This is a genomic window from Pseudomonas sp. FH4, from assembly GCF_000510915.2.
GTDB lineage: Bacteria > Pseudomonadota > Gammaproteobacteria > Pseudomonadales > Pseudomonadaceae > Aquipseudomonas > Aquipseudomonas brenneri.
Window position 1 is genome coordinate 57,672 of sequence record NZ_AOHN01000021.1, and the last position, 57,671, is coordinate 115,342.

46 protein-coding genes and 2 riboswitches (2 of these 48 cut by a window edge) are annotated in these 57,671 nt (G+C 61.1%); of the genes, 29 read left to right on the plus strand and 17 right to left on the minus strand.

The annotated features are described in order from the left end of the window. From H097_RS16925 to cobW, 3 genes are all read right to left on the minus strand, one after another. Nucleotides 1-151 carry the start of an AAA family ATPase gene (locus H097_RS16925; protein WP_032861186.1) on the minus strand. 857 nt of this gene lie to the left of the window's left edge, so the window shows 151 of its 1,008 coding nt (coding positions 1-151); the start codon lies at nucleotides 149-151; its stop codon lies off the left edge, out of view. A 155-nt stretch (nucleotides 152-306) separates the two neighbouring features. After that, nucleotides 307-4,068, minus strand: a complete 3,762-nt coding sequence (gene cobN / locus H097_RS16930; RefSeq protein ID WP_032861187.1) for a cobaltochelatase subunit CobN — start codon at nucleotides 4,066-4,068, stop codon at nucleotides 307-309. A gap of 3 nt (nucleotides 4,069-4,071) precedes the next feature. Then, complete coding sequence (cobW, locus tag H097_RS16935; RefSeq protein ID WP_029291434.1) at nucleotides 4,072-5,133, minus strand: cobalamin biosynthesis protein CobW; 1,062 nt, start codon at nucleotides 5,131-5,133, stop codon at nucleotides 4,072-4,074. A gap of 92 nt (nucleotides 5,134-5,225) precedes the next feature. Further along, nucleotides 5,226-5,428: riboswitch (cobalamin riboswitch) on the minus strand. Between the two features lie 95 nt (nucleotides 5,429-5,523). After that, a riboswitch (cobalamin riboswitch) is annotated at nucleotides 5,524-5,724 on the plus strand. Between the two features lie 95 nt (nucleotides 5,725-5,819). On the opposite strand from cobW, the gene H097_RS16940 reads away from it, so the two are divergent. The 4 genes from H097_RS16940 to cobM all read left to right on the plus strand — a co-directional run bounded on the left by H097_RS16940 (nucleotide 5,820) and on the right by cobM (nucleotide 7,926). Then, complete coding sequence (locus H097_RS16940; protein WP_032861188.1) at nucleotides 5,820-6,008, plus strand: CbtB-domain containing protein; 189 nt, start codon at nucleotides 5,820-5,822, stop codon at nucleotides 6,006-6,008. A gap of 11 nt (nucleotides 6,009-6,019) precedes the next feature. Next, nucleotides 6,020-6,721, plus strand: coding sequence for a CbtA family protein (locus H097_RS16945; RefSeq protein WP_032861190.1), 702 nt, complete (start codon nucleotides 6,020-6,022; stop codon nucleotides 6,719-6,721). After that, entirely contained in the window at nucleotides 6,718-7,110 is a 393-nt protein-coding gene (locus H097_RS16950) for a cobalamin biosynthesis protein (protein WP_032861192.1), read from the plus strand. Before H097_RS16945 ends, H097_RS16950 begins: the two co-directional genes overlap by 4 nt. Nucleotides 7,111-7,179: 69 nt before the next feature. Then, nucleotides 7,180-7,926, plus strand: a complete 747-nt coding sequence (cobM, locus tag H097_RS16955) for a precorrin-4 C(11)-methyltransferase (RefSeq protein WP_032861193.1) — start codon at nucleotides 7,180-7,182, stop codon at nucleotides 7,924-7,926. 207 nt (nucleotides 7,927-8,133) lie between these two features. Here the strand turns inward: cobM and nfuA are convergent, their stop codons facing one another. Together nfuA and H097_RS16965 are read right to left on the minus strand one after the other, a co-directional pair. Then, a complete protein-coding gene (nfuA, locus tag H097_RS16960; protein ID WP_003190728.1) occupies nucleotides 8,134-8,718 on the minus strand; it encodes a Fe-S biogenesis protein NfuA in 585 nt (194 codons plus the stop codon). An 86-nt stretch (nucleotides 8,719-8,804) separates the two neighbouring features. Further along, nucleotides 8,805-11,096, minus strand: a complete 2,292-nt coding sequence (locus tag H097_RS16965; RefSeq protein WP_032861194.1) for a fatty acid cis/trans isomerase — start codon at nucleotides 11,094-11,096, stop codon at nucleotides 8,805-8,807. A 165-nt stretch (nucleotides 11,097-11,261) separates the two neighbouring features. Here H097_RS16965 and metH point away from each other — a divergent pair, with 165 nt between their 5' ends. Beyond that, complete coding sequence (metH, locus tag H097_RS16970) at nucleotides 11,262-14,972, plus strand: methionine synthase (protein WP_032861195.1); 3,711 nt, start codon at nucleotides 11,262-11,264, stop codon at nucleotides 14,970-14,972. Between the two features lie 48 nt (nucleotides 14,973-15,020). Here the strand turns inward: metH and H097_RS16975 are convergent, their stop codons facing one another. Then, complete coding sequence (locus H097_RS16975) at nucleotides 15,021-22,109, minus strand: NEL-type E3 ubiquitin ligase domain-containing protein (protein WP_050593388.1); 7,089 nt, start codon at nucleotides 22,107-22,109, stop codon at nucleotides 15,021-15,023. Nucleotides 22,110-22,223: 114 nt separating this feature from the next. On the opposite strand from H097_RS16975, the gene H097_RS16980 reads away from it, so the two are divergent. Beyond that, nucleotides 22,224-22,439 (plus strand): DUF2970 domain-containing protein, encoded by a 216-nt coding sequence (locus H097_RS16980; RefSeq protein ID WP_032861196.1) that lies wholly within the window; start codon nucleotides 22,224-22,226, stop codon nucleotides 22,437-22,439. A 6-nt stretch (nucleotides 22,440-22,445) separates the two neighbouring features. Here the strand turns inward: H097_RS16980 and H097_RS16985 are convergent, their stop codons facing one another. After that, complete coding sequence (locus H097_RS16985) at nucleotides 22,446-23,525, minus strand: ABC transporter substrate-binding protein (RefSeq protein ID WP_032861198.1); 1,080 nt, start codon at nucleotides 23,523-23,525, stop codon at nucleotides 22,446-22,448. Nucleotides 23,526-23,976: 451 nt separating this feature from the next. Here H097_RS16985 and H097_RS16990 point away from each other — a divergent pair, with 451 nt between their 5' ends. Both H097_RS16990 and H097_RS16995 read left to right on the plus strand, forming a co-directional pair. Continuing rightward, entirely contained in the window at nucleotides 23,977-25,635 is a 1,659-nt protein-coding gene (locus H097_RS16990; RefSeq protein WP_032861200.1) for a nitrite/sulfite reductase, read from the plus strand. Then, nucleotides 25,619-26,113 (plus strand): DUF934 domain-containing protein, encoded by a 495-nt coding sequence (locus H097_RS16995; RefSeq protein WP_032861201.1) that lies wholly within the window; start codon nucleotides 25,619-25,621, stop codon nucleotides 26,111-26,113. The genes H097_RS16990 and H097_RS16995 overlap by 17 nt, the downstream gene beginning before the upstream one ends. A 69-nt stretch (nucleotides 26,114-26,182) precedes the next feature. On the opposite strand, the gene H097_RS17000 is transcribed toward H097_RS16995, so the two are convergent. Further along, nucleotides 26,183-26,626 (minus strand): MerR family transcriptional regulator, encoded by a 444-nt coding sequence (locus H097_RS17000; RefSeq protein WP_050593389.1) that lies wholly within the window; start codon nucleotides 26,624-26,626, stop codon nucleotides 26,183-26,185. Nucleotides 26,627-26,698: 72 nt separating this feature from the next. Here H097_RS17000 and H097_RS17005 point away from each other — a divergent pair, with 72 nt between their 5' ends. After that, nucleotides 26,699-27,931, plus strand: a complete 1,233-nt coding sequence (locus H097_RS17005) for an NADH:flavin oxidoreductase/NADH oxidase family protein (RefSeq protein ID WP_032861202.1) — start codon at nucleotides 26,699-26,701, stop codon at nucleotides 27,929-27,931. Between the two features lie 46 nt (nucleotides 27,932-27,977). On the opposite strand, the gene H097_RS17010 is transcribed toward H097_RS17005, so the two are convergent. Next, nucleotides 27,978-28,535, minus strand: a complete 558-nt coding sequence (locus H097_RS17010) for an NAD(P)H-dependent oxidoreductase (protein ID WP_032861203.1) — start codon at nucleotides 28,533-28,535, stop codon at nucleotides 27,978-27,980. A 227-nt stretch (nucleotides 28,536-28,762) separates the two neighbouring features. Here H097_RS17010 and H097_RS17015 point away from each other — a divergent pair, with 227 nt between their 5' ends. Next, entirely contained in the window at nucleotides 28,763-28,987 is a 225-nt protein-coding gene (locus H097_RS17015) for a hypothetical protein (protein ID WP_032861205.1), read from the plus strand. Nucleotides 28,988-29,079: 92 nt separating this feature from the next. After that, entirely contained in the window at nucleotides 29,080-29,979 is a 900-nt protein-coding gene (locus H097_RS17020) for a LysR substrate-binding domain-containing protein (RefSeq protein ID WP_032861206.1), read from the plus strand. Between the two features lie 151 nt (nucleotides 29,980-30,130). Here H097_RS17020 and H097_RS17025 read toward each other — a convergent pair whose 3' ends face one another. The 3 genes from H097_RS17025 to dnaQ form a co-directional block, all read right to left on the minus strand. Next, complete coding sequence (locus tag H097_RS17025) at nucleotides 30,131-30,694, minus strand: GNAT family N-acetyltransferase (protein ID WP_032861208.1); 564 nt, start codon at nucleotides 30,692-30,694, stop codon at nucleotides 30,131-30,133. 8 nt (nucleotides 30,695-30,702) lie between these two features. Continuing rightward, nucleotides 30,703-32,958, minus strand: coding sequence for an Orn/Lys/Arg decarboxylase N-terminal domain-containing protein (locus tag H097_RS17030; protein ID WP_032861209.1), 2,256 nt, complete (start codon nucleotides 32,956-32,958; stop codon nucleotides 30,703-30,705). 196 nt (nucleotides 32,959-33,154) lie between these two features. Further along, nucleotides 33,155-33,895, minus strand: a complete 741-nt coding sequence (gene dnaQ / locus H097_RS17035) for a DNA polymerase III subunit epsilon (RefSeq protein WP_162237649.1) — start codon at nucleotides 33,893-33,895, stop codon at nucleotides 33,155-33,157. 268 nt (nucleotides 33,896-34,163) lie between these two features. On the opposite strand from dnaQ, the gene H097_RS17040 reads away from it, so the two are divergent. Next, nucleotides 34,164-35,054: a glycerophosphodiester phosphodiesterase family protein gene (locus H097_RS17040; RefSeq protein WP_241495437.1), complete on the plus strand. Its 891-nt coding sequence runs from the start codon at nucleotides 34,164-34,166 to the stop codon at nucleotides 35,052-35,054. A 3-nt stretch (nucleotides 35,055-35,057) separates the two neighbouring features. Here H097_RS17040 and rnhA read toward each other — a convergent pair whose 3' ends face one another. Together rnhA and H097_RS17050 are read right to left on the minus strand one after the other, a co-directional pair. Further along, nucleotides 35,058-35,510, minus strand: coding sequence for a ribonuclease HI (gene rnhA, locus H097_RS17045; protein WP_010171667.1), 453 nt, complete (start codon nucleotides 35,508-35,510; stop codon nucleotides 35,058-35,060). Nucleotides 35,511-35,595: 85 nt separating this feature from the next. Beyond that, on the minus strand, nucleotides 35,596-36,354 hold the full coding sequence (locus tag H097_RS17050; protein WP_032861213.1) for a methyltransferase domain-containing protein: 759 nt from the start codon (nucleotides 36,352-36,354) through the stop codon (nucleotides 35,596-35,598). A 65-nt stretch (nucleotides 36,355-36,419) separates the two neighbouring features. Here H097_RS17050 and gloB point away from each other — a divergent pair, with 65 nt between their 5' ends. The 11 genes from gloB to H097_RS17105 all read left to right on the plus strand — a co-directional run bounded on the left by gloB (nucleotide 36,420) and on the right by H097_RS17105 (nucleotide 51,391). Then, nucleotides 36,420-37,187, plus strand: coding sequence for a hydroxyacylglutathione hydrolase (gene gloB, locus H097_RS17055; RefSeq protein ID WP_032861214.1), 768 nt, complete (start codon nucleotides 36,420-36,422; stop codon nucleotides 37,185-37,187). Between the two features lie 98 nt (nucleotides 37,188-37,285). Then, a complete protein-coding gene (locus H097_RS17060; RefSeq protein WP_032861216.1) occupies nucleotides 37,286-38,698 on the plus strand; it encodes a lytic transglycosylase domain-containing protein in 1,413 nt (470 codons plus the stop codon). 128 nt (nucleotides 38,699-38,826) lie between these two features. Then, on the plus strand, nucleotides 38,827-40,656 hold the full coding sequence (locus H097_RS17065) for an extracellular solute-binding protein (protein WP_032861218.1): 1,830 nt from the start codon (nucleotides 38,827-38,829) through the stop codon (nucleotides 40,654-40,656). Further along, nucleotides 40,653-42,491 (plus strand): extracellular solute-binding protein, encoded by a 1,839-nt coding sequence (locus H097_RS17070; protein WP_032861220.1) that lies wholly within the window; start codon nucleotides 40,653-40,655, stop codon nucleotides 42,489-42,491. The genes H097_RS17065 and H097_RS17070 overlap by 4 nt, the downstream gene beginning before the upstream one ends. A 2-nt stretch (nucleotides 42,492-42,493) precedes the next feature. Continuing rightward, nucleotides 42,494-43,567: a microcin C ABC transporter permease YejB gene (locus H097_RS17075; protein ID WP_032861221.1), complete on the plus strand. Its 1,074-nt coding sequence runs from the start codon at nucleotides 42,494-42,496 to the stop codon at nucleotides 43,565-43,567. 1 nt (nucleotide 43,568) lies between these two features. Beyond that, the gene (locus H097_RS17080; RefSeq protein WP_032861222.1) at nucleotides 43,569-44,588 is read left to right on the plus strand and encodes an ABC transporter permease; all 1,020 of its coding nucleotides are present in this window, start codon (nucleotides 43,569-43,571) and stop codon (nucleotides 44,586-44,588) included. A gap of 1 nt (nucleotide 44,589) precedes the next feature. Then, complete coding sequence (locus H097_RS17085) at nucleotides 44,590-46,212, plus strand: ABC transporter ATP-binding protein (protein ID WP_032861223.1); 1,623 nt, start codon at nucleotides 44,590-44,592, stop codon at nucleotides 46,210-46,212. A gap of 209 nt (nucleotides 46,213-46,421) precedes the next feature. Continuing rightward, nucleotides 46,422-46,952, plus strand: a complete 531-nt coding sequence (locus H097_RS17090) for a sigma-70 family RNA polymerase sigma factor (protein ID WP_032861224.1) — start codon at nucleotides 46,422-46,424, stop codon at nucleotides 46,950-46,952. Beyond that, the gene (locus H097_RS17095) at nucleotides 46,949-47,917 is read left to right on the plus strand and encodes a FecR domain-containing protein (RefSeq protein WP_032861225.1); all 969 of its coding nucleotides are present in this window, start codon (nucleotides 46,949-46,951) and stop codon (nucleotides 47,915-47,917) included. Before H097_RS17090 ends, H097_RS17095 begins: the two co-directional genes overlap by 4 nt. Before the next feature lie 92 nt (nucleotides 47,918-48,009). Then, nucleotides 48,010-50,478: a TonB-dependent siderophore receptor gene (locus tag H097_RS17100; protein ID WP_032861226.1), complete on the plus strand. Its 2,469-nt coding sequence runs from the start codon at nucleotides 48,010-48,012 to the stop codon at nucleotides 50,476-50,478. A gap of 91 nt (nucleotides 50,479-50,569) precedes the next feature. Beyond that, complete coding sequence (locus H097_RS17105) at nucleotides 50,570-51,391, plus strand: AraC family transcriptional regulator (RefSeq protein ID WP_032861228.1); 822 nt, start codon at nucleotides 50,570-50,572, stop codon at nucleotides 51,389-51,391. A gap of 1 nt (nucleotide 51,392) precedes the next feature. Here the strand turns inward: H097_RS17105 and H097_RS17110 are convergent, their stop codons facing one another. Next, nucleotides 51,393-51,980, minus strand: a complete 588-nt coding sequence (locus H097_RS17110) for a LysE family translocator (RefSeq protein ID WP_032861230.1) — start codon at nucleotides 51,978-51,980, stop codon at nucleotides 51,393-51,395. Nucleotides 51,981-52,078: 98 nt separating this feature from the next. Next, the gene (locus H097_RS17115; RefSeq protein WP_032861232.1) at nucleotides 52,079-52,675 is read right to left on the minus strand and encodes an NUDIX domain-containing protein; all 597 of its coding nucleotides are present in this window, start codon (nucleotides 52,673-52,675) and stop codon (nucleotides 52,079-52,081) included. A gap of 182 nt (nucleotides 52,676-52,857) precedes the next feature. Here H097_RS17115 and H097_RS17120 point away from each other — a divergent pair, with 182 nt between their 5' ends. Beyond that, nucleotides 52,858-54,015 carry a GGDEF domain-containing protein gene (locus tag H097_RS17120; protein ID WP_032861233.1) on the plus strand — a complete coding sequence of 386 codons (1,158 nt, stop codon included), beginning with the start codon at nucleotides 52,858-52,860 and terminating at the stop codon, nucleotides 54,013-54,015. Between the two features lie 98 nt (nucleotides 54,016-54,113). Further along, nucleotides 54,114-54,998, plus strand: coding sequence for an alpha/beta fold hydrolase (locus H097_RS17125; protein ID WP_032861444.1), 885 nt, complete (start codon nucleotides 54,114-54,116; stop codon nucleotides 54,996-54,998). Nucleotides 54,999-55,219: 221 nt separating this feature from the next. Here the strand turns inward: H097_RS17125 and H097_RS17130 are convergent, their stop codons facing one another. Then, on the minus strand, nucleotides 55,220-55,438 hold the full coding sequence (locus H097_RS17130) for a DUF3079 domain-containing protein (RefSeq protein ID WP_032861234.1): 219 nt from the start codon (nucleotides 55,436-55,438) through the stop codon (nucleotides 55,220-55,222). Between the two features lie 176 nt (nucleotides 55,439-55,614). Between H097_RS17130 and H097_RS17135 the strand changes: the two genes are divergently transcribed. The 4 genes in view from H097_RS17135 to H097_RS17150 are tightly spaced (at most 32 nt apart) and all read left to right on the plus strand, a layout consistent with a single transcriptional unit that may run on beyond the window. Then, nucleotides 55,615-56,145, plus strand: coding sequence for an iron transporter (locus tag H097_RS17135; protein ID WP_032861235.1), 531 nt, complete (start codon nucleotides 55,615-55,617; stop codon nucleotides 56,143-56,145). Continuing rightward, entirely contained in the window at nucleotides 56,146-56,469 is a 324-nt protein-coding gene (locus H097_RS17140; RefSeq protein WP_032861236.1) for a cupredoxin domain-containing protein, read from the plus strand. Nucleotides 56,470-56,486: 17 nt separating this feature from the next. Next, nucleotides 56,487-57,329: an FTR1 family protein gene (locus H097_RS17145; RefSeq protein ID WP_032861238.1), complete on the plus strand. Its 843-nt coding sequence runs from the start codon at nucleotides 56,487-56,489 to the stop codon at nucleotides 57,327-57,329. A 32-nt stretch (nucleotides 57,330-57,361) separates the two neighbouring features. Then, on the plus strand, nucleotides 57,362-57,671 hold the 5' portion of the coding sequence (locus H097_RS17150) for a 4Fe-4S binding protein (RefSeq protein ID WP_050593400.1). The gene runs 1,016 nt beyond the window's last position; 310 of the gene's 1,326 nt are visible here — the first part of the coding sequence; the start codon lies at nucleotides 57,362-57,364; the stop codon falls past the right edge of the window.

Genomic DNA, 57,671 nt, shown 5'->3' on the forward strand with positions numbered 1-57,671 from the left:
GGCCACGGGCCAGGGTGGACTTGGCCATGCCGCGCGGGCCTTCGATCAGCACACCGCCGATCTTCGGGTCGATGGCGGTCAGGCACAGCGCCAGCTTCAGCTCGTCGGCGCCGACCACGGCGGACAGTGGGAAATGCGGGGTGTCAGTCATACTGATATCTCGATGAATTCTGTAGCGCCCCTGTAGGAGCGAGCTTGCTCGCGAAAATAGTCAAGGTTGACGCGAGCATTCTGGATGAGCGCGTTGCCCTTGCGTTTTTCGCGAGCAAGCTCGCTCCTACCGTGAGGCGTGCGCTCTGGTAAGCATCAGGTGTCTTCTTCTATATCCAGCAACAGGTTTTCCAATGCCTCGCGGTACGCCCCCGGTTCCTGCCACATCCCGCGCTGCTGGGCTTCCAGCATGCGCTCGGTCATGTCACGCAGGGCATCGGGATTGTGCTGCTGCACAAACGCCCGAGTGTCGGGGTCGAGCAGGTAGGCATCGGCCAGCAATGCATATTGATGATCGTCGATCAACGCGGTGGTAGCGTCAAAGGCGAACAGATTGTCCACCGTCGCCGCCATCTCGAACGCGCCTTTATAGCCGTGGCGCTTGACCCCTTCGATCCACTTGGGATTGGCGGCGCGGGAACGGATCACCCGGTTCAGCTCTTCCTTCAGTGTGCGGATTTTCGGCAGGTCCGGCTGGCTATGATCGCCATGGTAGCTGGCGGCCTTTTCGCCGCTCAGGGTCTCCACGGCGGCGAGCATGCCACCCTGGAATTGATAGTAGTCATTGGAGTCGAGCAGATCGTGCTCACGGTTGTCCTGGTTCTGCAGCACCGCCTGCACCTGGCTCAAGCGCCGGGCGAATTGTTCGCGGGCGGCGGTGCCTTCATCAGAACCACCATAGGCGTAGCCGCCCCAATTGAGGTAGACCTCGGCCAGGTCTTCGCGGCTTTGCCATAAACGACCGTCAATGGCGCCCTGCACGCCCGCGCCATATGCGCCGGGCTTGGCGCCAAAAATGCGCCAGCCGGCCTGCCGGGTCGCCGCGTCTTCGTCCAGGCCAGACGCAATCAACGCCTTGCGCTCACTGCGCACCTTGGCCGCCAGCGGGTTCATGTCGTCCGGCTCATCCAGCGCCGCAACCGCCTGCACCGCAGCATCGAACAGGCGGATCAGGTTGGCGAAGGCATCGCGAAAGAAACCGGACACCCGCAGCGTGACGTCAACCCGTGGGCGGTCCAGCAGGCTGATTGGCAGGATTTCAAAGTCATCGACACGCTGGCTGCCTGTGGCCCACACCGGGCGTACACCCATCAGCGCCATGGCCTGGGCGATATCGTCGCCGCCGGTGCGCATGGTCGCGGTGCCCCACACGGAAAGCCCGAGTTGGCGCAAATGGTCGCCGTGGTCCTGCAGGTGGCGCTCAAGCATCAGGTGTGCGGACTGGAAGCCGATACGCCAGGCGGTGGTGGTCGGCAGATTGCGCACATCCACGGTGAAGAAGTTACGCCCGGTCGGCAGTACATCGAGGCGCCCACGGCTCGGCGCACCGCTGGGCCCGGCCGGCACGAAACGACCGCCCAGGGCATCCAGCAAACCGCGCATTTCCGCCGGGCCGCAGGCATCCAGGCGCGGCGCGACGACGATGCGCAGGCTTTCGATCACCGATTTCACTTCCTCCCAACCGGGCTCCTCAAGCTGTTCGAGCGGTCCTTCCAGTGCTTGTTCGATCAACCGCGCCGCATACAGCTCCAGGCGTTCACGGGTATCGCCAGCGGTGCGCCACAACTGTCCGTCGATCTTCTGCAACACCTCGGGGCGTCGCCCGGTCCAGGGTTCTGCCAGGGCACAGTCCAGCGGGTCAAAACCCAGCTCGAAGGCCTTGGCCAACACCCGCAGCAGGCTCGATTGCGGACCGCGCCCGTCGCCACGCGGGATACGCAGCAGGGCCAGCAAGGTGTCGATACGCAAGCGGCCCTCTGGCGACTCGCCAAAGATATGCAGGCCATCGCGGATCTGCGATTCCTTCAAATCGCACAGGTAGGTGTCCAGGCGCGGCAGCCAGACGGCAGCATCGGCATCATTGTCCAGCTCAAGTTCTTGATCGATGCGGGTTTCGCGCACCAGCTTGAGGATGTCCTTCTGCAGTTCCAGGGCGCGGCGTGGGTCGAGCAACTGCGCTTCGTAATACTCGTCCGCCAACAACTCCAGGTTGCGCAGCGGGCCGTAGGTTTCGGCGCGGGTCAGCGGCGGCATCAGGTGGTCGATGATCACCGCCTGGGTACGGCGCTTGGCCTGGGCGCCCTCGCCCGGATCGTTGACGATAAACGGATAGATATTGGGCAACGGGCCCAGTAGCGCATCCGGCCAGCAGTTCTCGGACAGCCCGACGCCTTTGCCCGGCAACCACTCCAGGTTGCCATGCTTGCCGACGTGGATCACGCCATGGGCGCCGTAGGTGTGGCGCAGCCAGAAATAGAACGCCAGGTAAGCGTGGGGCGGTACCAGATCCGGGTCGTGGTAGACCGCGCTGGCATCCACCTGGTAACCCCGGGCCGGCTGGATGCCGACAAAGGTCAGGCCCAGGCGCAGGCCGGCGATCATCATGCGCCCGTCGCGACACATCGGGTCGTTGTGTGGTGTGCCCCAGCGTTCCAGCACGGCCTGGCGATTAGCTTGGGGCAGGCGCATGAACATCGCCTCGTACTCATCCAGGCCCAGGCTTTGCTGGCAAGGACGCAGGTCGAGGCTATCGAGGTCGTTGGTCACACCGCCGAGCAGCTCGTGGATCAGGGCGGTGCCGCTGCCGGGTAGCGTTTGCGGCAGCGGATAGCCCTCGGCTTGCAGGGCAAGCAGGATATTCAAGGCGGCGGCCGGTGTGTCCAGGCCCACGCCGTTGCCGATGCGCCCGTCGCGGGTCGGGTAATTGGCGAGAATCAGTGCGATACGTTTATCTGCATTTGGCACCCGTGCCAGCTCGACCCAGCGCCCTGCCAGCTCGGCTACGAAGTCCATGCGCTCGGGCGCCGCGCGGTAGCACACCACGTCCGACTGACTGCGTTCGCTGCGCCAGGCCAAATCCTTGAAGCTGATCGGACGGCTGATGATGCGCCCATCCAGTTCCGGCAAGGCGATGTGCATCGCCAGGTCGCGGGGCCCCAGGCCCTGCTCGCTGGCTTCCCAGCCGGGCTGGTTGTCCTGGGCGCAGATCGCCTGGATCACCGGGATATTGCGGCGAAACGGTCGCAAATGGGGGGCTTCGGGGCTGGATTGGGCAAAGCCGGTGGTGTTGAGAATCACCGCCGCCTGAACCTCATCCAGCAGATCCTCGACCACCGCCAGGCAGCCGGGCTCTTTCAAACTGGCCACCGCCATCGGCAGCGGGTTAAGACCCGCCGCCTGCAAGCGCTGGCAGAAAACATCAATAAAACCAGTATTGGCCGCCTGCAAGTGCGAACGGTAGAACAGCACCGCCGCCACCGGCCATTCGGCGTTCCAGTCTGCCTGCCAGTGATTCAGGCGGGCATTGGCCTGGTGCGGGTGATAAATCGCCGTGCGCGGCAGGGTTTGCGGCTCGGCCCACGGGTAATCACGGCCCAAGTAGCGACTGGCCAGGCAGCGATAGAAATCCAGCGCATTACCCAGCCCGCCCTGGCGCAGAAAGTGCCACAGGCGGTCGCGTTCTGCGGCGCAGACGCTACTCAAGCTGCTGAGTTCAGGATCGGGGCGGTCGTCCCCCGGTACCAGAATCAACTGCACGCCTTGCCCGGCCAGCTCCACCAGGCGCTGGATACCGTAACGCCAATATCCGATGCCGCCGTGCAGGGAAATCAGGATGACCTTGGCGTGGCGCAGCACTTGGTCGACGTACAGGTCCACCGAGGCATGGCTCTGCACCTGCATCGGGTTGGCCAGGCGCAGGCTCGGGTAGTCGTCGGGCAGTTGCTGCGCCGCTTCGGCCAGCAGCGCCAGGCTGGAATCACCGCTGCACAGGATCACCAGCTCGGCGGGGGTTTGTCCAAGGTCGGCGATGTTGTCATCGCTGATGAAACCACCGGGCTGGGTCCTGAGCAGATGCATGGGTTAAACGCTGAGCGCAGCGCGCAGTTGTGCTTCGAGGCCAGCGGCATCCAGATCCTGGCCGATCAGCACCAGGCGCGTGATGCGTGCTTCGTCGGCGCTCCAGGCGCGGTCGAAGTGCTTGTCGAAACGCGTGCCCACGCCCTGGATCAGCAGGCGCATCGGCTTGTTCGGGATCGCCGCAAAACCTTTGACACGCAGGATGCCGTGTTGCACCACCAACTGGGTCAAGGCATCGAGCAGCAGCGCTTCGTCAGCCTGTGGCAGGTCGATGGAGATGGAGTCAAAAGCATCGTGATCGTGATCGTCCTCACCTTCGTGGTGATGATCGTGATGACTGTGGCGCCCATCGATATGCTCCTCGGAACCGGCGCCCAGGCCAATCAATACGTCCAGGGGCAGGCGACCGCTGCTGGCTTCGACGATCTTCACCGCTGGCGGCAGTTCTTCGGCGACTTCCAGGCGTACCCGGGCCAGGTCTTCGGCGCTGATCAGGTCGGTTTTGTTGAGGATCACCAAGTCGGCGCTGGCCAGTTGGTCGGCAAACAGTTCGTGCAGCGGTGATTCGTGGTCCAGATTGGGATCCAGTTTACGCTGGGCGTCGACCTGATCCGGGAATGCAGCGAAGGTGCCGGCGGCCACGGCCGGGCTGTCGACCACGGTAATCACGGCGTCTACGGTGCAGGCGCTGCGGATTTCCGGCCATTGGAAGGCCTGGACCAGCGGTTTTGGCAGGGCCAGGCCGGAAGTTTCGATCAGGATATGGTCAAGGTCGCCACGGCGCGCGACCAGTTCACGCATCACCGGGAAGAACTCTTCCTGCACGGTGCAGCACAGGCAGCCGTTAGCCAGCTCATACACACGGCCGTTGGCTTCTTCTTCCGTGCAACCGATGGAGCACTGCTTGAGGATCTCGCCGTCGATGCCCAGCTCACCGAACTCGTTGACGATCACGGCAATGCGGCGGCCCTGGGCGTTATCCAGCATATGGCGCAGCAAGGTGGTTTTGCCCGAGCCGAGAAAGCCGGTGACGATAGTGACGGGGAGTTTGGCCAGTGTTTTCATCGGATGCCCTTTGGGGCGGGCATACGGGACGACTGGCCCTGCGGCGGCGCGCAGGCGCTGGATTCGTCACCGGATCACCCCGCCCGGTTGAAATGGAAAATCGGTTGCGAGGCAGGTCTCCTGGCTTGGGGCTTGCCAGCCTGGTGGCTGGCGCTGGCTGCGCCTTCCCGCCGGGTTCAGGCAGTGGCGTAGCAGTCAGATAAACCCTTTACAGTTGCGGGGGCAGCCGCGGCTTGGACCGCGTTCCCTTCTTAGCTTCGACCGGGGCCGAAGAACCTCGAACGTGCAAGGCTACGCAGTGCATGAGGACCGGTCAATTGAAAAGCGGTCGCTCAAGCCTGACCTCCTCGCCACAGGTACAGATTGACGGCCGTCCCGCGCCCATGCTCTCCTACACATCTTGTTTCAGGTGCCCTTCACAGGGTGAAACGGGAAACCGGTGACTCATGCCTGCATGACAGTCCGGTGCTGCCCCCGCAACGGTAAGCGAGCGAAGCGTCAGATCCACTGTGCCCCGGCATGGGAAGGTGATGCTTTCAGGCCCAGAGCCCCTCGCAAGCCCGGAGACCGGCCCGAACAATCAGATAACAAACCCGCGGTGGGCGGGCGCTGTTCAGAACCCTGCGTGCCCGGCTCGCGGGGTTTTCATGCGCTCGTGTCACCCTGCCACTCGAAAGGGACGTGCCATGTCGATCATCAGCAGCACCTCACATACCGCCAGCACCAGCGCCACTTTGAGCCAACGCCTGACCGCCGCCATCGGCGCGTCGATCCTCGGTGCGTGCCTGGTGTATTTCGCCGGGTTCTCCCATATCGAGGCCGTGCACAACGCCGCCCACGATACGCGCCACAGCGCCGCCTTCCCGTGCCATTGAGACCTGCCGCCATGATCAAGCGTATTGCGCAAACCGCAGGGTTCACCGGCCTGCTGGCCGCCCTGTTGCTGACTCTGCTGCAAAGTTTCTGGGTGGCTCCGCTGATTCTGCAGGCCGAGACCTTCGAAAACGCCCCGGCTGCGACCGAAGTGCATGAGCATGCCGCAGGCGCTGCGGCCCATAGCCACGACGCCGAAGCGTGGGAGCCTGAAAATGGCTGGCAACGCGTGCTGTCCACCACCGGCGGCAACCTGGTGGTCGCCGTCGGTTTTGCGCTGATGCTGGCCGGCCTGTACACCCTGCGCGCCCCGACGCGCACCGCCCAGGGCTTGCTCTGGGGCCTGGCCGGCTATGCGACCTTTGTTCTGGCTCCCACCCTCGGTTTGCCGCCTGAGCTGCCGGGCACTGCGGCGGCTGACCTGGCGCAACGGCAGATCTGGTGGATCGGCACGGCAGCGTCTACCGCCGCTGGCATTGCGTTGATTGTGTTTGGCCGCAACTGGCTGCTGAAAATCCTTGGCGTGGCGATCCTGGCGGTGCCCCATGTCATGGGTGCGCCACAGCCGGAAGTTCACTCGATGCTCGCCCCCGAAGCATTGGAAGCCCAATTCAAGATCGCCTCGCAGCTGACCAACGTCGCGTTCTGGCTGGCTTTGGGGCTGATCAGCGCCTGGTTGTTTCGCCGCAATCGTGACGATCAATACGCGGCATGATTCTGACTGTCGGCCTGGGTTGTCAGCGTGGCTGTGAGGTTGAGGCCTTGCTGGAACTGTTCAACAGCGCTCTGGCCGAGGCCGGTATCGACCCCGGCCAGATAAACGCATTGGCAAGTATTGCCCACAAGCGTGATGAACCGGGCATGATCGCCCTGGCCAACGCCTTGAATCTGCCATTGCAGTGCTTTGATGCACAACAACTGCTGCCTTACGAAGGGCGATTGAGCCACAGGTCGGCTGTGGTTTTCGCCCATACAGGGTGCTACGGCATCGCCGAAAGTGCCGCTTTGGCATTGGCAGAACAGCTCGCCAACGCCCCTGCCCGACTGCTGATCACCCGCAAAAAAGCCGCCAGGGCCACGTTTGCATTGGCCTGCGCCGGCTAAAGTCCGATAATTGCCCCTCTCGATCATGAGCCGTACTCATGCTCGCCCGCTTTTGCACAGGATTTTTCCATGACTGTTTTCTTCATCGGCGCTGGTCCCGGCGACCCGGAACTGATCACCGTCAAGGGCCAGCGCCTGATCCGCAGTTGCCCGGTGATCATCTACGCAGGCTCACTGGTGCCGGCTGCCGTACTCGAAGGGCATCGGGCCGAACAGGTGGTCAACAGCGCCGAACTGAACCTGGAGCAGATCATTGGCTTGATCAAGGTCGCCCATGAGAAAGGCCAGGACGTGGCGCGGGTACATTCCGGTGATCCGAGCCTGTATGGGGCGATTGGCGAACAAATCCGCCATTTGCGCGAGCTGGGGATCCCCTTCCAGATCATTCCCGGGGTCACGGCGGTGGCAGCCTGTGCCGCGCTGCTGGAAACTGAACTGACCCTGCCGGATATCGCCCAAAGCGTGATCCTGACCCGTTATGCGGACAAAACCACGATACCGGCCGGTGAAGCCTTCGCCAGCCTGGCCAGCCATGGCACGACCATGGCGGTGCACCTGGGGGTCAATCATCTGCAGAGAATCGTCGCCGAACTGCTGCCGCACTATGGCGCGGATTGCCCGATTGCCGTGGTGCATCGCGCGACGTGGCCGGATCAGGATTGGGCCATTGGCACCTTGGCGGATATTGTCGAAAAGGTCGCGGCGAAGGGTTTCAGGCGCACGGCGCTGATCGTGGTGGGCCGGGTGTTGGCCAGTGATCACTTCAGCGAATCCTCGCTGTATCGCGCAAGTCACGCCCACCTCTACCGCCCCTGATACTACGCAGGACAAAATGTGGGAGCGGGCTTGCTCGCGATGGCGGTTTGTCAGTAATAGATGCACTGACTGGTACACCGCTATCGCGAGCAAGCCCGTCCCCACAGTTGATCTTCTTTGTTAGAAAGGTTGTGTAAGGTAATGATTTATTGGCATAAAAAAACGGCGCTCACGGGGCGCCGTTTTTATCTGCAGTGAACACCTTACTTAGTAGTAGGCGTTTTCTTTCTGCGTGTGGTCGGTCACGTCACGTACACCCTTGAGCTCGGGGATCCGCTCCAGCAACGTGCGCTCGATACCTTCGCGCAAGGTCACGTCAGCCTGGCCGCAGCCCTGGCAGCCACCACCGAACTTGAGCACGGCGATGCCGTCATCCACCACGTCGATCAGGCTGACCTGGCCGCCATGGCTGGCCAGGCCCGGGTTGATTTCGGTTTGCAGGTAATAGTTGATGCGCTCATTAACCGGGCTGTCGGCATTGACGTTCGGCACCTTGGCGTTAGGGGCCTTGATGGTCAATTGGCCACCCATGCGGTCAGTGGCGTAGTCGACCACGGCATCGTCAAGGAAGGCTTCGCTGAAGGCGTCGATGTACGCGGTGAAGCTCTTGAGCCCCAGGGCGGTGTCTTCAGGCTTTTCTTCCCCCGGCTTGCAGTAGGCAATGCACGTCTCTGCGTACTGGGTGCCAGGCTGGGTAATGAAGACGCGGATGCCGATACCCGGGGTGTTCTGCTTGGACAGCAGATCAGCCAGGTAATCGTGGGCGGCGTCGGTAATGGTTATGGCAGTCATGGGAACTCCTCACAGGCTTGCTGGCAGTTTACGCCAATCGCCTGCGCGGTACAAAGTCCTAGTATTTTTGTCAGGCAAATCCGCATCTACAGGTTCTCGTAGCGATTCATGTCCAGCACACCCTCTTCCACCGGCGTGGTTTCGTGCAGGTACTGCGACAAATCGTGGAAGTACTCCCAGAACTGCGGGTGACTGCGGCGGATGCCCCAGCGCTCGACAATCCGCTCAAAACGCTTGGCGTCCCTGGCCAACTCCATGTCTTCGACGAACTCCGGTACATCCTCGGCCGGCACGTTGAAGATGAAGTTGGGGTAGCTGCTGAGCACGCCTGGGTAGATCGTCAGGGTATCCAGGCCCGGCTGATAGCGATAAGCCTCGCCCAACATGAATGCCACGTTACTGTGGGCGCGGTTGCGCAGCAGGCTGTAGACCTCGCGTTTGCCGCTGCGGGTCTGGATGCGCAGCAGGGTGGCTTCGGGCAATTGCTCGATCACCTTGAGCCCGGCCGCCGGCCTTGAGGTCAGGCGACTGAGGGTCTGTTCGGCGTCGCGCAGTTGCGGGTCGATACCGGGACGTGAGCAATAGGCGCTTATGCAGCGATTGATCGGATCCGGGCTGGCATTCAAATGGCCATAACGGGCAAGCAACTGGTTGGCAAAGTCACGCTTCGGGTCCTGTGCATCCAGCTTCAGGCCCGTGGGCTTGTCGTTGTCGATGGCTTCATAGTCCAGCCACAGCTTGACCTTGCCGCTGTTCTGGTACCAGTCGTCGAGGAAACCATCCCGTGAGTCCGCAGGCATCAGGCGCAGGAAGTTCTGCTCGGCGCCATTGCGGATCAGGTCGAAATACAGGCGCGTCTGGGCCTGGTGCGAGACATTGCCAAACACATCGAAATTGACCGCCAACTGGTAATAGGTGCGCTCCAGCAGTGGGTAGTCGAATAGCCACATAGTCTGCGGCACTTCGCCAATCAGGCCCTTGGTCACCGAGGCACTGTCGAAGTGGCGGAAAATGCTCAGCAGCGCGTTGTCATTGCCCTCCCACAGGCTCGACCAGCCCGGCGCCGGCAAGTCGGCGTAGTTGTCGCGGCGCAGGGCCTCGTACTCATTGCGTTTGTCGCGGTAGGCCAGCCACAGGCCCAGCACGCTGCCCACGTCATCGTTCTGCCCCGGCATCGCCAGCAACGGCGTGGCCTGGCCGCGATAACGGGCATCGGTGATGTACAAGTCGTGGTCCGGATCCTGGAACAGGGTCCAGAAGTTGTCGCGGATCACGTCCGTGGCAATCTGCCCCCGGCACACCGGCCCACGGATAAAGGTGCGCACGAAGTATTCGGCGTTATCCAGCATGAACTGGTAGCGCGCCTTGGCCGGGATTGCCTCGAAGGTTTCGAACGGGTTGGCCCGGCGGCCAGGCCCATAGCCCGGTAATGCCACGGCTTGCCAGTCGCCGCTGTAGAACAGCGACTTGATCCGCGCCATCTTCGCCGCGCTGAACGGATAGGTGATGTGGGTCTTGTGCACGATCACCCCTTGTACCGGCCACAAGCGGTAGTACACCTGGGTGCCCGGATCGTCATTGGGACGCCGGGTGTTGATCAGGTCGATCGGCTGGCCACTGGGCGTACGCGAGCGTACCCACTGGAAATAATGCCCCGGCTCGCCGCCTTCAAAATAGATATGGGCCAGGAACAGATGCTCGTACAGCCAGCGCGCCACCAGGCTTTCCCGCGCGCCGGGCTGGTTCAGCAGGTTTTCCCATTGCTGTACCTGCAAGGCTTCCTGGGCGCTGGGCGCCAGGCCTTGCTCGTCAATTGGCGCGCCGGACGCCAGCCAGCGTTGCAGGGTCTGGTACTGCTGGTCGGTCAGGCCGGTGACGGCCAGCGGCATGCCTTCTTTGGGGTGCGCGCCAGCGTAGGCCTCGAACTCACCGGGTAACGGGCACATGTTCTCGCGGTTCAGGCCCAACACGATCTCATCAGGCAGCTTGGCATTGGGCGCCAGCGGCGTTTTATGGCCCAATTCCAACATGCGCGCCATCAGCCCGGCCTGGGTGCCCTGGGCGTCCAGCACCGAGCCAAACCCCTGGCGCTGCCAGGCCGTCTTGCCAAAGGCGTCATAAAACAGTCGGGTCGGCTGCGAAGCCTGGCTACGCTCGCCGTTGTACACGGGGATTTTGCTCGCGCCACGTGCCGCACCTTCGCCACTGCCCAGGTTGAGCTGGCAGGCGGAGTCGTAGCAGGCATGGCAAGCCACGCATTTCTCGGTGAAGATCGGCTGAATGTCACGGGTATAGGAAATCGCCGGGGCGGGTCCGTTGGCCTGTGCGATGCAGGCGACCAACGCCAAGGCGGCACTGGTGATGATGCGAAGTGACATGTATCCGGTCCCGATTCAAAGCATGCGCTGAAAAATTGCGGCAATTCTACCGATGTCGACGCGCCATCAACATGAGCGATATTCATGCAAAACCCTGACATGCTCTAAAAGCGCACAGGTTTGCTATGATCCACGCCCTCCGTAATGCCTGATTAGAGTAGTCCCATGTCCGATCGTAGCACTCGCCTGCAAGCCCTCCAGCAAGCCCTCAAGGAACGCATCCTGATCCTCGATGGTGGCATGGGCACGATGATCCAGAGCTATAAGCTGGAGGAAGAGGACTACCGCGGCAAACGCTTCGCCGACTGGCCGAGCGACGTCAAGGGCAACAACGACCTGTTGATCCTCACCCGTCCGGATGTAATCGGCGGGATCGAGAAGGCGTACCTGGATGCCGGTGCCGACATCCTCGAAACCAACACATTCAACGCCACCCAGGTGTCCCAGGCCGACTATGGCATGGAGGCGCTGGCCTATGAGCTGAACCTGGAAGGCGCACGCCTGGCCCGCCGGGTCGCCGACGCCAAGACCCTCGAAACCCCGGACAAGCCACGCTTTGTCGCCGGCGTCCTCGGCCCCACCAGCCGCACCTGCTCGCTGTCGCCAGATGTGAACAACCCCGGCTACCGCAACGTGACCTTCGATGAACTGGTGGAGAACTACACCGAGGCCACTAAAGGCCTGATCGAAGGCGGTGCGGACATGATCCTCATCGAAACCATCTTCGACACCCTCAACGCCAAGGCCGCGATCTTCGCCGTGCAGGGCGTGTACGAAGAGCTGGGTGTCGAGCTGCCGATCATGATTTCCGGGACCATCACCGACGCCTCCGGCCGCACCCTGTCGGGCCAGACCACCGAGGCGTTCTGGAACTCCATCAGCCACGCCAAGCCGATTTCCGTCGGTTTGAACTGCGCCCTGGGCGCCAGTGAGCTGCGTCCATACCTGGAAGAGTTGTCGAACAAGGCTGACACCTATGTATCGGCACACCCCAACGCCGGCCTGCCCAACGAGTTCGGCGAGTACGACGAGCTGCCAGCGCAAACCGCCAAGGTCATCGAGGAGTTCGCCCAGAGCGGCTTCCTCAATATCGTCGGCGGCTGCTGCGGCACCACGCCGGGGCATATCGAGGCCATCGCCAAGGCCGTGGCTGGCTATGCGCCGCGCCCGATCCCGGACATTCCCAAGGCCTGCCGCCTGTCGGGCCTGGAGCCGTTTACCATCGATCGCCAGTCGCTGTTCGTCAACGTCGGCGAGCGCACGAATATCACCGGTTCAGCCAAGTTCGCCCGCCTGATCCGCGAGGACAACTACACCGAAGCCCTGGAAGTCGCCCTGCAGCAGGTGGAAGCCGGCGCCCAGGTGATCGATATCAACATGGACGAGGGCATGCTCGATTCGAAGAAGGCCATGGTGACCTTCCTCAATCTGATTGCCGGCGAGCCGGATATCTCCCGTGTGCCGATCATGATCGACTCTTCCAAGTGGGAAGTGATCGAGGCTGGCCTCAAATGCATCCAGGGCAAGGGCATCGTCAACTCCATCAGCATGAAGGAAGGCGCCCCGCAGTTCATCCATCACGCCAAGCTGTGCAAGCGCTACGGCGCAGCGGTGGTGGTGATGGCGTTCGACGAAGCCGGCCAGGCCGACACCGAGGCGCGCAAGAAAGAGATCTGCAAACGCTCCTACGACATTCTGGTCAATGAAGTGGGCTTCCCGCCCCAAGACATTATCTTCGACCCGAACATCTTTGCCGTGGCCACCGGTATTGAAGAACACAACAACTACGCCGTCGACTTTATCAACGCCTGCGCCTACATCCGCGATGAGCTGCCGTATGCGCTGACCTCGGGCGGCGTGTCCAACGTGTCGTTCTCGTTCCGCGGCAACAACCCGGTGCGCGAGGCGATCCACTCGGTGTTCCTGCTGTATGCGATCCGCAATGGCTTGACCATGGGTATCGTCAACGCCGGCCAACTGGAGATCTACGACCAGATCCCCGCCGAGCTGCGCGACGCGGTGGAAGACGTGGTGCTCAACCGTACCCCGGAAGGCACCGACGCCCTGCTCGCCATCGCCGACAAGTACAAGGGCGATGGCAGCGTCAAGGAAGCCGAGACCGAGGAATGGCGTGGCTGGGAAGTCAACAAACGCCTGGAGCATGCACTGGTCAAGGGCATCACCACCCATATCGTGGAAGACACCGAAGAATCCCGGCAGTCGTTCGCGCGCCCGATCGAGGTGATCGAAGGTCCGTTGATGTCCGGCATGAACATCGTCGGCGACCTGTTTGGTGCCGGCAAAATGTTCCTGCCCCAGGTGGTGAAATCTGCCCGTGTGATGAAGCAGGCCGTGGCCCACCTGATCCCGTTCATCGAACTGGAAAAAGGCGACAAGCCAGAAGCCAAGGGCAAGATCCTCATGGCCACCGTCAAAGGTGACGTACACGACATCGGCAAGAACATTGTCGGCGTGGTGCTGGGTTGCAACGGCTACGACATTGTCGACCTGGGTGTGATGGTGCCGGCCGAGAAGATTTTGCAGGTGGCCAAGGAGCAGAAGTGCGACATCATCGGCCTGTCCGGCCTGATCACACCGTCCCTGGATGAAATGGTGCACGTGGCCCGCGAGATGCAGCGCCAGGACTTCCACCTGCCGCTGATGATCGGTGGCGCGACCACCTCCAAGGCGCACACCGCAGTAAAAATCGAACCCAAGTACAGCAACGATGCGGTGATCTACGTAACCGACGCCTCGCGCGCGGTGGGCGTGGCCACCCAGTTGCTGTCCAAGGAGCTCAAGGCCGGTTTCGTCGAGAAAACCCGCCTGGAATACATCGACGTGCGTGAGCGCACCTCGAACCGCAGCGCCCGCACCGAACGCCTGAGCTACCCGGCGGCCATCGCCAAGAAGCCACAGTTCGACTGGAGCACCTACACCCCGGTCAAGCCAACGTTTACCGGGGCCAAGGTGCTGGACAATATCGATCTCAAGGTACTGGCCGAATACATCGACTGGACACCGTTTTTCATCTCCTGGGACCTGGCCGGCAAATTCCCACGCATCCTCACCGATGAAGTGGTCGGTGAAGCGGCGACCGCGCTGTACGCCGATGCACAGGAAATGCTCAAGAAGCTGATCGACGAAAAGCTCATCAGCGCCCGTGCCGTGTTTGGCTTCTGGCCGACCAACCAGGTGCAGGACGATGACCTGGAAGTCTACGGCGACGACGGCCAGCCGATTGCCAAGCTGCATCACCTGCGCCAGCAGATCATCAAGACCGACGGCAAGCCGAACTTCTCCCTGGCCGACTTTGTTGCGCCCAAGGACAGCGGCGTGACCGATTACATCGGTGGGTTCATCACCACCGCCGGCATCGGCGCCGAGGAAGTAGCCAAGGCCTACCAGGACGCGGGCGACGACTACAACTCGATCATGGTCAAGGCCCTGGCCGACCGCCTGGCCGAGGCTTGCGCCGAGTGGCTGCACCAGCAGGTGCGTAAAGATCACTGGGGCTATGCCAAGGACGAAGAACTGGACAACGAGGCGCTGATCAAGGAGCAGTACAGCGGTATCCGCCCTGCCCCCGGCTACCCGGCGTGCCCGGACCATACCGAAAAAGCCCAGTTGTTCCAGTTGCTGGACCCTGAGGCCCGCGAAATGCAGGCCGGACGTAGCGGTGTGTTCCTCACCGAACACTACGCGATGTTCCCGGCAGCGGCGGTCAGCGGCTGGTACTTCGCCCACCCGCAGGCGCAGTACTTTGCCGTGGGCAAGATCGACAAGGACCAGGTAACGAGCTACACCGCACGTAAAGGCCAGGACCTGGCCGTGACCGAACGCTGGCTGACGCCGAACCTGGGTTACGACAACTGAGGGTTGCTATCGCCGACAACCCGGCTCCCCCAGGAGCCGGATTGTCCCTTATATGTTCAGCGCTGTTCGTTCCTGCCGGGTAAGGCGGATCGCCAGGGCGGTACGCTGCTCCTTGCTCCAGGCCCCCAACACGGCGTAGTCGCGCAGGTAGTCCGCGCCACCGTCGGGATAGCGCTCATCCAGCGCAGCGGTCTTCTGTTCCAACTCGCGGGCCAGGGATGAGAAGTCAGTGGCGTATTTTTTCTTCAGGTAATTGCACCAATACTCAAGCCCCACCAGCCTCTCCTCGAAATCCGACGTGTTTTCACTGTCCACAATCGTGGCGTACGCATGGTCAAGGTCGGCCTGGGAAACCTCCGACAATTCGCCGAACAGCATGCCAGTGGGCTGCCTGGGCAGCTCCAGGCGCTGCGCCAGGCCAATGCGCAAAGCCAGACGAATTTCTACCGGGTCGATGTCCGGACGCCTTTCGATAGTCGTTTGGGCGATGCCCTCTAACGCCTCCAGCCGGATCATGCTGCGGGCAAACTTCAACAGTTGAGCCCCGTTCTGCCCCTGCTCGGCCAGCCTCAGCGCATCGAACTCCAGCACACGGGTTTCAAGCTCATTGAACAGCAGGATCCTGCCATCACCACAGGTGATATCGGGCACCAGCGCCGTCGCCCTGGCAAACAGGTCACGCCGCATGGCCGGGTTTTGGCTGATTGCTTCCAGCACCGCCCACACGCGCTGCGTCAGTTCGGCAGGAGCCTCAAGGAAGTCCTCGGTATGGCGCAACTGTGAAAGGCTGAAGAAAAAGTCGCGGCTGCCCTCCTGTGCATTGAGCTCGTCCCAGATTCGATGTTTTGCCGAGTGTGGCTCCACCCCGGCAAACCACTGGGCCTTCTGCATATGGGGTGTTTCGATTTCCGGATGATCCAGCGAGTAGTCAGAGGTGTCGGAAAACCCCAGCTCATCGCGTTCCCGGTACTCCAGGACCATGAACTCAAGCTGCTCGACGGAAAACCCCAGGCCATTGCCGGTCTGGCCCAGGTAGACCTGCAAATTCTCACAGCTTTGCTGATCAAGGCGGTTGCCCGATAAGTTGGTATCCGCCATCAATGGGCGATGTTGCGGCTCGAATACCGCATCCGGCAGGGTCTCGATCCAGTTGTCACGCAAATCCAGGGTCCGAAGGCGTGGTAATTCGAGCACCGTCATGGGCCATTCGTCCAACATGTTCTGTTGCAGATACAGGGTGTCGAGCCGGGCCAAACCACTTAACTCCAACTCGCCCATGAGATTCTCGCCCAGATCCAGCCATTCCAGTTCATGCATTTGCGCCAGATAATCCTGTAGCGGGTCGGTGCTCTGCAATTCATTCCTACCCAGGTCCAGCCGCCGCAATCGGCGAAACTCACCAAGAGCCTCAGGCAAGGCGCGCAAGCCGTTGTTGCTGAGCGTCAAGCTGCGCACATGACTGAAGGCCCGCAGGAAGTCGTTGGAGCCCTGGGCCGTGAGTTTGACGCGATTCAGGTTCAGCTCGCTGACGTGCGCAAAGTCCCCGGGCAGCCTCGGCAAGGCTCCCAGGGACAAGCCGGAAAAGTCCAGGCGCTCAGCCCCATTAGCCTCAACCGTGAGCGGCGTGGCGCGCAGGGTAAAACGCCAACTTTCCAATAAGCGATCGGCCGCACGCCGGCGGTCCAGCGCGCTGACCCAACTGCCGTCCAGGTAGCCATGGACATCCATCCACTCATTGAGCAGCGCTACCCATTGCCCATACTGGGTTTCCCATTCTTGCAGCCGCGCGTCGATCTGCGTGGCATCAAGGCCGATGGCGCGCAGTTCTTCGATGCGCAGCGCCGCCAGCGTGGCGTCCAGCGCCGGATCCAAGCGTTGCATGCGCGCTGATGGCGCCAGGTCGGCGGCCGTCGTGGGCAGCGCAACCAGCAAGTCGGGGCGGCGCAGCACGTCCTCGGCAAAGTACTCCGGATCGCCCCCCGTCAAGCCTTGGGCCAACAGTTCGCGAGGGATGCCCAAGGGGCTTTCCTGCGGGCTTGCTGGGTAGTCACGGGCGTAGCGCCGGGCAAATAACCGAGCATCGGCACGTGCCTGCGCACTTAAGCGGCAGCCGCGCAAGCGGGTATTGGCCAGCAGCAGGTCATGCCCTTGCAGCGCTGCTTCGGGGATCGAGGTGATGGCGCTGTGACTCAAATCCAGGCTGTGCAAGGCCGGCAGTTCAAGCACGCCCTGCGGCCAGTCGCTAATCGCACTGTGACTCAGGTCCAGGATCTGTAGCTCGCGCAGGCCGCTTATATCCAGGCCACTGAGGGGGTTGTACGGCAACCGCAACGATACAAGTCCGGTCAACCGGCTCAACTGCGCCTGGATCACAGGGGTGACAACCAGCCAGTTATGGGAGAGGTCCAGGTGGCGCAGGGATGGGTGGTCAACCAGCACCGAGGGAAGCTCAGTCAGATTATTGCGGGTAAGGCTCAGCGTATCCAGCCGGGGGAAGTGGCCAAGCCAGGTATTGATGCCTTCCAGCGGCACACCTATGTCACTGAGGTTCAAACTGCGAACATGGGTAAACCCGGTGGCTGGCAACTTGGGCAAATCAATCAGGTCGGCGTCTGACAGGTCCAGTACGGTTGCCGCAGCTGACACCTGACTGTCGTCGACAATGCGCGGCTCCAGGCCTTGGCGCCAGCAATCAAGCAGCGCTTCGGAAGCGATCTGCCGCTCGACCTCAACCCGGCCAACGCCAGAGTCACGATCTGACCATTGCTCCAGCTCATCGACCAACCGGCGGTGTTCCTCGCGTATGCTGTTGACCCTCTCCAGACGCTGGCGGGAGGTCAGCCCCCGCGCGCTGAAATGGGCCAAGACCCGTTCGATAAAGGCCGGCGCTCCGGGTTGCAGACTGCCCAAGACACCTTCGCAGTAACTCTTTACCAGCCGCCGCTCTTCAATCAGATGGGCCGGATTGTCATGCAGGTGCTCATAAACCTTCATGAACTCCTGAGGTTCATAGGCTGACCAATTCATTTGCAGGCCTCGCCACAAGCGCTGGTGCCCGATAAACATTTCATCGGGTACTGAGCGCAACGGGGTCTGGGCTATATCGAGAAACTCCAGGCGCTCAAGTGCCAGGCTTCCTTGCGGCCAGGTTTCCAGCGTCCCGGATACCGTTAAACGACGCAACGCGGTCAACCCGCTGACGTCCAGGGTTTGCAGGTTGCCTGCCAGGGATAACTGCCTGAGCCCGGCCATGCGCTCAAGCGGGCGCAGTACTTGCGCCGAATACGTGAGCGAAGGGCCGGTGAACGATAGTTGGGTGACTCCGGGCGCGCTCGCCAAGCGCTCTGTTACTGCACCCAGGTGCTCGGGGCGCACATACAACTGCAGATGCTGCACGTTGGGAAACGGCTGGAGCAAAGCAGTGGTTTCCTGGGCCAGCAATGCGCGCCCTGACAGGTTCAGGGTTAGCACATGGGAAAAATCGGCCTGCCACTCGGGCAATGCCTCCTCTACCCGCAAACTCAGGCTGCCATGGGCCGCCCTGTCCCGATCAAAGCCTTGGCGCCAACAGTCGATAATATCTTCAACCGAACGCAGGCGCCTCTCATCCTCCCCCGCCCATTGTTCAAGGGTCGTGCGCAATGCCGTCAATTCGTGCTGGCGGTTGGCAAATAGCCGCCAGATTTGCGAGTCACTTTCACCGTCCAGCCGGCGGGCCATTACCAGCGCCTGTGCCTCGGTTTCGCTCATGTTTGGATACACGCTGCGCGCATGGGCGATCAAGCTGTCATCCGTAGCGAAAAGCGCTCCCCGCCCCGACAACTCATACCCCAGGCGCCCGCTCGGCAAGCGTAACGCCGGCCGCGTGCGTGGTGTGCGCAACTTGAGGATGTCGTGGGCGATGATCTCGCGGTGCTCCCTGGCGTAGGTCGCCAACGCCTGCTGCAAGTCCCCGCCCTGGCCGGTCGGCACTAGCGCTCGACGCATCTCATCAGGCAAGGCGTCCAGGATCGACTGGAACAGATTGCGTCCATCGGCGGGCACGCTATTGAGTGCGCGGCCACTGGCATCGTGGGCCTGGAAGCACTCGCCGCTCTTGACCAGGTATCGGCGCACTACGGCGTGCTCATCGCCAATGCTGTCCAGCAAGGGGCCGCGAATGCCCCCTTGGCGCATTTCAAGGCGCACACCTTGGGGCCATCCGGACAGGCGCGCCAGGGCCTGCAAGGCAAGCCGGTCACTGTCAGTGTTAGCCAGCCGGTCACGGTGCAAGCCGCTGATCGCCCGGCTCAATCGCCCCTGTTGCATACTGAGGCGGGCCTGGTGGTCCAGGCGCGCGCTGACACGCCCGCTGTCTTGCAGACGCCTGAGCTCCTGCGGGCTGGCGCGGTCAAGCAGTTCCTCACGAGCGTGCTGGGTCAGGCCGGGAAACCGCCGTTGCAGTGGCCCGCTGTCGGTCACGGGCGCGCCATTACCGTGTAGCTGGGCGTCGAACAGCGCCGCCTGTCGTTGTAGCGCGTAGTCTGCCAGGCGCTCATTGAACACCTGCTCCCTGGGCTGCTCCCCCCAGCTGGAGGCGCTGCCCAGCAAGCCGGTGACTTGCTGTTCATCCAGGCCATTTAGTACCACGTGGGCGAGCTTGCCTTGCTGCAAATCGGCGCGGCTGATTTTCAGGGTTGGGCGGCCATCGTCCGCCGACAACGGGCTGCCATAGCGAATCGAGCCCCCCTCCGGCTCCAGGCTCCCGCCCACCCACTCATCGGTCACGGGCACGCCAGGCTGGTCGCCACGCCGCGGCGTGCCCAGCAAGCGCCGGGCCTGCTCCTCACCCAGCCCTTCCTGCCCTGGCTCGCTGCGCCCAACCACGGCTCGCTGCTCAAACACCTCCAGCACCCGCCCTGGGGGCCAGCCGGGCATTTCCACGGCGAGGGGCAAGGCATACTCGTGGCGGCTGTCCAGGCCTGCACCACGGCGCAGCCGCCCGATCAGTTCATCAACGTCGCGGTCGGCCCTGAACCGCTCCAGGGTATCGGCCAGCACGGCGGGCACCGGCAAACCGTCCAGATGCACTTTGCGCAACAGGTCGTCCTGCACACCACTTACGTCGCCGATCACACTCAAGGCCTCATCCGAAAAACCTGCGGTAATGTGTCCCAATCGGCGCAGCAGGGTCAGGCGATTCCAGGCCAAGGGGTACTCATGGCTATGCCGCCAGGCTCCTGCCCGGTTGTGTTCGAGAATTGGCTGGTACGCCCGGGGGTTGCGTGGGTGTTTGATCCGCCATTTGTTTAGCTGCGGGTCGAAGGTCTTTTCATAGAGCACGTTATCGATGTGCACATGGAGCTTGCCATCGACCTCATACTGCCCCAAGGCATTGGGCTTGCTGCCGGGCATCAGGGCAACGTCACTTTGGTACCCGCCCAGGTCCGGTTTCCATAAGCGAACCTGCCCACCCGGCAGCTTCACCGGGACTAGGCCTTCGATAACCGGTTCAGGCCTTAACTTGCTCAGGGCCTTACCGCCACCAGCCGTCACGCCAAGCAACGCAAGGTTCTGCGCCAGGTCGATCAAGTGCGCCCTGGCAGCCCTGCGGTCGCCCTCGTTCCACTCCTGCGCGGCCTCGATCACCTCCGTCAACAGTTGCTCGGCCATCACCGCCATCATGAGTTCGCCCAGTACCGGCACAAACCCCGCGATAGCACCCAGGCCGAACATCCCGACATTAAGCAGTAGGGCCAGCTTTCGTGTGCGCACCCTGGCATCGACATCCGCAGTGGGCACGGCGTGGGCAGCAGCATCAGCGAGGCTCTTGTCCCGGTGCTGCTCATATAGGTAGGTCCACAGATCGACCTTGTCGCTAGCATATGCCTGGTTTTTGAACGCCATCGCCACAGGCGCCAAATAGGGGGCCGGGTTCGGCACTTGAGGGGCCAGGGGCAAGGGCGGGAAGTTCTTAAGCTTGAAAACGGTCACTTTGCTGATCAGCTCATAAAACTGGCCTATACCGGGGAAGTTCGAGCCGATTTTCTCGCGCAAGGTGGCGTCCGGCGCATCCAGGGTGAATTGGCTGAAGTAGTGCGAGCGATCGGCATAGTCGACAAACTGACTGAAAAAAACCTGGTAGTCCGTGGGGCGATCCACCCGGGTCGAGGCCAAGCCCGGTGTGCTCAAGCGTTGCTTCAAGGCCGTCAGCAGTGGGGCGCGATGGGTGTAGCGTTTTAGAGGCTGGTAAGGGTCCTGGGGGATGTACAGGATCGGCGAATCGATATGCTCATCATCGAAGGCCAGAAACAGCACGCAGCCGGTCATGCGCAGCTTCATCAGGCCGAGGTCGCAGATCCACACCGGTTGCCCGCCCATCTGCGGCGAGCGTTCGCCAGCGATCACCGACAGCACCATGTTGTAGTCAGCCTGGGTAATGTCCTCGCACAATAGGGCCAACTCAGCCGCCGCGCGCATCGCGGCCTTTTGGCTGGCGATGAATTGCTCGCGCAGGGTAGTTTCGTGGGTGGTAAAAAAACCCTTGAGGTAGGTTTGGAACTGACCGCCCAGATCCAGGCTGCGGCACAGCCTTAAAAACTGATGGACCTTAAGGCTACCCAAGCGCACCGGTAGTAAGGAGTCGGCCGCGCTGCCAGGCGATGACGTTTGCCAGCGCAAGCCCGACGATGAGTGAAAGGCCCCTTCCTCGCATTCGCCCTCCTCGAAGTTGTGCAGCGCCGCCTGCAATAGCTCCAGCTTCAAAAAATCGTAGGTTTGCGCCTCGATATTGAGATCACTCACCTGCAGGGACTTTCTCAGGCTTAACCATGTGGCAACCTGGGGGGCCAGGGTTACCTCATACTGGTCCTTGAGCGCCTTGACCAGTAGCGGCCGGGCAAACGCGTCGATGCTTTGCAAGCCAGACAGGGTCTGGTCAAGGGCGGTCTGCGCGGTGAAACTTGCGATAAAACAGGCATGCAACTGCTGGCGTTGCTCAGGTGTTGCGTGCCAATAGGCCGGCGGTAAAGGGGTATCGGCGTGTTTGAGCGCCATTCGGCGTGCGGCCGTGCTATCGACCAACCATTTCGGCATGGCGCTGGTCAATAACGGTCGATGGACACTGGGCGTTGCCGGCAACGCGGGCGAGTCGGTCATGATGCGGCTCCAGGAAAAGGAGCACCAGCACATCACAAGGGCCAAGGCTAACCGTGGTAACTACGTCTATCCTGTGGGGAGCAGTAACTTCTACCAGCCCTCGCAGGAGGACTCATGGACACACCGGACAATAAACCACCGACCTTCTGGCAGATGCTTCATAGCGTGATGGCTGCCGCTTTTGGTGTGCAGAGCGGCAAGAACCGCACGCGGGACTTTACCCATGGCAAGCCCAGCCATTTTGTGGTGCTGGGGATTGTGTTTACCGCCGTATTTGCCCTGACACTCTTTGCCATCGTCAAGCTCGTACTGCTTATGGCCGGGGTATAGGCCCGATTATTTCAACAGCATCTGCAGGCTGAAGGGATATTGGTAGGCCGCAGGCTTGCCCTGGGCCGAGAGTTCACGAAAATTCACGCCATCGCCCTCATGACCACGCTTGTCCAGCAAGCGCTGGGCCTGGGGCTCGTCAATCAGCTGGAACAACTTCACCTGCCGCTCGCGCTCGCCAGGGTCTTGGATGCCCACGCCCCTGGCGTCGTCGTGCAGCAGCACCATGGCCCAGCCACCGACGGTGAAATGCCCGGCCACCAGCGCACTGATTCGTCCCTGCAGGCGCGCTTGCAGGACGTCAGGAGAACTGTTGATCGCGCTGAACAAAACCTCCTTGCCGGGCGTGCGCCCGCTGCCATTCAAGGCCTGCATGGCCCCCAGGGCCATTTCATCATTGGCCGACCAGACCAGCGTGGCCTGCGGGTAACGCTTGAACATCAAGGTTGCTTGATCAAAGGCGCGCTGGCGGTTCCATTCGCCATAGACCAACTGGCGCAAATGAACTTCAGGGTGTTCGCGCAAGGCGCGCTGCAGTCCCTGCTCGCGCGCCTGTGCGGTCGGCGTGTTCTTGGCACCGGAAAACGCCAGCAAGTCCAGGGTCGTGCCGGCCGGGACAGGCCCGTGCTGGCGCAACAACTCCTTGAGCATCAGGTAACCGCCCTCCTCATCATTGGCGGTGATGCTGCCCATCCAATTGGGGTACTTGCCAGCGTCCAGCAGTTGCACCTGATCGGGTGTCAGGGCGTTATTGACAATCAGCAACTTGACCTGGCTGCCCTGGGCCATCCGCAGGATCTGCGGGGCGATGTACTGCTCGTTGACCAGCACCAGGTAATCCGGGGACTGTGGGCCTTGCAGCGCTTCACGAGCCTGCTGCAGGGTATTTTGCGGGTCACGCTCGGAATAGCGCACACGCAAATCCAGGCCGAGGTCCTTGGCCGCGGCCTGCATGAATTGCGCATAACTGACCCAGAAGGTTTCAGTGGACATACCTGGGTTGAGAAACACCACTGACGTGGCATGGGCCATCGCCCCGAACATCATCCCCACCCACCACAAGCACCCGCAGATAACCTTCGACATTTCTGCCCGAACCCTGAGAATTGACAGATCATAATAGTGGCAATAAGCCTTTTGATCTTGGCTATTTGTCAGCAGGCCGGACAGTTTTGTGCGATCAGTTCCCTCTATTGGTGGCTGACCCAGAACACAGCGGCTGAAACCACCAGGATAATCAGAAACAGAATCGCCCAGGCGTCCACGGTACTATCAGGTTTACGGGCTTTGGTTGGATTGCTCATCGCATCGCCTCTTGTCGGTTTTATAGGTGATTGCACTAAGACTCGACCACAGTAAAGATCATGCTTTCCCGCATGACAAGTGTGGGTATCGCGATAACTGTTCTCATTAGTCGATTTGGTTCTTTGCATATACTAAAACATCACTTTTGCGCATAAACGCAAGCTGGTATCGTGCGCCGGCTCCGTTGGGAGTGCGCGGCCGTGCGCGCAGATTTGCCGAGAACAGGACCTATATGTACGTATACGACGAATACGATCAGCGCATCATCGAGGACCGCGTCAAGCAGTTCCGTGATCAGACCCGACGCTATCTGGCAGGTGAACTGAGCGAAGAAGAGTTCCGCCCTCTGCGCCTGCAAAATGGCCTTTATGTTCAGCGCTTTGCGCCGATGCTGCGGGTCGCCGTGCCTTACGGCCAACTGACTGCGCGCCAGACACGCATGATGGCCAAGATCGCCCGAGACTTCGACAAGGGCTATGCCCACATCAGCACCCGCCAGAACGTGCAGTTCAACTGGCCGGCCCTGGAAGACGTGCCGGACATCCTGGCTGAATTGGCCACCGTGCAGATGCACGCCATTCAGACCAGCGGTAACTGCCTGCGCAACGTGACCACCGACCAGTTCGCCGGCGTAGCCGCCGATGAAGTGATCGACCCGCGCCCGTGGTGCGAGATCGTTCGTCAGTGGACGACGTTCCACCCAGAATTTGCCTACCTGCCGCGTAAGTTCAAGATCGCCATCAATGGCTCGACTTCCGACCGCGCCGCGATCGAAGTCCACGACATCGGCCTGGAGCCGGTGTACAACGCCGCTGGCGAACTGGGCTTTCGCGTGCTGGTCGGTGGCGGCCTAGGCCGTACGCCGGTGGTCGGCGCCTTCATCAATGAATTCCTGCCGTGGCAAGACCTGTTGAGCTATCTCGACGCCATCCTGCGTGTGTACAACCGCTATGGCCGTCGTGACAACAAGTACAAGGCGCGCATCAAGATCCTGGTCAAGGCCCTCACCCCCGAGGTGTTTGCCCAAAAGGTCGACGCCGAGATGGAACACCTGCGCGGCGGCCAGACCACCCTGACCGAGGCCGAAGTGCATCGCGTGGCCAAGCACTTTGTCGACCCGGACTACAAGGCCCTGGGCAACCAGGACGCCGAACTGACCGCACTCGACCAGCAGCACCCAGGCTTTGCCCGCTGGCGCACCCGCAACACCCTGGCGCACAAGCAGCCGGGCTATGTGGCGGTGACCCTGTCGCTCAAGCCTACCGGTGTTGCACCGGGCGATATCACCGACAAGCAACTGGACGCCGTCGCCGACCTGGCCGACCGCTACAGCTTTGGCCAACTGCGCACCTCCCACGAGCAGAACATCATCCTCGCGGACGTTGAGCAGAGCCAACTGTTCACCCTGTGGGGCGAACTGCGCGAAGGCGGTTTCGCTACGCCGAACATCGGTCTGTTGACCGATATCATCTGCTGCCCGGGCGGCGACTTCTGCTCCCTGGCCAACGCCAAGTCGATTCCGATTGCCGAATCGATCCAGCGCCGCTTCGACGACCTGGACTACCTGTTCGACATCGGCGAGCTGGACTTGAACATCTCTGGCTGCATGAACGCCTGTGGTCACCACCACGTCGGCCATATCGGCATCCTCGGGGTGGACAAGAAAGGCGAAGAATTCTACCAAGTGTCCCTGGGTGGCAGCGCCAGCCGCGATGCGAGCCTGGGCAAGATCCTCGGCCCATCCTTCGCCCAGGAAGCCATGCCTGACGTGATCGGCAAGCTGATTGACGTCTACGTCGAACAGCGCACCGAAGATGAGCGTTTCATCGACACCTACCAGCGCATCGGCATTGACCTGTTCAAGGAGCGCGTCTATGCAGCGAATCATTAAGAACAACGAAGTCGTCGACGAAACCTGGCACCTGCTGCCCAAGGATGCGGCGTTCGATGGTGTCTCCAACTGCGACGACCTGATCGTGCCATTGGCCCTGTGGCGTGAGCATGGCCACGCCCTCAAGGCCCGCGATGGCGGCCTGGGTGTGTGGCTGGACGCCGATGAAGAAGCCGAAGAAATCGGTGATGACGTGCAACACTTCCAGGTCATCGCCCTGAACTTCCCGGCCTTCACCGACGGGCGCAACTACTCCAACGCGCGCCTGCTGCGTGACCGTTATGGTTACAAGGGCGAGTTGCGGGCGATTGGCGATGTACTGCGCGACCAGTTGTTCTACCTGCACCGCTGCGGTTTCGATGCCTACGCCTTGCGCGCCGACAAAGACCCGTACGAAGCGCTGGAAAGCCTCAAGGATTTCTCGGTGACATACCAGGCCGCTACAGATGAGCCATTGCCGCTGTTTCGGCGGCGCTAGATACCTTCTGTAGGATGTAGGAGCGAGCTTGCTCGCGAAGATCGTCAACGATAACGCATGCTTTCTGGATTAACGCGTTGCTCTTGAGTTCTTCGCGAGCAAGCTCGCTCCTACAGGGCTCTCCAATGACGCCAGCACCCGCTCCTGCCCCATGGAACAAGGCACGCCTTCGGGTTGCGCCCGAACCGTCTCGATCACGCCTAGCAACTGTGCCTTGCTGTGCGCCAACTGCACTTGCATCGCCTCGATCTGCTGCACCTTGCGCTCCAACCCTTCGATCAGTTCCTCCCGCTTGTGCTCCCCCGCAACAGGCATCATCGCCTTGAGTTCCTGCAGGGTAAATCCAGCCTGCTGCGCGCTCTGGATCAATTGCAGCATCTGCAGTGCCTCGGGGGCATAGCGCCGATAGCCGTTGGCCTGGCGCCCCACCTGGTTGATCAGCCCTTGCGCCTCATAAAAACGGATATGCGATGCCGCCAGGCCACTTTGTTTTGCCAACTCGCCAATATTCATCACTCGATCCCGCTTGACATTAAAGTTAACTTTAAGCTTAGCCTGAGGCCTCCCTCGCTCAGGAGTCAACTCATGTCACCCTTCGAACCCTTGCAACTGCCCAACGGCCAAGTCATCGCCAACCGTATCGCCAAGGCCGCGATGGAGGAGAACATGGCCGATGCCAATCAGGCGCCCTCCCCCGCGCTGAAGCAGTTGTACAAGGCCTGGGCGGACGGTGAGCCGGGGTTGCTGCTGACCGGCAATGTGATGATCGACCGTCACGCCATGACCGGCCCCGGCGGCGTAGCCCTGGAAGACGAACAACACCTGGACAGCTTCCGCGAGTGGGCAGCGATTGGCCGGGCCAAGGGCATGCACTTCTGGGTGCAACTCAACCACCCAGGGCGCCAGACCATGGCCAATCTGGGCCAGCAAACCTTGGCGCCGTCGGCGGTGCCCCTGGACCTGGGCGGTTTCTCGAAGATGTTCGCCACACCCAGGGCGATGACCGAAGACGATATCCAGGACGTCATCACGCGCTTTGCCACTAGCGCACGCCTGGCCGAAAAAGCCGGGTTCAGCGGCGTACAGATCCATGGGGCCCACGGTTACCTGCTCAGCCAGTTCCTCTCCCCCTTGAGCAACCGGCGCAATGATCGCTGGGGCGGCTCGCTGGAAAACCGTGCCCGCCTGCTGGTCGAAGTGATCAAGGCCGTCCGGGCAGTGGTCAGCCCTGGTTTTTGCGTGGCGGTAAAACTCAACTCGGCGGACTTCCAGCGCGGCGGGTTTGATGCCGACGATGCGCACGGCGTTGTGACCATGCTCAACACCCTACCTATCGATTTACTTGAGCTATCCGGTGGCAGTTACGAGGCACCTGCAATGCAAGGTGAGGCACGCGATGGCCGAACCCTCGCCCGAGAGGCGTATTTCCTGGAGATGGCCACTGAGCTAGCAAAACAGGCCAACATGCCGGTGATGGTCACGGGAGGGATTCGCCGTTTGCCGGTGGTGCGACAGGTCCTGAACAGTGGCATCGCCATGGCCGGCATTGCCACGGCCTTGAGCCTGGAGCCGCAACTGATCAAGCAGTGGCGAGAGGGCCGCGACAGTCACCCGCAATTGCGCCCGATTGGCTGGAAACGCAAGGCGCTGGCATCCCTGGCGACCATGGCGGTGGTGCGCTATCAACTACGCCGGTTGAGCCAGGGCCGCCAGCCCAACCCGCGCGTCGCACCGCTGCTGGCGCTGATTCAAGACCAATGGTTCGCCGCCCGGCGCACACGGCAATATCGACTGGCGATGGCCAATCAAGCAGCCTGACCCTATGCAACAGACCCAGCCACCAGGACTGGGTCTGGTTGATCCGTCAGCCCTTCTGCTTCGCCACCCATTTGCCATAGGCATCGATGAACGCTTGCAGGAACGGCTTGGTTTTTTCCGACAGCTTGCCTGACTCATCGAACGCACTGCCTGCGCCACCCAGGTAGGCTTCCGGTTGCTGCATGCAGGGCACATCCAGAAACACCAGGGACTGACGCAAATGGTGGTTGGCGCCAAACCCGCCAATGGCCCCCGGCGACACACTGATGATCGCCCCCGGCTTGCCACTCCAGGCGCTCTGGCCGTAGGGGCGTGAGCCTACGTCAATGGCATTCTTCAAGGCCGCAGGTACCGAGCGATTGTATTCAGGGGTAACGAACAGCACCGCATCGGACGCCGCCAACTGCTGGCGGAACGAGGTGTAGGCCGCAGGCGGTGTTGCGCCATCAAGGTCTTCGTTATAGAGCGGTAATTCGCCGATTTCGACGATGCTGAGCTTGAGGTTGGCCGGCGCCAATTGCGCCAATGCCAGGGCGACCTTGCGGTTGATCGACTCTTTTCTCAAGCTGCCGACCAGTACGGCAATCGTATAGACCTTGCTCATGGGGCTTTTCCGACATCTGACTAAAGGAGCCTGTAGTTATAGAGCCTTCGCCGGCCTATCACCAGCGGGTTTTGCCCAACTGGCGGTTGTTTTGCGCCGAGATCTGCCTATAGGAAAAATAAGCAGAACATCAGCGAATAGTATTTTTCCTATGTAGGTAAACTACCCGCCTTAATGACGGTCTACAGAACCGCAAATCGGTGTTTTTCTCCAGAGGTTCTAAACAGATGGCAGCAGTACTTGTCGGACAATTCCATGCCCGCGACGCGGAAGGCCGCGTTTATTCAGTGCATGAATTTCAGGAGTCCACCTCGTCAGACGGCGGTTCAGAACCGGTAATTTCCTACAAGCTGGCGATTGGTGACCGGGTCAACAAGGTCGATGACAACACCTTTGTATTGGTTCAATCGCAGGTCTCCCTGACCCGCGAACCCGAAAACACGCCTGTTTGATAAGGCTGTGCCTCCAGGCAGAAGTCATATGAGCGGACTTGGGTTAGGATTCACCCGGTGAATCCCTTACCTGCTGAACATGGACTTCATGCATGCGTTTACGTCATATCGAAGTGATTCAAGCCATTTTGCAGACCGGACACCTCGGCACTGCCGCCGAATGGTTGCAACTGGCTGTGTCCGATGTGGACGCCACCCTCAAGGACGCTGAACAGCAGTTGGGATTCATGCTGTTCGCCAGCGTCCGCGGGCGGTTGCAGGCCACCCGTGAAACCCTGGCCATGCAGGCGCAGATCGCCCATCTCTACGAAGCCCTGGAGCCTATACAGCGCCTGGCCAGCAGCCTCAAGCACCATCATGCCCCACCGCTGCGCACGCTCTGTACACCGCCGTTGGCCAACCAACTGCTGCCGCAAAGCATCGCGTTGTTGCGCCGACGCTTCCAGGACACCCCCTGCAACCTGTCCAGCCAACCGACACGCGACATCGTCAGGAGCCTGCTGCTGCATGAGGCCGACCTCGGCCTGAGCCTGCATGACCCTGAGCACCCGCAAATCACCAGTACCGTGCTGGCCCAGGGCAAGTTGCAGTTGTTGGCACCCCATGGCTGGCTCAAGCCCCGGCAGAAATACATCGCCCTGCAAGAACTGGCCGGCCAGTCGATGATCGGCCTGGAGGGGCAAGACCCGTTGAGCCAGTGGCTGGACAGCAAGCTGCAGGCCCTGCGACCGTTGCCGGTGATCCAGACACGGGTGCAGACCTACCAGATGATGCGCAGCATGGTCGAGGCCGGCGAAGGGTTGGCGGTGGTCGATCCATTCACCGCCAGCGGCGCGCGGGAGGCAGGCCTGGATACTTGCCCGCTGTCGCCGCCGATCCTGGTGAGCCTGTATGGACTGACGGTCAAGGACAGCAGCCCGAGCCCTGCGCTCAATGCGTTGCTGGAGATTGTCACGCAGAAGGCACAAGCCCTGTTGTCCCCGATCGGCTAAGCACGCACTCACAGTGGCCTTGCTACCGTGTAGGAGCGAGCTTGCTCGCGAAAAACTTGAGAGCTGCGCGGTTACCCTGCAAACGATGCGTTATCGTTGACGTTTTTCGCGAGCAAGCTCGCTCCTACAGGGCCCTTGCCACAGCTGCAACTCAGTTGAACAAGCGATACCAGAAAATCGCCACTTCCCGCGTCTGCGGGTCAATCCCGCGATAACGCAGGTGGTCGATGCCACCCATCACATAGCCGCTGCGCTCGTATAGCCGGCACGCACCCAGGTTGTTGTTCTGGGTCTCCAGCATCATCCCCGGCAGGTTTTTCTTGCGGCTCCAGAATTGCGCCACATCAAGCAAGGCCTTGGCCACACCATGTCGGCGGGCCGGCAGTACCACCGCCAGCTCATCAACATGGGCATACCCGTTCCAGTTGGTACTGACGACGATATGGCCAACCGGACGATCATCCAGGTAAGCCATGAACACCGCACTGTCGGCGGCATCGCGGTAGCTGGCGAATTCCTCGGGATCGATACCGTAGCATTTGCGATACGGCAGGATCTGCTCCACCGCCCATTGATCGACAGGCTTGCCCAGCTCTGGCGTGCCATACACGCACACCTCAAAGCTGAAATCATTACCCCATACGTAGGCGTCAAATCCCTCGTCGGCGACTCGCACACTGAGCCCCGGGTACTTCGGATTCACTACAGCTTGCATAACCTTCCTTAACACTTGATGCAATCGACGGTGTAACAACGACCGCTGCCGTCGTCTTCGTGTTGTAACCCATGCACATCGGCGACAAACCCGGGGAAACTGCTATCGAACTCCCGGGCAAAGGCCAGGTAGTCGATGATCGAACGCGTCGATTCAGTAAAGCGCTCCCCCGGCATGATCAGCGGAATGCCCGGCGGATAAGGCACCAGCATCACGGCAGCGATACGCCCTGGCAAGGCGTCGATGGAAACCGCCTCGACCTCGCCACGGACCAGTTGGTCATAGGCATCGGCCGGTTTCATCGCGATTTCAGGTAAAACGGTGTACATGCGCTTGAGGTGCTTGGCTGTGGCATTGCTGCGATAGCAGCCGTGCAACTGGTCGCACAAATCCTGCAAACCCAGGCCCTGATAGCGTGCCGGCCCTTGCTGGAATACCGACGGTAGGCAACTGGCCAGGCTGGTATTGGCGTCGTAACTGCGCTTGAACTCCAGCAATTCCGTCAGCAGGGTACTCCACTTACCTTTGGTAATACCCATGGAGAACAGCACCAGGAACGAATACAGCCCGGTCTTTTCTACGACCAGGCCACGTTCCCAAAGGAATTTGCTGACCACCGCCGCCGGAATCCCGCAGTCACTCAAGGCGCCACCCGCTGTCAGGCCAGGCATGACCAGGGTGACCTTGATCGGGTCGAGCAACACATAGTCTTCGGCGATATCCCCAAAGCCGTGCCAGTCGGCTTCCGGCTGCAACAACCAGTCAGCCGTCGCGACCCGGTCGATACCGGCCACCGAAGGCGGTTGCCAGATGGAAAACCACCAATCATCGGCGGCGATATGCTGGCGCAGATTGGCCAGGGCCCGGCGAAAGCTCAGGGCCTCATCGAACATTTCCTGGAGCAACGAACGCCCTGCCGGGCCTTCCATCATGGCCGATGCCACATCAAGCGAGGCGATGATGCTGTACTGCGGCGAGGTGGAGATATGCATCATGAACGCCTCATTGAAGCGATCACGATCCAATTGCCGCGCCCCACCGTCCTGTACATGGATCATCGAGGCCTGGCTGAATGCCGCCAACAATTTGTGCGTCGAGTGCGTTGTGAACACCAGCGGACTGTCGGGCGTACGCGAAGTGCCCATGCCATAGCGCCCGGCGAAAAACTCGTGGAAGGCGGCATAGGCGTACCAGGCCTCGTCAAAGTGCAGCACTTCGACACTGTTGCCCAATTGCTGCTTGATCAACTCGGCGTTGTAACACAGGCCGTCATAGGTCGAGTTGGTCACCACCGCCAGCTTGACCTTGGGCTCGCGGCCACGGGTCAAGGGGCTGGCCTGGATCTTCGCGCGAATCGACTCGCGGCTGAATTCCGTGAGTGGAATCGGGCCGATGATTCCCAGCTCATTGCGCTCCGGGCACAAGTACAGCGGGATCGCCCCGGTCATGATGATCGAGTGCAACACCGACTTATGGCAATTGCGATCCACCAGCACCAGATCATCGCGCCCGACCATGGAATGCCAGACAATTTTGTTCGCGGTAGACGTGCCATTGATCACGAAGAACGTGTGGTCAGCACCAAAGTTTCGGGCCGCGCGGGCTTCGGCTTCGGCCAAGGGGCCGGTGTGATCCAGCAGCGAGCCCAGCTCCGGCACCGACACTGACAAGTCAGAGCGCAGGGTGTTCTCCCCGAAGAACTGATGAAACGCCTGCCCCACCGGGCTTTTGCGATAGGCAACGCCACCACCGTGCCCTGGGGTGTGCCAGGAATAATTGGAGTCGGCCGTGTGCTGCACCAGGGCCTTGAAGAATGGCGGCAACAGGCCATCGAGGTAAGTACGCGCCGCGCGGGCCACCTGCCGGGCCAGGAACGGCACCGTATCTTCGAACAGGTAGAGAATGCCACGCAGTTGGTTGAGCTCGCTCATGGCATCGGCCGGGGCATTTTCCAGAGTGACTTGCTCACCCAGGGCAAAGATCGGCAGGTTGGGCGCACGCAGGCGCGCCAGGCGGATCAGCTCCACCATATTTTGCAGCAGATGGGTATTTTCCCCGGCGCCTTCAGCGGCGATCAACATGCATGCCAGGCCATGATGGGTCGAGGCCACCAACCGGCCTTCGGCGTAATCCATCGCGGAAAAAATGCTGAAACCCTCTTGCTCCAATTCCCGGGCGATTCCTCGGACCCGATCACCTGCAACGGTGTCAGCCTTGATGTCGCGGTGCACGATCAGGATGGGGAACTTCAGGTCTTTGTACATGAGGGCTTGGCGTCCTGAGGGCGATGTACTCAGGGTAGAAGCTGGGAGCGAATGTGGCGAATGAAGATAATAACTAATGTAGGAATGGGCTTGTGTGGGAGCGGGCTTGCCCGCGATAGCGGTGGGCCAGTAACGAATGCGCTGACTGTCACACCGCAATCGCGGGCAAGCCCGCTCCTACATTTTTGACCGCAATTTAGTGCTGGGTCAGTTGAGTCCACAACGCCGGCGCACCCGCCGATTTGGCGATGGCTTCCAGGCGTGCCGCGTGCTCGGCCATGTCCTGCTCGCTGGCGCGGATGATGGTGGTGGCTTTGCGATCAGCCGGCAGGCGGCGGATTTCCGAAGGCCGGTTGCCCGAGCCTTCTGCCGAACCGTTGCCATCGGAGGCGTTACCCGCCAGGGACAGGCTGGTCTGCCCACCGGTCATGGTCAGGTAGACGTCCGCCAGGATCTCCGAGTCGAGCAAGGCGCCGTGCAATTCACGGCCGGAGTTGTCGACCCCATAACGCTTGCACAAGGCATCGAGACTGTTGCGCTGGCCCGGGTGGCGCTCACGGGCCATCATCAGGGTGTCGAGGATCGAGCAGTGACGGGTGATGTCCGCGCGATCCGCCTGGCCCATCAGGGCGAATTCGTTGTTGATGAAGCCAACGTCGAACGCCGCGTTATGGATGATCAGTTGCGCGCCGTTGATGAACTCGAAAAACTCATCGGCAACTTCCGCAAAGCGCGGCTTGCCCACCAGGAATTCGTTGGTGATACCGTGGACGCCAATCGCGCCTTCGTCACTTTCCCGGTCGGGCTGCAGATACACGTGGAAATGCCGACCGGTGAGACGGCGGCCCATCAACTCGACACAACCGATTTCAATGATCCGGTGACCATCGGTCACCGGCATGCCGGTGGTTTCGGTATCGAGTACAACAGATCGGATGGCCATCAGGGTTCAGCTCTCAACGGTGTGTGTATTTCAAGGGGCGGGATATTAGCACGCTCTATAACCCCGTGGCGGCAACGGCCGACGACAGCCGATGGGTTTTGGGAAAAACCGGTAAGGTATTAATTAGCGATCAATTCCCTTCGTTTATCCAATAAGTCGATGACTGCCCGTTTACCCCACACCAGAGAGAGCCAACATTCTGATGATTGAAACTCGCCATGCCATCGCCCTACTGATTAGCAGCCTGCTTCTTGGGGGGTGCGTGTCCCAGCCCTCCACCGACACTTCGGCCGGGCAACCGCCACTGATTGTCGCCCACCGAGGAGGCACTGCAGACTTTCCCGAGAACACCTTGCTGGCGATCGACAATGCCCTGCGCAATAACGTCGATATGCTTTGGCTCACAGTGCAACTGAGCCGTGACCAGATCCCCGTGCTGTACCGGCCGGCGGACCTGAGCGCCAACACCAACGGTTCGGGCGCGGTGGCCGAGAAAACCCTGGCCCAGTTGCAACAGCTCAATGCCGGCTGGCAGTTCAAACAGGGTGCGGCCAATGGCCAGGTACTATTTCCTTATCGCGAGCACCCGGTGACGTTGCCGTCATTGCAGCAAGCGTTGGCGGCCGTTCCAGCCAATATTACGATCATCCTCGACATGAAGGCCCTGCCTGCCGACACCCAGGCCAAGGCGGTGGCGCAAGTACTGGAACGCAACCAGGCATGGAACCGGGTGCTGATTTACTCCACGGATGCCAGCTACCAGCAGGCTTTCGCGCAGTACCCAAAGGCCCGTCTGTTTGAATCCAGGGATCAGACCCGCGACCGCTTGGCCAGTGTCGCTCTGGCCCACAATTGCCAACCGGCACCGCAAATGGGGAGCTGGGTAGCGTTTGAATACCAGCGCAAGGTCGAACTGGTGGAAACCTTTACCCTTGGGGAAGCACGTTCAGCGGTCAATGCCAAGTTGTGGACACCCCAGGCCATCGACTGTTTCCAGTCCAAGGGCAAGGTGAATATCCTGACGATTGGCGTTAACAGTGAGGAAGACTATCGGGCTGCGGCGTGCCTGAACGTCGACGCGGTACTGGTGGATTCGCCTCGCACGATGCAAGGCGTGAAGCAGCGGCTCGAATGGCCGCTGCGGTGTGACTGACGGTCAGCTCTGCTTGTAGCCGCGCACGTCATCCACGCCACGATTGGCCAACTGGTCGGCCCGCTCGTTGCCTGGATGGCCGATGTGCCCGCGCACCCATTTCCAGGTGATGTTGTGGCGGTTGCACTGCTCATCCAGCAACTGCCACAGGTCAGCGTTCTTCACCGGCTCCTTGGCGGCGGTTTTCCAGCCGCGCTTTTTCCAGTTGACCATCCACTCGTTGATGCCCTTCATGACGTATTGCGAGTCCGTCACCAGCAGCACATCGCAGCGGCGCTTGAGTTCTTCGAGGCCACGAATGGCGCCCATCAGCTCCATGCGGTTGTTGGTGGTATTGGCTTCGCCGCCCCACAACTCCTTCTCCACGCCCTTGCACACCAGCAAGGCGCCCCAGCCGCCCGGACCAGGATTGCCCTTGCAGGCGCCGTCGGTAAAGAGTTCTACGCTATCGGTCATTACGCTATCCATCAAAGCGGGTTGCCGGCAATCGACCGGCAGCTCCCGAGGTCGAACACTACGACCAAAATTCCAGAAAAATGATTTATGGCTCGCTGGTGCGACGGTTGACCTTGGCCAGGGGCATCGGCACCAGTTTACCCATGGGCTCACGCCGGACCTGGCTCACCGGCCGCAGCCCGACCACGATCTTGCGGGCCACCAGCAGGTAGAAACCGCCACCGGACAACTGCCATGCGCCGGCCCGGCGCTCCCAGCCAGCCAAACGGCCCTGCCACTTGGGCGAGGCAAGCGGCGGACGATAGCACCCGAAGCGGCGTTTCTCCAGCGCGAAACCCAGCAGGTTCAACCAGTCGCTGACCCGCGAGGGTGAGATGCAGCGGGCCTGGCTCAATGCGTCATGGGCAAAGACGTGCCGCAGGCCCCATGAACTCCAGGGGTTGATGCCGACGATCAATAAATGGCCGCCAGGACGCACGGCGCTGGCCGCTTCACGCAGCAACCCATGGGGTGACAGGCAGAAATCCAGGCCATGCTGCATCACCACCACATCGGCCGCGTGCTCGCTCAAGGGCCAGGCCTGTTCCTCGCACACAATCTCGACCCCGGGCAACGGCGCGCCCAGGCGTACATTGCGCTGCACCTGGCGCGCGGGCGGCGGTGTCTGGGCCGATGGGCCGTAATGCACCAGGTAGCCACCGAAGAAGCGCTCCAGCTCTTCTTCAAGCATCAACCGCTCTTGTTCCAGCAGAAATTGCCCGATCGGCCCGGACAGCCATTCACGGGCTGCGCTGATCAAGGCCAGCCATTCGGGATCGGCCTGGGCGAACGCTTTATCAGTCATTGCATTCTCCAACTCGCCAAGACGTTCTAAGATGCACCAATGTGTTCAGCTTGGCGAATAGAAGAATGATACAGATCAGTGCCCTGCCCGCCTTCACCGATAACTACATCTGGTTGTTACAAGACCATCGCAGCCATCGTTGCGCGGTGGTCGATCCCGGCGATGCCGCGCCCGTGCTGGCGTGGCTTGCACAGCACCCGGACTGGTCCCTCAGCGACATCCTGGTGACTCACCATCATCCTGACCACGTGGGCGGGGTCGAACAGCTCAAGCAAGTCTCAGGCGCCAAGGTCTATGGCCCGGCCAACGAAAAGATCCCGGCCCGTGACGTTGCGCTCAACGATAACGACCAGATCGAGGTGCTGGGCTGGGACTTCGACGTGCTCGCCGTACCGGGCCATACCCTCGGCCATATAGCCTTTTATCATCATGGCTTGCTGTTCTGCGGCGATACGCTGTTCGCCGCCGGTTGCGGACGCTTGTTCGAAGGCACACCGGAGCAGATGTACAACTCCCTTGAGCGCCTGGCCGCCCTGCCGGCCGACACGCTGGTCTACTGCACCCACGAATACACACAAAGTAACCTGCGTTTTGCCCAGGCCGTGGAACCGGATAACACCGATATCGCCGAACGGGTGGCAAAAGTCAGCCAACTCCGGGCAGGCGGCAAGATGACTCTGCCCTCGACCCTGGCCCTGGAAAAACTGACCAACCCTTTTTTGCGCACCGCTGAAACATCCGTTAAACAAAAAGCGGACGAGCGGAATGGCCGCGATAACCGCTCTGGGAGCGAGGTGTTTGCTAGCTTGCGCGCTTGGAAAGATACGTTCTAAGCAGACAGGTTCTGATACAAAATTTCTGAGTGGTTGACCGGAACCGAAGCGCTTTCTAGAATCGCCCGACATTTTTGCCCGGAACTAACTTCCAGCCAATGTCGTCATCTATTCGTAAATCCAACCATTCAGACGCATTGACCCGCCTGGCTCAAGCCATTGCGGTGGCTGTATCCGCAACTCTGGCGGGCTGCCAAACCACCAATTACGCTGCACAATCCACCGTGCAACCCAAACCTGTCTTAACTGCCAAGATCAAGCAAAAACCCCTTTGGCTCTCAGAGAAGCCAAGCCCACAGGTGCCCCAGGATGTCTGGGAGCGCATGCGCCAGGGGTTCCAATTGCAGGACGGCGTCGGCGTCAACCCGCGTATCGAGCAACAACGCCTGTGGTTCGCCAGCAACCCCTCTTTCCTGGAGAACGCCGGCGAACGCGGCAGTCTCTATATTCATTACATCGTCGAGCGCCTTGAAGAGCGCAACATGCCCCTGGAGCTGGCGCTGCTGCCAGTCATTGAAAGTGCCTACAACCCAATGGCCTATTCACGCAGCGATGCGGTTGGCCTGTGGCAGTTCATTCCCTCCACCGGGCGCTACTTCAACCTGCGCCAGACCCGCGCCTACGATGGCCGTCGCGATATCACCGCCTCCACCACTGCTGCCCTGGACTATCTGACACGTCTGCATGATATGTTCAACGGCGACTGGTTGCTGGCCCTGGCGGCCTATAACGCGGGTGAAGGCACGGTCAGCCGGGCCATCGAACGTAACGAAAAGCTCGGTCTGCCCACCGACTACTGGAACCTGCCACTGCCCCAGGAAACCAAGGACTACGTGCCCAAGTTCCTGGCGCTGTCCCAAGTGGTGCTGGCTCCCGAGGCCTACGGCGTCAACCTGAACCCGATTGCCAACGCGCCGTACTTCGAGATGGTTGAAGTCAAGCAAAGCATGGACCTGTCCCGGGTCGCTGCGCTGGCTGAGATCGACGAAGACGAACTGTTCCAGCTCAACCCGGCCTTCAAGCAACGCACTACCCTGGACGGCCCCCAGCATTTGCTGGTGCCCACCTCCAAGGCGCAATTGCTGGCCAGTAGCCTGTCCTCGATGAATCCCGAGGAGTTGTTGAGCCTGCGCCCGAAAAAGCCGGTGTTCGACGAGGTTGAGCACAAGGCCGTGGCCGGCCGCTCGCGCAGCTACAAGGTCAAGAGCGGTGACAACCTGACGCTGATTGCCAAGGCCAACAAGGTCGACGTGCATGACCTGCAGCGCTGGAACAAGCTCAATGGCCAGGCCTTGAAAGTCGGCCAGACCCTGGTGATGCAGGACACCCGCAAAGTCGTGGCCAAGGCTGGCGGCAAGAAGCCGGTGCAGTACAAGGTCAAGAAAGGTGACTCGCTGTACATGGTTGCCAAGCGCTTCAACGTCGAGATGCAACATCTCAAGCGTTGGAACCCACGCACTGGCCAGGCGCTGAAGCCGGGGCAGATGCTGGTGGTGTCCGGGCCGCGCTGATCCCTTGTGGGAGCGGGCTTGCTCGCTCCCACATTGATTTTTGTCATTTTCAACAGCCTTTTTCCAAGTGGAACAAGCTGTTACTGTACCGATCATAAAGCCCAAGCCGCCTGGATCGGATCTCTGACTTGAAGCGTCCCCTCCTTCTACTAATAAGTCTGGCCTTGAGCTTTAGTGCGAACGCGACCATTACCGAGAACCACGGTTATGCGCAGTTCGGTACGCTCAAGTACCCGGCCAAATTCACCCACTTCGATTGGGTAAACCCCGCAGCGCCCAAGGGCGGCACCTTGCGGGTCATGGCCTTTGGCACGTTTGACACCCTCAATCCCTACACATTCAAGGGCTCAAGCCCGGTCTCCACCGCCAACTTCCTGCAATACGGAGTCAATGAGCTCAACGAGCCGTTGATGGTCGGCACCGGGCAGTACGCCCCTTCCGGCGACGAGCCCACGTCCAGTTATGGCCTGATAGCCCAATCGGTGGAATACAGCGAGGATCGCAGTTGGGTGGTGTTCAACCTGCGCCCGCAAGCGCGCTTCCATGACGGCAAGCCCATCACCGCCGACGATGTAGCGTTTTCCTATCGCACATTGCTGACCGAAGGCCATCCGCAATACCGCACCAATTTGCAGGAAGTGGCCCGGGTAGACGTACTCAACCCCCACCGCATCCGCTTCGTGTTCAAGCGCGCCGGCAACCCACTGTTGATCCTGCGCCTGGGCGAGTTGCCGGTGCTGCCCCAGCATTACTGGAAGAACCGCGACTTCAAGGCCACCACCTTCGAACCGCCACTGGGCAGCGGGCCGTATCGGATCAGCCAGGTCCAGCCAGGCCGGCAACTGGTGTTCGAACGAGTCAAGGATTATTGGGGCAAGGACCTGCCGGTCAATCGCGGGTTCTACAACTACGACAAAGTCGAGGTGGAGTTCTACCGCGACAGCGACGTGGCCTTCGAAGCGTTCAAGGCTGGCGAATTCGATATCTATATCGAGCACCAAGCCAAGAACTGGGCCAATGGCTACAACTTCCCGGCAGTCAACCGTGGCGAGGTGATCAAGGCGCAGATCGCCCACCAGATCCCGACCCAGAGCCAGGGCCTGTTCATGAACAGCCGCCGCGCCACGTTCAGCCAGGCCAAGGTGCGTGAAGCACTGGGGCTGATGTTCGATTTCGAGTGGACCAACCGCACCCTGTTCAGCAGCGCCTATAAACGCACCTTGAGCTACTACCCCAACAGCGAGTTCTCGGCCAGCGGCCTGCCGGTGGGCCATGAATGGCTGATGCTCTCGCCCTATCGCGATCAACTGCCGGCCAATCTGTTTACCCAGGCCTTCAGCCTGCCGCAGACCGACGGCCGAGGCATCCCCAGGGAGACCTTGCGCCGCGCCCTCGGCTTGTTGGCAGAAGGCGGCTGGAAACTTTCCGGTCAGCGCCTGCTCAATAGCGACGGGCAGCCGCTGCGTTTCGAGATCCTGCTGGTCAATCCGAACCTGGAGCGGATTCTGCAACCTTATGTCGAAAACCTGCGCAGCATCGGCATCGATGCGCGCTTACGCACTGTGGATCGTGCGCAGTACAAGCAGCGCCTCGACCAGTTCGACTTCGACATGATCCTGATGACCCTCAACCAGACTCTCAGCCCCGGCCTTGAACAGTGGCAGTACTTCCACTCCACCCAGGCCGGGATCAAGGGCAGCAAGAATTACGCAGGCATCGCCAACCCGGTGGTCGACCACCTGCTGGAACAATTGCTCGCCGCGCAGACCCGCGACCAGCAAGTCGCCGCCGGCCGGGCCCTGGACCGGGTCCTGCTGTGGCAGCACTACAGTATTCCCAATTGGTATCTCAACTATCATCGCCTGGCGTACCGTAACCGGTTCGCCTTCGTCACCACGCCGCCCTATAGCCTGGGCCTGAGCGCATGGTGGCTGAAAGCTTCGGAGAAACCCCAATGATGGCTTTGCGTACTGCGATTATCAGTGGCCTGTTGTTGTGCACCCAGGCTGTTGCCGCCCCTCAACATGCCTTGACCCTGTATGACGAGCCGCCCAAGTACCCGGCCAATTTCAAGCATGTCGACTACGTCAATCCCGACGCGCCCAAGGGCGGCACTTTTCGCGAGTCGGCCATGGGCAGCTTCGACAGCCTCAACCCGTTTATCAGCAAAGGCGTGCCCGCCGACAATATTGGCCTGGTCTTCGACACCCTGGCCCAGCAAGGCCTGGACGAGCCCATCACCGAGTACGGCCTGATCGCCGGCAAGATCGAAAAAGCCCCCGATAACAGCTGGGTACGCTTTTACCTGCGCCCCGAAGCACGCTTCCACGATGGCCATCCGGTACACGCCGAAGACGTGGTGTTCACCTTTGAAACCCTGATCAAGCAAGGCAGCCCCATCTACCGCACCTACTACGCTGACGTCGCCGAAGTGGTGGCCGAAGACCCGCTGCGGGTGCTGTTCAAGTTCAAACACACCAGCAACCGTGAGCTGCCGCTGATCCTCGGCCAGTTGCCCGTACTGCCCAAGCATTGGTGGGCAGGGCGCGACTTTGCCAAAAGCAGCCTGGAGATTCCCCTGGGCAGCGGTCCGTACAAGGTGGCCGAGGTCAAGCCGGGGCGTTCGATCCGCTACGAGCGGGTCAAGGATTACTGGGCCAAGGACCTGCCGATCAACAAGGGCCTGTACAACTTCGATTACCGCATCAGCGATTACTATCGCGACAACACCGTGGCCCTGGAAGCCCTCAAGGCCGGGCAGTTCGACTACTGGCAGGAAACCACGGCCAAGAACTGGGCCAATGCCTACAACGTCCCGGCCGTCGCCGAGGGGCGGTTGATCAAGGAAGAACTGCCCAACGGCAATCCCACCGGGATGCAGGGTTTTGTGTTCAATATCCGCAAGCCGATGTTCCAGGACGTGCGGGTGCGCAAGGCCATCAGCCTGCTGCTGGACTTTGAATGGAGCAACAAGCAACTGTTCAACGGCGCCTACACCCGCACCCGTAGCTACTTCGAAAACTCGGACATGGCTGCCACCGGCCTGCCCGGCCCCGCCGAACTGGCGATTCTCGAACCGCTGCGCGGCCGAATCCCGCCGCAAGCGTTCACCGAAGCCTTCGCACCGCCCAAAACCGATGCCAGCGGCATGATCCGCACCCAGCAGCGCGAAGCCTACCAACTGTTGCAGGAAGCCGGCTGGCGCATCGTCGACGACAAGATGGTCGATACCAACGGCAAGCCGGTGAGCATCGAATTCATGCTGTTCCAGACCGACTTCGAGCGCATCCTGCTGCCCTTCAAGCGCAACCTGGCAGACCTGGGTATCGAGTTGGTGATCCGCCGGGTCGACGTCTCGCAGTACGTCAATCGCGTACGCTCGCGGGATTTCGACATGATGGTCGGCAGTTTCCCGCAGTCCTCCTCACCGGGTAACGAACAGCGTGAATTCTGGCAAACGAGCAGTGCCGACAACCCCGGCAGCCGCAACTACATCGGCCTCAGGGATCCGGCCATCGACGAATTGGTGGAACAGTTGATCAACGCCGACTCACGCAACAGCCTGGTGGCCCACGCCAAGGCCCTGGACCGGGTACTGCAGTTTGGCTACTACGTGATCCCCAACTGGCATATCAAGACCTACCGCGTGGCCTACTGGAATCACCTTGGCCACCCCAAAGTCCCACCGCGCTATGACGTGGGCATCAATACCTGGTGGATCAAACCCCACACGCCGCCGGCAATGACGCCGCCCACAGACACCAGCGCCGACCCGGCGAGCGGAGGCGACTGACCATGCTGGCTTATATTTTTCGCAGGTTGCTGCTGATCATTCCGACGCTGTTCGGCATCTTGCTGATCAACTTTGTCATCATCCAGGCCGCGCCCGGCGGCCCGGTGGAGCAAATGATCGCCAAGCTCGAAGGCTTTGAAGGCGCCACCAGCCGCATCGCCGGTGGCGGCGCCGAAGTCTCGGTGGCCGGCTCCAGCTACCGTGGCGCCCAGGGCCTGGACCCGACGCTGATCAAGGAAATCGAGAAGATGTACGGCTTCGACAAGTCGGCGCCGGAACGCTTGTGGATCATGGTCAAGAACTACGCCCGGCTGGACTTTGGCGACAGCTTCTTTCGCGATGCCAAGGTCATCGACCTGATCAAGGAGAAGATGCCGGTGTCCATTTCCCTCGGGTTATGGAGCACCCTGATCATGTACCTGGTCTCGATCCCCCTGGGGATCGCCAAGGCCACCCGACATGGCAGCCACTTTGATGTGTGGACCAGTTCGGCGATCATCGTCGGCTATGCGATCCCGGCGTTCCTGTTTGCCATCCTGTTGATCGTGGTGTTTGCCGGCGGCAGTTATTTCGACTGGTTTCCCCTGCGCGGGCTGACATCCAACAACTTTGACGAACTGAGCTGGGGCGGCAAGATCCTCGACTACTTCTGGCACCTGGCACTGCCGGTCACGGCCCTGGTGATCGGTAACTTCGCCACCATGACGTTACTGACCAAGAACAGCTTTCTCGATGAAATCAACAAACAGTACGTGATCACCGCCAAGGCCAAGGGCCTGACCAATCACCGCGTGCTCTACGGCCACGTATTCCGCAACGCCATGTTGTTGGTGATCGCAGGCTTCCCTTCGGCGTTTATCGGGATCTTCTTTACCGGCTCGCTGCTGGTGGAAGTGATTTTCTCCCTCGACGGCCTGGGCCTGATGAGCTTTGAAGCCGCGATCAACCGCGATTACCCGGTGGTGTTCGGCACCCTGTTTATCTTCACCCTGCTGGGGTTGGTGGTGAAACTGATTGGTGATTTGACCTACACCCTGGTCGACCCACGCATCGACTTCGAAAGCCGGGAGCATTGAGATGAATCTATCCCCCCTCAATCGCCGCCGTTTCGAACGTTTCAAGGCCAACAAGCGCGGCTGGTGGTCGCTGTGGCTGTTCCTGATCCTGTTTGGCCTGAGCCTGGGCGCCGAGTTGATCGCCAATGACAAGCCGCTGGCGGTGCATTACGACGGCGACTGGTACTTCCCGGCACTCAAGCGTTACCCGGAAACCGCCTTCGGCGGTGAGTTCCCCCTGGAAGCCAACTACAAAAGCCCGTACATCCGCGAACTGCTCAAGGCCAAGGATGCCTGGACGCTCTGGGCGCCGATCCCCTACAGCTACCAGAGCATCAACTACGACCTGAAAGTCCCGGCTCCGGCACCGCCTTCGGCCGATAACCTGCTGGGCACCGATGACCAGGGCCGCGATGTGCTGGCGCGGGTGATCTATGGCTTTCGGGTCTCGGTACTGTTTGCCCTGACCCTCACCGTATTGAGCTCGATCATCGGCGTGGCGGCCGGCGCCTTGCAGGGCTTCTATGGCGGCTGGGTCGACCTGGCCGGCCAGCGCTTCCTGGAAATCTGGTCGGGCTTGCCGGTGCTGTACCTGCTGATCATCCTCGCCAGCTTCGTGCAGCCCAACTTCTGGTGGCTGCTGGGGATCATGCTGCTGTTTTCGTGGATGAGCCTGGTGGACGTGGTGCGCGCCGAATTCCTACGCGGGCGCAACCTGGAATATGTGCGTGCGGCACGGGCGCTGGGCATGCAGAACGGTGCGATCATGTTCCGCCATATCCTGCCCAACGCCATGGTCTCGACCATGACCTTCATGCCCTTCATCTTGACCGGCGCCATCGGCACCCTGACCGCCCTGGACTTCCTCGGCTTCGGCCTGCCCGCCGGCTCGCCGTCCCTGGGCGAACTGGTGGCCCAGGGCAAATCCAACCTACAGGCGCCGTGGCTGGGCATCAGCGCGTTCGCTGTACTGGCGATCATGTTGAGTTTGCTGGTGTTTATCGGCGAGTCCGCTCGCGATGCCTTCGACCCGAGGAAATGAGATGAATCAGGACAATCTGATCGAAGTCCGCGACCTCAGTGTCGAGTTCGTCACCGGCGAGCAGCATCAGCGCGTGGTGGAAAACATCAGCTTCGATATTCGCCGTGGGGAAACCCTGGCCCTGGTCGGCGAAAGCGGCTCCGGCAAATCGGTGACTGCCCACTCGATCCTGCGCCTGCTGCCCTACCCCCTGGCGCGGCATCCGTCCGGCACGATCGGGTATGCCGGGCAAGATCTGCTGACCATGAAAGAAAAACCCTTGCGCCAGATCCGTGGCAACCGCATTGCGATGATCTTCCAGGAACCGATGACCTCGCTGAACCCGCTGCACTCCATCGAAAAGCAGATCAACGAAGTGCTGGGCCTGCACAAGGGCCTGACCGGCAAGGCCGCGACCCTGCGCACCCTGGAACTGCTGGAGCTGGTGGGCATTCCCGAGCCGCACAAACGTCTCAAGGCCCTGCCCCATGAACTGTCCGGCGGCCAGCGCCAGCGGGTGATGATCGCCATGGCCCTGGCCAACGAGCCGGAGCTGCTGATCGCCGATGAGCCGACCACGGCCCTGGACGTCACCGTGCAGTTGAAGATCCTCGAACTGCTCAAGGAACTGCAGGCGCGCCTGGGCATGGCGTTGCTGCTGATCAGTCATGACTTGAACCTGGTACGGCGCATTGCCCACCGTGTGTGTGTGATGCAGCGCGGTTGCATTGTCGAACAGGCCTCCTGCGAGGAACTGTTCCGCGCCCCCCAGCACCCCTATACCCAGGAACTGCTGGCCGCCGAGCCCAGCGGTGGACCGGCCACCAACGCCATCGGCCCACCGCTGCTGGAAGTCGACGACCTGAAGGTCTGGTTCCCGATCAAGAAAGGCTTTTTGCGCAGCACCGTCGATTACGTCAAGGCGGTGGACGGTATCCACTTCAGCCTGCCCCAGGGGCAGACCCTGGGCATCGTCGGCGAAAGTGGCTCCGGCAAATCCACCCTCGGCCTGGCGATCCTGCGCTTGATCGGCAGCAAGGGCGGGATCCGTTTTGAAGGCCAGCAACTGGACCAACTGACCCAACAACAGGTGCGGCCATTGCGCCGGGAAATGCAGGTGGTGTTCCAGGACCCATTTGGCAGCCTGAACCCACGCATGTGCGTCAGCGAGATCGTTGGCGAAGGCTTGCGCATTCACAAGATCGGCACGGCAGCCGAGCAGGAAGAGGCGATTATCGCAGCGCTCAAGGAAGTCGGGCTGGATCCGCAGACCCGCCACCGCTACCCCCATGAGTTCTCCGGCGGCCAGCGCCAGCGCATTGCTATCGCCCGCGCGCTGGTGCTCAAGCCACGCTTGATCCTGCTGGATGAACCAACCTCGGCCCTGGACCGTACGGTACAGCGCCAGGTCGTGGAGCTGCTGCGCAACCTGCAGGCCAAGTACAACCTGACCTACTTGTTCATCAGCCACGACCTGGCGGTGGTCAAGGCGCTGAGCCACCAATTGATGGTGGTCAAGCAGGGCCAGGTAGTGGAACAGGGCGATGCCAAAGCCATCTTCGCCGATCCGCAGCATGCCTATACCCGGCAGTTGCTGGAGGCCGCGTTCCTGGTGCCCACAAACATCCACCACCAATCCCTGTAGGAGCTGGCTTGCCAGCGATGGCGGAAGCACAGGCAACATCTCTGTTTGCTGACCCACCGCTATCGCTGGCAAGCCAGCTCCTACATTCGATCTTCACCAGCCGGGTGATCGCCACCTTTCGCAAAAGCAAACCAATATCATTTGCGCTGCCCACAGGCCTTTGCTTTAATCGCGACCAATTCCTATTCACGTCATGGCATCAGCGCCGGATGGATATTGTGTCGACCTCCCCCACTTCGTTCAGTCAGCTCTACGGTAGCCACCATTCCTGGCTGCTCGGCCTGTTGCGCCGGCGTCTGAGCAACCGCTGGGATGCCGCCGACCTGGCGCAGGACACCTTTATCCGCGTGCTGAAGCGCCCGCCCGACCAGGCCGACCCGGTGCGCGAGCGTTCATACCTGGCGACCATCGCCCGCGGCCTGTGCATTGACCACTGGCGCCGTCGCCAACTGGAGCAGGCCTGGCTGCAAAGCCTCGCCGATCGCCCACAAGCGGTGCAGCCATCGCTGGAGCAGCGGGCGATCATCGTCGAAACCCTGTACGAGGTCGACGCCATGCTCGCGCGGCTGCCGCACAAAGTTCGCGAGACGTTTCTGCTGGCGCAACTGCATGGCATGACCTACAAGCAGATCGCCATGCAACTGGGGGTCTGTGAGCGCATGGTGAAAAAATACATGGCCCAGGCGCTGTTGCACTGCGCGGTGCTCGAAGCCGAACTCGACGGATTGCTGGTGGAATGAACCCCAGCGCAAAACTCAGCCATGCCAGCCTGCAACAGGCAGCCCAATGGTATGTGCGCCTACAGGACCCGCAAGGCGGCAACCAGGCGCAGCAACATTGGCAAACATGGCTCGGGCAGAGCCCCGAGCATCAGGCCGCCTGGCGGTACGTCGAACGCGTCAGCCAACGCTTTGCTCCCCTGAGCGATGAACCCGTCAGCGCCGGACGGGCCCTGCGCAGCACGCGCAGGCAAACCCTCAAGACGCTGATGGTATTGGGTGCCGGTTCAGCCCTGGCCTGGGGCACCTGGCGCAGCACCGTCCTGCCCCGTGTGGTGGGCGGCTGGAGTGCCGACTACGCCACGGCCAGCGGTGAAATCCGCGATGCATTGCTCGACGACGGCACGCATATCTGGCTAAACGCCCTGAGCGCCATGGACGTGCGCTTCGACGCGCACCAGCGCCTGCTGCACCTGCGCTTTGGCGAAGTGCTGATCGATACCGCCAAGGACCTCAGCCGACCGTTCCTGGTCGATACCGAACACGGACGGATGCGTGCCCTCGGCACCCGCTTCAGTGTGCTGCAGGGTGATGGCAGCACCACACTCAACGTATTTGATGGACGGGTCGAAGTGCGCACCGCCCAAAGCCAGCAAGTACGCATTGTGGAGGCGGGACAACAAGCCGTGTTCAATCGCGATGCCATCCACAACACCGCGCAAGCCTCCGCCAGCCGTGAAGCCTGGAGCCGCGGGGTGCTGCTGGCCGACAACCTGCCCCTGGGCCAATTGATTGGCGAACTGAACCGCTACCGCCCAGGCCATTTGGGTTGTGACCCGGCGGTGGACCACTTACCCGTAATGGGCTCATTCCCGCTCAAGGACAGCGAGCATGCGTTGCGGCTGCTGGAAGCGGCGCTACCCATCAAGGTAGACCGAGTCATGCCGTGGTGGATCAGCGTTGGCCCGAAAAATACTGCCCTGTAAATTTTTTTCATCCCGCCAGTTCCCCTTTTCAACGTTCGTTCGGTTAACCCAGCAGACGCTTTCATCTTTGCCGAATCCGTAGGGAACCTTCCATGCCGCAACCTGCTGCTTTCACTGTGCGCCCCCTGGCGCTGGCCATCACCGCTACCCTGCTCTGCATGAGCCCGCTCACTGTGCAGGCGGTCGAAACGCCCGCGGTCCAGGAAACCACCCGCAGCTACAGCATTGGCGCAGGATCGCTGGTCAGTGTGCTGAACCGTTTTGCCGAGCAGTCGGGCATTTTCATCGCCGGCCACAACAGCCTGGCAGCAGGCAAGACCAGCCCGGGCCTGAGCGGCAGCTACACCCCGGCCGCCGGCTTGCAGCGCCTGTTGCAAGGCAGCGGCTTGCAGGCCCAGCCCCAGGGCAACAATGGCTATGTGCTGGAGCTGGCCCCGCTCAATACCGGCGAACTGGAACTGGGTGCCACCACCATTTCCGGCGTGGCCCTGGGCGCCACTACCGAAGACAGCCACTCCTACACCACCGGCTCGATGGCCTCGGCCACGGGGCTACCACTGTCGATCCGCGAGACGCCACAGTCGGTTACCGTGATCACCCGCCAGCAAATGGATGACCAGGGCTCCAACAGCATCGCCGACACCCTGCGTCGTGCCCCCGGCGTCAGTGTGCAGAACTACGACAGCGAGCGCTGGGAGTTCTCCAGCCGTGGCCTGCCGATCACCAATTTCCAGTACGACGGCGTCAACTCCACCTATGACGGCGTGTATGACTACGGCACCACCAGCACCGACATGGCGGTGTACGACCACCTGGAAATCATCAAGGGCTCGTCGGGCCTGATGAGCGGTTCCGGCGACCCCTCGGCCACGGTCAACCTGATCCGCAAAAAGCCCACCAAGGAATTCAAAGCCTCGGTTACCGGCACCGTGGGCTCCTGGGACAACTACCGCACCGAAGGTGATATCTCCGGGCCACTGACCGAATCAGGCAATGTGCGCGGGCGCTTTGTCGGCGTGTACCAGGACCGCTCATCCTACCTCGATCACTACCAGCACACCAAGGACATTGCCTACGGCATCCTCGAAGCCGACCTCACCCCCGACACCCTGCTGACCTTCGGTATCGACCAGCAGGATACCCGCTCCCGTGGCGCCAGCTGGACCGGGTTCCCGATGTACTTCAGCAACGGCAATCGCACGAACTTCTCGCGCTCGTTCAACCCGGCCGCCGACTGGAGCCGCCGCGACTTCCAGAACCAGACGATCTTCGCCTCGGTCCAGCAAAAGCTGGCCAACGACTGGTCGCTGAAAGTCAGCCTGGACCGCAAGCGCAGCCAGCACGACACCCTGCTCGCCTCCGCCAGCGGCGGCAACCCGGACCAGGCAACCGGCGAAGGCATGTACATGTTCATGGGCAAGTACAAGGGCGACCAGGTACAGAACACCCTCGACGTCAACCTCAACGGCCCGTTCAGCCTGTTTGGCCGCGAGCATGAGTTGATCATGGGCTTTATGGCGACCCGCTCGAAACAGGACGTGCCGGTCTACGGTTCGATCTACCCACCAGTGGGTGGCAGCATCTATGACTGGCGTGGCGAGTACCCCAAGCCGGATATCCCACGCAGCGGCCAGAACGATATTGTGCAACGCCAGACCGGCGCCTACCTGGCGACCCGCCTGAAACCTACCGATGACCTGTCGGTGATCCTCGGCACCCGCGTGAGCAATTTCAGCAATAACGACACCACTGATTTCTACGATCCGACCGCCACCGACGCGCGCACCAGTTACAAACAGACCGGCGTGGTGACGCCCTATGCCGGAGTGGTCTACGACCTCAACGATATCTGGTCGGTGTACAGCAGCTACACCAAGATCTACCGGCCGCAGAACACCAAGGACGCCGACCGCAAGTTGCTTGACGCGATTGAAGGCGACACTTACGAAGCCGGGCTCAAGGCCGCCTTTTTCGACGGCCGCCTGAATGCCAGCTTTGCCGCCTTCCGTATTGAACAGGACAATGTCGCGCAATACGTCTCGGGCTTTGAAAGCGACTCGATCTACCGCCCGATTGCCGGCGCCACGACCAAGGGCTTTGAAGTGGAACTGGCCGGCGAAGTACTCGACGGCTGGAATGTCTCGGCCGGCTATACCTACCAGCACACCCGCGATGCCAATGACGACTATGTCTACAGTTCAGTCCTGCAAACCACCACGCCACAGCAGGTGGTGCGCCTGTTCAACTCCTACCGCCTGCCCGGTGCGCTGGACAAGGTGACGATCGGTGCCGGGGTCAACTGGCAGAGCGAGTTCTTCGGCAATGTGTTCCAGCCCAACCCGAATGACACGGTCAACTTCGGCCAATACTCACGCATCACCCAGGACAGCTACTACCTGGTGGACCTGATGGCGCGCTATCGCTTCAACGAACACTTGAGCACCACGTTGAACGTGAAGAACGCCTTCGACAAAAAGTACTACACGGGCCTGGGCAACTTCGGCACCGGCTTCTACGGCGAGCCGCGCAGCCTGCAACTGGCCACGCGCTGGGACTTCTAACTCCAGGGGCGTACTTGGATACACCACATAAGGTCGACGGCGTATTTATGTGCAATCATCGGGGCCCTACAAGGTCCCCGGAGATTGCATCATGTCGCTGCCCGACCTGGCCGCCCCCCGCTTCTGGCGTGATGCCAGCTTGCCGTTTATCGAGGCGCGCACCATCGATGATGGGCGCAAGGTCTGCTACACCCGGCATGCTCACGATCATTTCTCGATTGGCGCGATCACTGCCGGGCAAAGCCTGTATATCCATGGTGCAGACACGTTCCACATCCACACCGGCACCGTGGTGCTGATGAACCCCGGCGATGTGCACGCCTGCAACCCCATCAACGACCAGCCCTGGTCGTATCACATGCTCTACATCGAAACGGCATGGCTGACCGACCTGCAACACCAACTGGGGTTTGCCCACGAGCTGGACTTTCGCCGCTTCACCACCACCCATACCGATGACCCGTTGCTGTTTGCCGGGCTGCTCGAACTGTATTGCGTGCTGACCGACGAACACGCCGAGCACCTGCACAAACACAGCGCCGTGGTGAGTTTTTTCAGTGAGGTGCAATTGCGCCTGAACCCTGCGGCCACAGTCGAACGGGAGGTCAATCACAAGCTGGAGCGCGCCGCCGAGTACATCCGCGCGCATTGCACCGCGGCACTGAAACTGGAAGATATCTGCCAGGCCGCGCAATTGTCGCCGTCGTACCTGATCCGTGCGTTCAAGCAGTATTACCGGATGACGCCCCATGCATTCCTGGTCAACCAGCGGATCCAGTTCGCCCGCAACCAACTGCGCAGCGGCCAGTTGATTGCCGATGTGGCACTGGCCGCAGGTTTTGCCGACCAGGCGCATTTCCAGCGCACCTTCAAGCAACACCTGGCAGCCACGCCGGGACAATATCGCGGCTGAATCAGGCCAGCAACAGGTACGCCACGCTGATCACCAGCAGCAGCGCCATCGCCCGGTTGAACAGGCGCATGCCCCGGGCATTGCTCAGGTAACGACGAAAGAACGTACCCACATACGACCAGCACGCCACCGACAGGTAGCAAATCACCAGGTACACCGCTGCCAGTTGCCAGACGCGTACGGCGTCGCCGTCAGCCGCAAACAGCCCCATACCGGCCACACACGCCAGCCAGGCCTTGGGGTTGAGCCATTGCATGATCGCGCCATAGAGCATGGATGGCGCAACAGCCGCGTCTTGCGCATCCAACCGGCCGTCATCCATCGTCAGTTTGTAGGCCATGTACAACAGGAATACGACCCCGCCCCACTGGATGCCCTGGGTCAATATCGGCCAGCGCACCAGCACCTCATGCAGCCCCAGGCCGATCAGCACCAGCAGCAAGGTAAACCCCAGCGCCGCGCCAGCCACGTGTTTCTGGCTAGCGGCAAAGCCGAAACGCGCCCCGGAACCAAGGGCAACCACATTGACCGGGCCGGGTGTGATGGAGGTCGCCAGGGCGAAGGCGGCCATGGACATGATCAAACTCATTGCACTTCCCTTTTTGTAATGACAGGTGGACGAGGCCTGTACGCTACGTTCCTGCAGGCAGTGCGTATTGAAGAAAATGCCCCTTGCCGCGCCGGCACCTACAAAACCGTCATGGCTGCCTTGAGCAACCGCAGTTCCAGGTATTGCAGGAGCATGATGGTCTTGCCATCGACAATCTCACCGCGCGTGACCATGGAGATGGCCTCGTCGAAGCCCAGTTCCAGTACCTGGATATCTTCACCTTCATCCTCCAGGCCACCGCCCTCGCCCACGCGGTCGCCGGGCTGATACTCACCGATAAAGAAATGAATGCGCTCGGTCACCGAGCCCGGGCTCATGAATGCCGAGTAGACTTTTTCGACAGGGCCGATGCGGTAGCCGGTCTCTTCCTCGGCTTCCAGGCGGATACGCTCCTCGGGGCTGGCGTTGTCCAGCAGCCCGGCAGCGGTTTCGATCAGGTAGCCGTCATGGCCATTGACGAAGGTCGGCATGCGGAACTGGCGAATCAGCAAGACCGTGCGCTGCAAGGTGTTGTACAACAGGATGGTCGCACCGTTGCCGCGGTCATACACCTCACGGGTCTGGGCTTGCCAGCTACCGTCCCGGCGGCGCAGGTCGAAGCTGTATTTTTTCAGCAGGTACCAGTTGTCCGAGAGCAGCTCTTCAGAGGTGATGCGTACAGGGCTGTTGTCCATGGAAGATCCTTTTGATCGCAAGGGGCGCAGCATGTCGGTGACGTCCTGCCAGCGTCAAGCTGTCCATGGGCCAGCATTGCTGCACGTTATCCAGCTACAATTGCGCCCTTTCTGCACCTGATGACCGCACAAGCGTGTGTCTGACGGGGTTACTCGACAGTGCATCTTGCGGGGTCAAGGACATGATGCTGCACATACCGACGCTATTGATGGTCGCGGTATTCGTTTTTTGCCTGATGGGACTGCTCACCGTCCACGCCTGGCGCCGTGTGCGTGAGCCAACCCTGGGCTATCTGGGGGTGATGCTGTTGCTCGCCTCCCTGGGCACCGCGTTGATTGTGGTACGCGGTATAGGCATGGATTTTGTCGCACTGATCCTCGGCAACGTGGTGCTGCTGTTGAGCGCCGCGATGAACTGGACCGCCATGCGCGTATTTGTCCAGGGCAAGCCGTACTTGCCGGGCATTCTCGCAGGCCCGGCCCTGTGGCTGTTGATGTGCCTGATCCCGCAGTTTTATGGCTCGATGTCCAGCCGCGTGTCCCTGTACTCGCTCCTGGCAGCGGGTTATGGGGTGTTGTCGGCGCTGGAGCTGTGGCGCCATCGCCAGCACCTGGAAGTGGCCTATCTGCCGGCCATGGGCCTGATGGTATTTCATACGACATTTTACTGTGTGCGCGCAGTGATCGATCCCGGCATGCCGATCAAGAATGAAAACGCACTGATGGGCGAAAGCGTGCCGTTTTTCTCGTTCATGCTGTTCGAGTCCATGCTGTATGCCATTGGTATCGCCTACGTCACCCTGGCGATGGTCAAGGAGCGGGCCGAACTCAAGTTCAAGGCCGCGGCCTTCAGCGATGTATTGACGGGCATCGGCAATCGCCGGGCGTTCATGCTCCATGGCGAACAATTGTTGGCCGACAGCAGGCAGCGCGGGCAAACCACCGCGCTGCTGTTGTGTGACCTTGATTACTTCAAGCGCCTCAACGACAGCTTCGGCCATCCCATGGGCGACCAGGCCCTGATTGCCTTCAGCCAACTGACGGCGACGCTGTTGCGCAAGCACGATCTGTTTGCACGCATCGGCGGCGAAGAGTTTGCCTGCCTGCTGCAGGGCACCGATGAGCAAGGCGCCATCCAGGTCGCCGAGCGCATTCGCCAAGGGTTTGCCAGCCTCGATTTGCTGGCGCCGGGGTTCTTGAGCGTGAGCATTGGCATCGTCACGACCACACCGGCCTGCCACGACCTGTCGCGCCTGCTGTCCCAGGCTGACCAGGCGCTGTATCGCGCCAAGGACCAGGGACGCAACCGCGTGCAGACGGCGATTTGCGCAGCGCTGTAACACTTTGCAAGCAATCACCGATCACGGCGGTCTTAATATTCCCTTCATGGGCAAGGCATCTGCTAAAAAACCTGCTTCGCTCCTGCCCTGGAACCTCCATGTCCAAACGTTTTTTCACACGCCTGCGCCTGCATTGGTTTGCGTTACTGTGCATGGCCGTACTGGTCCTGGGTCTGCCCGTGGGCTGCGGTGTCCTGCAACACAAGGAGCGCGAACTGGTGTTTCGCATCGAGCCCGGTACCGCCAGTTGGTATCGCGGCCTGCCCAAGGATGTGCAGGAGTTCGAACTCAAGCCCGCCAGTTTCAAGTCCGGGCAGAGCCTCCATGGCTGGTGGTGGCCCGCCGCGAAAAAAGATGCACCGGCGATTCTTTACCTGCACGGCGTACGCTGGAACCTCACCGGCCAGCTGTTTCGCATCGAACAACTGCATGCCCAGGGCTATTCGGTACTGGCTATCGACTATCGCGGCTTCGGCCAGAGCCGGGGCGACTTGCCGTCCGAAACCAGTGTCTATGAAGACGCGCGCGTTGCCTGGGAGCGCTTCCAGATCCTGCAACCGGTCCCGGCCAAACGCCTGATCTACGGGCACTCCCTGGGTGGCGCAGTGGCCATCGACCTGGCAGCAGAATTGGGCCAGCGGGCGGCGGCCAACCAGTTGCCACCCCCCGTGCGTGGGCTGGTAATCGAGTCCACCTTCACCTCACTGGCCGATGTTGCCACGGCAATGGCCAACACCTCATTGCCGGTGCGTTGGGTGTTGTCGCAGAAGTTTGACTCCATCGACAAGATCGCCGACATCCACATGCCGTTGCTGGTGGTGCACGGCCTCGACGACCGTTATGTGCCACCGCGTTTCAGCCAGCAATTGTTTGACGCCGCCCAAGAGCCCAAGCACTTGCTATTGGTACCTGGGGCCAGCCACAACAACAGCCTGAGCCTGGGTGGCCGCAACTATCGCCAGGCACTGGAGGGATTGCTGTAGAACGCCGGATCCGGCACCGACTTCAACGCCGCGTGTCAAGCGCACGCCGCACGCCAAAAGGCTTGCAGACGATCTTGATCAAATATTGATCGCGGGTTGAATCGCCATACCTGCCGGGCTCACGCAAGGTTATCCACAGAGATACCCACGGTTTTCGTGGACAACTCTTTTTGCATTTAAACGATTTTTTTACATTGAAGGTTCATCGGTTGGCGCCGACCTTATTCCTCGGCAATCGCCTCGGGCACCTTATCCGTGGCAATCGGCAATTCAATGCCCCAATCGCCATGCAGGTACCAATCCTCACCGATCATTTCGGCCGGGTGCATGGTGCGGTCGGCACCGTTGCCGCAGGCCAGTGCCGTGCTCGCGCAGTAACGGTCACAGCCCCAGCAGATACGCTCGGGGTGTTTGGGGTTGAGCGGGAACGGCTTGGCCATGAGCAGGCTCCACAGCGGTGGGCAGTGATTTGATCCTACGGCCGCTGTCCGCCCACAGCCTTGACCAACGTCAAGATTGGTTATGTCTATATCCCTGGAAACTTGACAGGAATCATTATTATTTACAGCGAAGCTTTCTAGACTCGGGTTCTCATTTCCCCTGTCAGGAAGCACCCATGCGTATCCCCTTCATGCTGTCACTGGCCCTGCTGTTATCGACTGGAGCCGCCGTCGCCAAGGAATATCCCATCGGCGAGCCACAAATGTGTCCCGGCCTGGAAGTGGGTGCGGTCTATCTGCAACCGATCGAGATGGCGCCGCCCGGCATGATGCGCGCCACTGCCGATTCGGATGTGCATCTGGAGGCGGATATCCGTGCTACAGCCGACAACCAGCAGGGCTTTCAGGAAGGCAGTTTCGTGCCCTACCTCAACGTATCGTTCCGCCTGCAAAAGCAAGGCGGTGCCAGCCCGATCATCGGTGAGTTCCATGCCATGGTGGCCAACGACGGCCCGCACTACGGCGACAACGTCAAGCTGCTGGGCCCCGGCAAATACCAACTGACTTTTACCGTGATGCCACCCAGCGGCCACGGCTCACTGGGCCGGCATACCGACAAGGAAACCGGGGTCGCACCCTGGTTCGAGCGCTGTGAAGTGCACTACGAATTCGTCTATGCAGGGATAGGCAAGAAAGGCGGCTACTGAATGCACCGCCCCCTAGCCCTCTGTGCCCTGCTGGTGTGTGGCGCGGCCCTGGCAGCGCCCTTGCCCACCTATGAACTGACCCTGCAGGACGGCCACTTCAACCCGGCGCAACTCAAGGTGCCGGCCGGCCAGCGCTTCAAGATCGTGCTGAAAAATATCGGCCAGGGCCCGGCCGAGTTCGAGAGCACGCCGCTGCGCGTGGAAAAAGTGCTGTCGCCTGGGGTGACCACCTTTGTCGTGATCCACCCGCTCAAGCCGGGTGCCTATCCGTTTTTCGACGAATTCAACTCACAGTTGCCCGAGGGCAGCATCCTCGCCGAATAACGGCCCGGGAGCATTTGATGAATCAATCGATGTTTATCGTCTGGCGCGAAAGCGTCGAGGCGTTGCTGGTGATCGGCATCCTCCAGGCCTGGATCAGCCAACAATCCGAGGGCTCGCGCCTGGGTCGTTTTCTATGGGCCGGCGTGGTTCTGGGCCTGCTGTGCTCTGCCGCGTTGGCCGGTTTGATGCTGTGGGCCGGCGAGGCCATGAGCGGCCCCGCCGGGGAATGGTTCCAGGCCGGCATGACCCTGGTGGCAAGCCTGCTGATGGTGCAGATGGTGTTCTGGATGCACCGCCACGGGCCGGGCCTGCGCCAAACCCTGCTGCGCGACGCCGACCAGCGTGCTGCACGTCAGGGCGGATTGGGGCTGCTGTTGCTGGCGCTGTTGGCGGTCAGCCGCGAAGGCAGCGAGACCGTGGTCTTTCTGTACGGCGCCGGTGCCCATCTGCACGGCCCGGCGCAGGGCCTGTTCGCCATTGGCGGCGCGCTGGGCCTGGTGTTGGCCGGGCTGACCGTGATGCTGCTGCGCAGCACGCGACGGCTGATTTCCTGGTCACGTTTTTTCGCCCTCAGCGAGGTGCTGCTACTGCTGTTGGCCGCCGCCTTGCTGGTCGCCGCCATGGAACGCATCGGCGGGCAACTGTTGGCCATGGACATGCCCGACTGGGTCTACACCCTGGTGGGCGAAGCCTGGTGGGACAGCAGCGCCTTGCTCAGTGACAGCCACGGCCTGGGCGCAGTGCTCGCGGGCTTCGCCGGGTACCGCGCGACGCCCAGCACGGTGACCCTGCTGGTACTGGCCGGCTATTGGCTGCTGGTGGGCCGAGGGCTGTATCGCGTCCAGCGAGCGTCGTTGTGAACAGCCCCTGGCTGCAACGCCTGGGGGATGGCATGCGCCGCCATGCACGGCTGATTCGTGGCGTGCAATGGGCCGTGGTGTTGTTCTACGCAGGATTACTGGTAGTGCCCGCCTGGCTGCCGCTGCCCGACAGCCAGGCGCGCCTGCTGGACAACCTGACGCTGCTGGCACAGTTCCTGTTCTGGGGCCTGTGGTGGCCGTTCGTGGTGCTGTCGATCGTGTTATTCGGCCGCGTGTGGTGCGGCGTGCTCTGCCCCGAAGGCTCCTTGAGCGAATGGGCCAGCCGGCATGGTCGCGGGCTGGGTATTCCGAACTGGATCCGCTGGAGCGGCTGGCCCACCG

Bases quoted from the DNA above. Each gene is read 5' to 3' on its own strand.
- H097_RS16975 (WP_050593388.1), bottom strand. From the start codon at position 22,109: ATGACCGACTCGCCCGCGTTGCCGGCAACGCCCAGTGTCCATCGACCG.
- H097_RS17100 (WP_032861226.1), top strand. From the start codon at position 48,010: ATGCCGCAACCTGCTGCTTTCACTGTGCGCCCCCTGGCGCTGGCCATC.
- H097_RS16990 (WP_032861200.1), top strand. From the start codon at position 23,977: ATGTACGTATACGACGAATACGATCAGCGCATCATCGAGGACCGCGTC.
- H097_RS16995 (WP_032861201.1), top strand. From the start codon at position 25,619: ATGCAGCGAATCATTAAGAACAACGAAGTCGTCGACGAAACCTGGCAC.
- H097_RS17135 (WP_032861235.1), top strand. From the start codon at position 55,615: ATGCGTATCCCCTTCATGCTGTCACTGGCCCTGCTGTTATCGACTGGA.
- metH (WP_032861195.1), top strand. From the start codon at position 11,262: ATGTCCGATCGTAGCACTCGCCTGCAAGCCCTCCAGCAAGCCCTCAAG.
- H097_RS17015 (WP_032861205.1), top strand. From the start codon at position 28,763: ATGGCAGCAGTACTTGTCGGACAATTCCATGCCCGCGACGCGGAAGGC.
- rnhA (WP_010171667.1), bottom strand. From the start codon at position 35,510: ATGACCGATAGCGTAGAACTCTTTACCGACGGCGCCTGCAAGGGCAAT.
- H097_RS17030 (WP_032861209.1), bottom strand. From the start codon at position 32,958: ATGTACAAAGACCTGAAGTTCCCCATCCTGATCGTGCACCGCGACATC.
- cobM (WP_032861193.1), top strand. From the start codon at position 7,180: ATGACTGTTTTCTTCATCGGCGCTGGTCCCGGCGACCCGGAACTGATC.
- H097_RS16985 (WP_032861198.1), bottom strand. From the start codon at position 23,525: ATGTCGAAGGTTATCTGCGGGTGCTTGTGGTGGGTGGGGATGATGTTC.
- H097_RS17010 (WP_032861203.1), bottom strand. From the start codon at position 28,535: ATGAGCAAGGTCTATACGATTGCCGTACTGGTCGGCAGCTTGAGAAAA.
- H097_RS17075 (WP_032861221.1), top strand. From the start codon at position 42,494: ATGCTGGCTTATATTTTTCGCAGGTTGCTGCTGATCATTCCGACGCTG.
- H097_RS17090 (WP_032861224.1), top strand. From the start codon at position 46,422: ATGGATATTGTGTCGACCTCCCCCACTTCGTTCAGTCAGCTCTACGGT.
- gloB (WP_032861214.1), top strand. From the start codon at position 36,420: ATGATACAGATCAGTGCCCTGCCCGCCTTCACCGATAACTACATCTGG.
- nfuA (WP_003190728.1), bottom strand. From the start codon at position 8,718: ATGACTGCCATAACCATTACCGACGCCGCCCACGATTACCTGGCTGAT.
- H097_RS17125 (WP_032861444.1), top strand. From the start codon at position 54,114: ATGTCCAAACGTTTTTTCACACGCCTGCGCCTGCATTGGTTTGCGTTA.
- H097_RS16950 (WP_032861192.1), top strand. From the start codon at position 6,718: ATGATTCTGACTGTCGGCCTGGGTTGTCAGCGTGGCTGTGAGGTTGAG.
- H097_RS17060 (WP_032861216.1), top strand. From the start codon at position 37,286: ATGTCGTCATCTATTCGTAAATCCAACCATTCAGACGCATTGACCCGC.
- H097_RS17115 (WP_032861232.1), bottom strand. From the start codon at position 52,675: ATGGACAACAGCCCTGTACGCATCACCTCTGAAGAGCTGCTCTCGGAC.
- H097_RS17105 (WP_032861228.1), top strand. From the start codon at position 50,570: ATGTCGCTGCCCGACCTGGCCGCCCCCCGCTTCTGGCGTGATGCCAGC.
- H097_RS16945 (WP_032861190.1), top strand. From the start codon at position 6,020: ATGATCAAGCGTATTGCGCAAACCGCAGGGTTCACCGGCCTGCTGGCC.
- H097_RS17120 (WP_032861233.1), top strand. From the start codon at position 52,858: ATGATGCTGCACATACCGACGCTATTGATGGTCGCGGTATTCGTTTTT.
- H097_RS17085 (WP_032861223.1), top strand. From the start codon at position 44,590: ATGAATCAGGACAATCTGATCGAAGTCCGCGACCTCAGTGTCGAGTTC.
- H097_RS16965 (WP_032861194.1), bottom strand. From the start codon at position 11,096: ATGTCACTTCGCATCATCACCAGTGCCGCCTTGGCGTTGGTCGCCTGC.
- H097_RS17000 (WP_050593389.1), bottom strand. From the start codon at position 26,626: ATGAATATTGGCGAGTTGGCAAAACAAAGTGGCCTGGCGGCATCGCAT.
- H097_RS17110 (WP_032861230.1), bottom strand. From the start codon at position 51,980: ATGAGTTTGATCATGTCCATGGCCGCCTTCGCCCTGGCGACCTCCATC.
- cobN (WP_032861187.1), bottom strand. From the start codon at position 4,068: ATGCATCTGCTCAGGACCCAGCCCGGTGGTTTCATCAGCGATGACAAC.
- H097_RS17020 (WP_032861206.1), top strand. From the start codon at position 29,080: ATGCGTTTACGTCATATCGAAGTGATTCAAGCCATTTTGCAGACCGGA.
- H097_RS17080 (WP_032861222.1), top strand. From the start codon at position 43,569: ATGAATCTATCCCCCCTCAATCGCCGCCGTTTCGAACGTTTCAAGGCC.
- H097_RS17095 (WP_032861225.1), top strand. From the start codon at position 46,949: ATGAACCCCAGCGCAAAACTCAGCCATGCCAGCCTGCAACAGGCAGCC.
- H097_RS17070 (WP_032861220.1), top strand. From the start codon at position 40,653: ATGATGGCTTTGCGTACTGCGATTATCAGTGGCCTGTTGTTGTGCACC.
- H097_RS17145 (WP_032861238.1), top strand. From the start codon at position 56,487: ATGAATCAATCGATGTTTATCGTCTGGCGCGAAAGCGTCGAGGCGTTG.
- H097_RS16940 (WP_032861188.1), top strand. From the start codon at position 5,820: ATGTCGATCATCAGCAGCACCTCACATACCGCCAGCACCAGCGCCACT.
- H097_RS17050 (WP_032861213.1), bottom strand. From the start codon at position 36,354: ATGACTGATAAAGCGTTCGCCCAGGCCGATCCCGAATGGCTGGCCTTG.
- H097_RS17005 (WP_032861202.1), top strand. From the start codon at position 26,699: ATGTCACCCTTCGAACCCTTGCAACTGCCCAACGGCCAAGTCATCGCC.
- H097_RS17130 (WP_032861234.1), bottom strand. From the start codon at position 55,438: ATGGCCAAGCCGTTCCCGCTCAACCCCAAACACCCCGAGCGTATCTGC.
- H097_RS16980 (WP_032861196.1), top strand. From the start codon at position 22,224: ATGGACACACCGGACAATAAACCACCGACCTTCTGGCAGATGCTTCAT.
- cobW (WP_029291434.1), bottom strand. From the start codon at position 5,133: ATGAAAACACTGGCCAAACTCCCCGTCACTATCGTCACCGGCTTTCTC.
- H097_RS17140 (WP_032861236.1), top strand. From the start codon at position 56,146: ATGCACCGCCCCCTAGCCCTCTGTGCCCTGCTGGTGTGTGGCGCGGCC.
- H097_RS17025 (WP_032861208.1), bottom strand. From the start codon at position 30,694: ATGCAAGCTGTAGTGAATCCGAAGTACCCGGGGCTCAGTGTGCGAGTC.